48 protein-coding genes and 5 pseudogenes (1 of these 53 running past the window's edge) are annotated in these 57671 nt (G+C 41.2%); 30 read left to right on the forward strand and 23 right to left on the reverse strand.

Annotated features, from left to right (window positions below):
* The 14 genes and pseudogenes from JCM15074_RS25750 to JCM15074_RS21370 all read left to right on the forward strand — a co-directional run.
* A partial coding sequence (locus JCM15074_RS25750) for an HvfA family oxazolone/thioamide-modified RiPP metallophore (protein WP_444544579.1) occupies positions 1–129 on the forward strand: 129 nt, incomplete at its 5' end.
* Between the two features lie 76 nt (positions 130–205).
* Entirely contained in the window at positions 206–1039 is an 834-nt protein-coding gene (locus JCM15074_RS07040) for an HvfB family MNIO-type RiPP peptide maturase (RefSeq protein ID WP_037469295.1), read from the forward strand.
* A gap of 78 nt (positions 1040–1117) precedes the next feature.
* Complete coding sequence (locus tag JCM15074_RS21360) at positions 1118–1783, forward strand: HvfC family RiPP maturation protein (RefSeq protein WP_306302221.1); 666 nt, start codon at positions 1118–1120, stop codon at positions 1781–1783.
* A 220-nt stretch (positions 1784–2003) separates the two neighbouring features.
* Positions 2004–2372, forward strand: a complete 369-nt coding sequence (locus JCM15074_RS07055; RefSeq protein WP_025820568.1) for a YbaN family protein — start codon at positions 2004–2006, stop codon at positions 2370–2372.
* Positions 2373–2465: 93 nt separating this feature from the next.
* On the forward strand, positions 2466–2861 hold the full coding sequence (locus tag JCM15074_RS07060; RefSeq protein WP_025820569.1) for a response regulator: 396 nt from the start codon (positions 2466–2468) through the stop codon (positions 2859–2861).
* 83 nt (positions 2862–2944) lie between these two features.
* Positions 2945–3496, forward strand: coding sequence for an adenine phosphoribosyltransferase (apt, locus tag JCM15074_RS07065; RefSeq protein ID WP_025820570.1), 552 nt, complete (start codon positions 2945–2947; stop codon positions 3494–3496).
* A 98-nt stretch (positions 3497–3594) separates the two neighbouring features.
* Positions 3595–5988 (forward strand): DNA polymerase III subunit gamma/tau, encoded by a 2394-nt coding sequence (gene dnaX, locus JCM15074_RS07070; protein WP_025820571.1) that lies wholly within the window; start codon positions 3595–3597, stop codon positions 5986–5988.
* 78 nt (positions 5989–6066) lie between these two features.
* Complete coding sequence (locus JCM15074_RS07075) at positions 6067–6399, forward strand: YbaB/EbfC family nucleoid-associated protein (protein WP_025820572.1); 333 nt, start codon at positions 6067–6069, stop codon at positions 6397–6399.
* Positions 6400–6411: 12 nt separating this feature from the next.
* Entirely contained in the window at positions 6412–7011 is a 600-nt protein-coding gene (recR, locus tag JCM15074_RS07080) for a recombination mediator RecR (protein ID WP_025820573.1), read from the forward strand.
* 207 nt (positions 7012–7218) lie between these two features.
* Positions 7219–9129 (forward strand): molecular chaperone HtpG, encoded by a 1911-nt coding sequence (gene htpG, locus JCM15074_RS07085; protein ID WP_025820574.1) that lies wholly within the window; start codon positions 7219–7221, stop codon positions 9127–9129.
* Positions 9130–9186: 57 nt separating this feature from the next.
* Positions 9187–10032 carry a tetratricopeptide repeat protein gene (locus tag JCM15074_RS07090; RefSeq protein ID WP_025820575.1) on the forward strand — a complete coding sequence of 282 codons (846 nt, stop codon included), beginning with the start codon at positions 9187–9189 and terminating at the stop codon, positions 10030–10032.
* Positions 10033–10149: 117 nt separating this feature from the next.
* A complete protein-coding gene (adk, locus tag JCM15074_RS07095) occupies positions 10150–10794 on the forward strand; it encodes an adenylate kinase (protein ID WP_025820576.1) in 645 nt (214 codons plus the stop codon).
* A 124-nt stretch (positions 10795–10918) separates the two neighbouring features.
* On the forward strand, positions 10919–11911 hold the full coding sequence (hemH, locus tag JCM15074_RS21365; protein ID WP_037469299.1) for a ferrochelatase: 993 nt from the start codon (positions 10919–10921) through the stop codon (positions 11909–11911).
* A 168-nt stretch (positions 11912–12079) separates the two neighbouring features.
* Positions 12080–13383: pseudogene (locus tag JCM15074_RS21370) on the forward strand (inosine/guanosine kinase).
* A gap of 71 nt (positions 13384–13454) precedes the next feature.
* Here the strand turns inward: JCM15074_RS21370 and JCM15074_RS07110 are convergent.
* On the reverse strand, positions 13455–14774 hold the full coding sequence (locus tag JCM15074_RS07110) for a dicarboxylate/amino acid:cation symporter (RefSeq protein ID WP_025820577.1): 1320 nt from the start codon (positions 14772–14774) through the stop codon (positions 13455–13457).
* A gap of 220 nt (positions 14775–14994) precedes the next feature.
* Positions 14995–16332, reverse strand: coding sequence for an N-succinylarginine dihydrolase (gene astB, locus JCM15074_RS07115; RefSeq protein ID WP_025820578.1), 1338 nt, complete (start codon positions 16330–16332; stop codon positions 14995–14997).
* A 411-nt stretch (positions 16333–16743) separates the two neighbouring features.
* On the opposite strand from astB, the gene topA reads away from it, so the two are divergent.
* A complete protein-coding gene (gene topA, locus JCM15074_RS07120; protein ID WP_025820579.1) occupies positions 16744–19392 on the forward strand; it encodes a type I DNA topoisomerase in 2649 nt (882 codons plus the stop codon).
* A gap of 690 nt (positions 19393–20082) precedes the next feature.
* Complete coding sequence (locus JCM15074_RS24545; RefSeq protein ID WP_025820580.1) at positions 20083–20607, forward strand: HEPN domain-containing protein; 525 nt, start codon at positions 20083–20085, stop codon at positions 20605–20607.
* 173 nt (positions 20608–20780) lie between these two features.
* On the opposite strand, the gene JCM15074_RS07130 is transcribed toward JCM15074_RS24545, so the two are convergent.
* On the reverse strand, positions 20781–21560 hold the full coding sequence (locus JCM15074_RS07130) for a hypothetical protein (protein ID WP_025820581.1): 780 nt from the start codon (positions 21558–21560) through the stop codon (positions 20781–20783).
* Between the two features lie 197 nt (positions 21561–21757).
* Here JCM15074_RS07130 and cysB point away from each other — a divergent pair, with 197 nt between their 5' ends.
* On the forward strand, positions 21758–22732 hold the full coding sequence (cysB, locus tag JCM15074_RS07135) for an HTH-type transcriptional regulator CysB (RefSeq protein WP_025820582.1): 975 nt from the start codon (positions 21758–21760) through the stop codon (positions 22730–22732).
* Positions 22733–22821: 89 nt separating this feature from the next.
* Here cysB and JCM15074_RS07140 read toward each other — a convergent pair whose 3' ends face one another.
* The gene (locus JCM15074_RS07140; RefSeq protein WP_025820583.1) at positions 22822–24198 is read right to left on the reverse strand and encodes an L-serine ammonia-lyase; all 1377 of its coding nucleotides are present in this window, start codon (positions 24196–24198) and stop codon (positions 22822–22824) included.
* A gap of 371 nt (positions 24199–24569) precedes the next feature.
* Between JCM15074_RS07140 and nagZ the strand changes: the two genes are divergently transcribed.
* Both nagZ and JCM15074_RS07150 read left to right on the forward strand, forming a co-directional pair.
* Positions 24570–25586 (forward strand): beta-N-acetylhexosaminidase, encoded by a 1017-nt coding sequence (gene nagZ / locus JCM15074_RS07145; protein WP_025820584.1) that lies wholly within the window; start codon positions 24570–24572, stop codon positions 25584–25586.
* A gap of 225 nt (positions 25587–25811) precedes the next feature.
* A complete protein-coding gene (locus JCM15074_RS07150) occupies positions 25812–26084 on the forward strand; it encodes an acylphosphatase (RefSeq protein ID WP_025820585.1) in 273 nt (90 codons plus the stop codon).
* A gap of 19 nt (positions 26085–26103) precedes the next feature.
* Here JCM15074_RS07150 and JCM15074_RS07155 read toward each other — a convergent pair whose 3' ends face one another.
* The 3 genes and pseudogenes from JCM15074_RS07155 to JCM15074_RS07165 all read right to left on the reverse strand — a co-directional run bounded on the left by JCM15074_RS07155 (position 26104) and on the right by JCM15074_RS07165 (position 31177).
* Positions 26104–27036, reverse strand: a complete 933-nt coding sequence (locus JCM15074_RS07155) for a peptidoglycan binding protein CsiV (protein WP_025820586.1) — start codon at positions 27034–27036, stop codon at positions 26104–26106.
* Positions 27036–30517: pseudogene (gene mfd, locus JCM15074_RS21380) on the reverse strand (transcription-repair coupling factor). Before mfd ends, JCM15074_RS07155 begins: the two are co-directional and overlap by 1 nt.
* A gap of 81 nt (positions 30518–30598) precedes the next feature.
* Complete coding sequence (locus tag JCM15074_RS07165; RefSeq protein ID WP_025820587.1) at positions 30599–31177, reverse strand: hypothetical protein; 579 nt, start codon at positions 31175–31177, stop codon at positions 30599–30601.
* Positions 31178–31274: 97 nt separating this feature from the next.
* Here JCM15074_RS07165 and JCM15074_RS07170 point away from each other — a divergent pair, with 97 nt between their 5' ends.
* Genes JCM15074_RS07170 through lolE form a run of 3 tightly spaced genes read left to right on the forward strand, consistent with a single transcriptional unit; the run spans position 31275 to position 34463 of the window.
* On the forward strand, positions 31275–32504 hold the full coding sequence (locus tag JCM15074_RS07170) for a lipoprotein-releasing ABC transporter permease subunit (protein WP_025820588.1): 1230 nt from the start codon (positions 31275–31277) through the stop codon (positions 32502–32504).
* A 13-nt stretch (positions 32505–32517) separates the two neighbouring features.
* Positions 32518–33207, forward strand: coding sequence for a lipoprotein-releasing ABC transporter ATP-binding protein LolD (gene lolD / locus JCM15074_RS07175; protein ID WP_025820589.1), 690 nt, complete (start codon positions 32518–32520; stop codon positions 33205–33207).
* Entirely contained in the window at positions 33207–34463 is a 1257-nt protein-coding gene (gene lolE / locus JCM15074_RS07180; protein ID WP_025820590.1) for a lipoprotein-releasing ABC transporter permease subunit LolE, read from the forward strand. Before lolD ends, lolE begins: the two co-directional genes overlap by 1 nt.
* Before the next feature lie 107 nt (positions 34464–34570).
* Here lolE and JCM15074_RS07185 read toward each other — a convergent pair whose 3' ends face one another.
* The 3 genes from JCM15074_RS07185 to JCM15074_RS07195 all read right to left on the reverse strand — a co-directional run bounded on the left by JCM15074_RS07185 (position 34571) and on the right by JCM15074_RS07195 (position 36601).
* Positions 34571–35440 (reverse strand): DMT family transporter, encoded by an 870-nt coding sequence (locus tag JCM15074_RS07185; RefSeq protein WP_037469305.1) that lies wholly within the window; start codon positions 35438–35440, stop codon positions 34571–34573.
* Positions 35441–35493: 53 nt separating this feature from the next.
* Positions 35494–36000 carry a phosphoribosyltransferase gene (locus tag JCM15074_RS07190; protein ID WP_025820592.1) on the reverse strand — a complete coding sequence of 169 codons (507 nt, stop codon included), beginning with the start codon at positions 35998–36000 and terminating at the stop codon, positions 35494–35496.
* Positions 36001–36094: 94 nt separating this feature from the next.
* Entirely contained in the window at positions 36095–36601 is a 507-nt protein-coding gene (locus JCM15074_RS07195) for a DUF2062 domain-containing protein (RefSeq protein ID WP_025820593.1), read from the reverse strand.
* 44 nt (positions 36602–36645) lie between these two features.
* On the opposite strand from JCM15074_RS07195, the gene JCM15074_RS21385 reads away from it, so the two are divergent.
* The 6 genes and pseudogenes from JCM15074_RS21385 to JCM15074_RS21395 all read left to right on the forward strand — a co-directional run bounded on the left by JCM15074_RS21385 (position 36646) and on the right by JCM15074_RS21395 (position 42901).
* Positions 36646–38184 (forward strand): DNA internalization-related competence protein ComEC/Rec2, encoded by a 1539-nt coding sequence (locus tag JCM15074_RS21385; RefSeq protein ID WP_051536853.1) that lies wholly within the window; start codon positions 36646–36648, stop codon positions 38182–38184.
* The gene (locus JCM15074_RS23525; RefSeq protein ID WP_051536854.1) at positions 38181–38909 is read left to right on the forward strand and encodes a ComEC/Rec2 family competence protein; all 729 of its coding nucleotides are present in this window, start codon (positions 38181–38183) and stop codon (positions 38907–38909) included. The genes JCM15074_RS21385 and JCM15074_RS23525 overlap by 4 nt, the downstream gene beginning before the upstream one ends.
* A 39-nt stretch (positions 38910–38948) precedes the next feature.
* Positions 38949–40765 (forward strand): annotated as a pseudogene (msbA, locus tag JCM15074_RS21390) (lipid A export permease/ATP-binding protein MsbA).
* Entirely contained in the window at positions 40765–41757 is a 993-nt protein-coding gene (lpxK, locus tag JCM15074_RS07210; RefSeq protein WP_025820594.1) for a tetraacyldisaccharide 4'-kinase, read from the forward strand. Before msbA ends, lpxK begins: the two are co-directional and overlap by 1 nt.
* Before the next feature lie 3 nt (positions 41758–41760).
* Positions 41761–41937, forward strand: coding sequence for a Trm112 family protein (locus JCM15074_RS23965; RefSeq protein ID WP_084266977.1), 177 nt, complete (start codon positions 41761–41763; stop codon positions 41935–41937).
* 448 nt (positions 41938–42385) lie between these two features.
* Positions 42386–42901, forward strand: a complete 516-nt coding sequence (locus tag JCM15074_RS21395) for a DUF11 domain-containing protein (RefSeq protein WP_025820595.1) — start codon at positions 42386–42388, stop codon at positions 42899–42901.
* Between the two features lie 4 nt (positions 42902–42905).
* Here the strand turns inward: JCM15074_RS21395 and JCM15074_RS07225 are convergent, their stop codons facing one another.
* A complete protein-coding gene (locus JCM15074_RS07225) occupies positions 42906–43241 on the reverse strand; it encodes a hypothetical protein (RefSeq protein WP_025820596.1) in 336 nt (111 codons plus the stop codon).
* Positions 43242–43537: 296 nt separating this feature from the next.
* Between JCM15074_RS07225 and JCM15074_RS07230 the strand changes: the two genes are divergently transcribed.
* Entirely contained in the window at positions 43538–44041 is a 504-nt protein-coding gene (locus JCM15074_RS07230) for an opioid growth factor receptor-related protein (protein ID WP_025820597.1), read from the forward strand.
* Positions 44042–44045: 4 nt separating this feature from the next.
* Here the strand turns inward: JCM15074_RS07230 and JCM15074_RS21400 are convergent, their stop codons facing one another.
* The 6 genes and pseudogenes from JCM15074_RS21400 to JCM15074_RS21410 form a co-directional block, all read right to left on the reverse strand.
* Positions 44046–44750 (reverse strand): DUF3726 domain-containing protein, encoded by a 705-nt coding sequence (locus JCM15074_RS21400; RefSeq protein ID WP_084266978.1) that lies wholly within the window; start codon positions 44748–44750, stop codon positions 44046–44048.
* Positions 44747–46447: a hypothetical protein gene (locus JCM15074_RS07240; RefSeq protein WP_051536855.1), complete on the reverse strand. Its 1701-nt coding sequence runs from the start codon at positions 46445–46447 to the stop codon at positions 44747–44749. Before JCM15074_RS07240 ends, JCM15074_RS21400 begins: the two co-directional genes overlap by 4 nt.
* A gap of 96 nt (positions 46448–46543) precedes the next feature.
* Positions 46544–48099, reverse strand: a pseudogene (locus JCM15074_RS21405) (BCCT family transporter).
* 117 nt (positions 48100–48216) lie between these two features.
* Positions 48217–49206, reverse strand: coding sequence for a membrane dipeptidase (locus tag JCM15074_RS07250; protein WP_025820599.1), 990 nt, complete (start codon positions 49204–49206; stop codon positions 48217–48219).
* A gap of 9 nt (positions 49207–49215) precedes the next feature.
* Positions 49216–50664 (reverse strand): aldehyde dehydrogenase family protein, encoded by a 1449-nt coding sequence (locus JCM15074_RS07255; RefSeq protein ID WP_025820600.1) that lies wholly within the window; start codon positions 50662–50664, stop codon positions 49216–49218.
* Between the two features lie 37 nt (positions 50665–50701).
* A pseudogene (locus JCM15074_RS21410) lies at positions 50702–51096 on the reverse strand (RidA family protein).
* Between the two features lie 163 nt (positions 51097–51259).
* Between JCM15074_RS21410 and JCM15074_RS07265 the strand changes: the two are divergent.
* Positions 51260–52147, forward strand: a complete 888-nt coding sequence (locus tag JCM15074_RS07265; RefSeq protein WP_234400186.1) for a LysR family transcriptional regulator — start codon at positions 51260–51262, stop codon at positions 52145–52147.
* On the opposite strand, the gene JCM15074_RS07270 is transcribed toward JCM15074_RS07265, so the two are convergent.
* The 6 genes from JCM15074_RS07270 to JCM15074_RS07290 all read right to left on the reverse strand — a co-directional run.
* Complete coding sequence (locus tag JCM15074_RS07270; protein WP_025820602.1) at positions 52144–53376, reverse strand: NRAMP family divalent metal transporter; 1233 nt, start codon at positions 53374–53376, stop codon at positions 52144–52146. The genes JCM15074_RS07265 and JCM15074_RS07270 overlap by 4 nt on opposite strands.
* A 230-nt stretch (positions 53377–53606) precedes the next feature.
* A complete protein-coding gene (locus JCM15074_RS07275) occupies positions 53607–54224 on the reverse strand; it encodes a CDP-alcohol phosphatidyltransferase family protein (RefSeq protein ID WP_025820603.1) in 618 nt (205 codons plus the stop codon).
* Positions 54218–54874, reverse strand: coding sequence for an ATP-binding cassette domain-containing protein (locus JCM15074_RS07280; RefSeq protein WP_025820604.1), 657 nt, complete (start codon positions 54872–54874; stop codon positions 54218–54220). Before JCM15074_RS07280 ends, JCM15074_RS07275 begins: the two co-directional genes overlap by 7 nt.
* A gap of 2 nt (positions 54875–54876) precedes the next feature.
* Positions 54877–55146 carry a hypothetical protein gene (locus tag JCM15074_RS24550; RefSeq protein ID WP_199899785.1) on the reverse strand — a complete coding sequence of 90 codons (270 nt, stop codon included), beginning with the start codon at positions 55144–55146 and terminating at the stop codon, positions 54877–54879.
* Between the two features lie 29 nt (positions 55147–55175).
* The gene (locus tag JCM15074_RS21415) at positions 55176–56561 is read right to left on the reverse strand and encodes an ABC transporter permease (protein ID WP_199899786.1); all 1386 of its coding nucleotides are present in this window, start codon (positions 56559–56561) and stop codon (positions 55176–55178) included.
* Between the two features lie 8 nt (positions 56562–56569).
* Positions 56570–57671: the 3' portion of an ABC transporter substrate-binding protein gene (locus JCM15074_RS07290; RefSeq protein ID WP_025820605.1), read on the reverse strand. The gene runs 95 nt beyond the window's last position; 1102 of the gene's 1197 nt are visible here — the last part of the coding sequence; the start codon falls outside the window, past its right edge; its stop codon occupies positions 56570–56572.

Genomic DNA, 57671 nt, shown 5'->3' on the forward strand with positions numbered 1-57671 from the left:
AAAGAGAAGATGAATAAAGCCAAAGAAGGCAAATGCGGTGAAGGTAAGTGCGGCGGTGAGATGAAAGAAAAAATGAATAAAGCCAAAGAAGGCAAATGTGGTGAAGGTAAGTGTGGTGGCCAGCAATAATTGTAAATGACATTAGTTGTAGGGAGTTGCTCAAAAAGGATTTTGAGCAATTTCTTTAATGATGAGAGGGGATAATATGACTTCAACATCTGTAGGTTTAGGCCTACGACGTGAGATGCTGCCAGAGCTATTGCAGCATGTGCCAGATCAGATTGGCTTTTTTGAAGTCGCACCTGAAAATTGGATGGCACTGGGGGGCAAGTACGCTAAACAATTTAAACAGTTGACCGAGCAGCATCAATTTTTTTGTCATGGGCTGTCACTATCAATTGGTGGGCCAACACCATTAGACGTTGATTTTGTTAAACAAGTAAAAGCGTTTATGGATTTACACCAGATTGATATTTATTCGGAACATTTAAGTTATTGTTCTGGGCATGGGCATTTATATGATTTGATGCCAATCCCATTTACTCAAGAGGCGGTCAGTTATATCGCAGCAAGAGTAAAGCAAGTCGAAGATATTATTGAACGGCCACTGATCTTGGAAAATGTTTCTTTTTATGCAATGCCACCAGGCGATATGAATGAAGCTGAGTTTGTTAATGCGGTAGTGGCGGAGGCCGATTGTAAGTTATTACTTGATGTTAATAATATTTATGTCAATTCGGTTAATCATCAATATGATGCGAGTGAATTTTTAGCCAAAATGCCGACGGACAGAATTGCCTATTTGCATGTCGCAGGACATTACCAACAACAGCAAGATTTAATTATTGATACTCATGGTGCAGATATAGTTGATCCAGTTTGGACGCTATTAAATGATTGTTATCAGCAACATGGTGTGTTTGACACCTTACTAGAGCGCGATTTTAATATTCCCCCGATTGTAGCGTTATTACCTGAACTGAACCAAATACAACAGATGCAATTACAGCAATCTAATCTACAAATTCGGAGTGCTTAATGAATTTTAGAGAGTATCAATTTAAGTTTATTGATTATATAAAAGACCCTCAAGCAGCGTTACCTGACAACTTAACTCATGAGCGTATGGCGGTTTATCGCGAACTTTTTTTTTAATAATGTAGTTGGTTTTGTTAGCCAAGCTTTTCCAGTCTTAAAGTCTATTTATGGTGATCAAGCATGGCGTGATTTAGTGGACACGTTTTTTAAACAACATGATTGTCATAGTCCCATCTTTATTGATATTGCCGAAGAGTTTTTGCATTACTTACAGCATGAGTATGTCATCCAAGCGTCTGACCCTGATTACATGTTAGAGCTGGCACATTATGAGTGGTTAGAGTTGGTGGTGAGTACTCAATTTTCAGACCCTTTATTGCAAAATATTACCCTGTTAGATGAAGAGACCGTGCTGTTGCTCGAATCAAGTAGTCAAGTTGCGCAATATCAGTTTCCTGTGCATCAGATAAGTGAAGATCATCAGGATGTAGAAATCAGTGAGACGGGTTATTTTTTCTGTATCTACCGAGATGCAGATGACAATGTACAGTTTATGCAGTTGAACCCTATGAGTGCACAAGTGCTTGCATATATACAGCAAAGTAGTCAAACATCGACCAAGCAATTGTTAGCTTGGCTCGTGAAAACTTATCCTGATTTCCCACCACAAAGTATGGTAGATGGCTGTTTAACTATGTTGTCGCAATTTAGTCAGAAGGGTATTATTAAAACCACTGCAAAATAAGTTAAAAAAATGTGTTTATTGTGAATTTATATCGTTATAATGCAGCCGTTAGCAATTATTGGCATGGAGTTGATATGTCTGAACAATTTAAAGATCCATTTAATATCTTGTATTTACTAGTTTTTGTGCTTTTGCTCTTGATTCCCACCTTGCCAGCGACTCTGTCATGGCTTAAATTTGCCGGAGTGTTGTAAGTTTTTATTTTTCGGTAAGGCATTTAATGTCGATTAAGCGTATTTTCTTTGCTGTTGTTGGTTTAATTAGTCTACTGCTAGGCGTGATTGGGATCGTTATTCCTATTTTGCCGACAGTGCCTTTTATTTTGCTTAGTGCATATTGTTTTGCTCGTTCAAGTCAACGTTTACATCAGTGGTTATTAACCCATCCGTGGTTTGCCGATGGATTAAATGATTGGCAAAAACACAAAGCGATGAAAGCAAGTTTAAAAAGGCGAGCATTTTGGGTCACAATAGCCAGTTTCAGTATCAGCATTATCATTGTGCCATTACTTTGGGTTAAAATAATGTTGGCCATTATGGCTGTCGTTTTACTTAGCTACATGCGCACAATACCAGTAATAAATGATTAATTTTTGGGATGCTGATGATTCTTTGATCCACCCCAATTTAAATTAGATGAGATGTATTACAATTTCATCGTTATGTAATTTTGAGATATGGACATGACTGTAAAGGTGTTAGTGGTTGATGATAACAATATCAGCCGAGAAGTAATTTCTGAGCTATTAGTAAAACAAGGCTGGTTAGTGACAACCGCTAAAAATGGATTGCAAGGATTGCATTTTTGTAATCACCAGCAGTTTGATGCTGTTGTTACCGGCTTTTACATGCCCTTACTTGATGGGCCACACTTTGTAAAAATACTGAAACGAAATCCTCAATTTGCTGATATTCCAGTCGCGATGCTGAGTACGCGAACAGAGCAAGAAGTGATGACGCATTTTGAGCAAAATGAACTCGCATTATTTATTAGAAAACCTTTGAATAACGCCACAAAACAACAATTCCTTGATAAGCTAACAGCGCTAATTGTTGCATCTGAACATAAAGCAGCATAAGCTTACCCCTTAGTAGTCCACCTTGGGTGGACTTTTTTATGTCACTGTTCGGCAATTCATGCTGACAAAAGAAGTTAACGACTATGGTTATGAATACTGATAGCTTAGCGCTGATTAAACAAAGCATTAAAACAATTCCTGATTATCCTAAAGCTGGCATCATGTTCCGTGATGTAACCAGTTTGATGGAAGATCCAATTGCGTATCAAACAACAATTCAACTTTTAGTAGATCAATATAAAGATCAAGGTTTTACTAAAGTTGTGGGTACTGAAGCTCGTGGCTTTTTGTTTGGTGCTCCTTTAGCATTAGCACTTGGTATTGGCTTTGTTCCAGTACGTAAGCCGGGTAAATTACCGCGCGCAACTATTGCTGAAAGCTATGAGCTTGAATACGGTCACGATGTACTAGAAATTCACACAGATGCGATTGAAGCTGGTGATAAAGTATTAGTAGTTGATGATTTATTAGCTACAGGTGGCACGATTGAAGCCACAGTTAAATTAATTCGCGCTTTAGGCGGTCAAGTTAACCACGCTGCATTCGTTATTTCATTACCAGAATTAGGTGGTGAGTCTCGTTTACAAGCTCTTGATTTAGAATTGGTTAAATTATGTGAGTTTGAAGGCGAATAAGCACTCAACTCATCGGCTCCTTATGGTAACAATTAACAACTCATGTTATTGTTCCACTCCATAAGGAGCTTGCTCCTACATTGTATTTGGGGAGTGTCATGTCTTATCAGGTGTTAGCCAGAAAATGGCGCCCTGCCACATTTGAACAGGTTGTTGGTCAATCACACGTACTACAAGCGTTAACCAATGCTCTGAGTCAACAGCGTTTACACCATGCTTATCTTTTCACCGGCACTCGAGGTGTTGGCAAAACCAGTTTAGCGAGGCTTTTTGCCAAAGGGCTTAATTGTGAGCAAGGCGTAACTGCGACCCCTTGTGGTAAGTGCGCAAGTTGTATTGAAATTGCTGAAGGTCGTTTTGTCGATCTTATTGAGGTGGATGCAGCTTCGCGAACTAAAGTTGATGATACCCGTGAACTATTAGATAACGTGCAGTATCGTCCGACTCGTGGCCGTTATAAAGTGTACTTAATAGATGAAGTACACATGTTGTCTCGTAGCAGTTTTAATGCGTTATTAAAGACATTAGAAGAGCCTCCTGAGCACGTCAAATTTCTATTAGCGACGACCGATCCGCAAAAATTGCCGATTACAGTATTGTCGCGTTGTTTGCAGTTTAATCTTAAAAGTCTGACTCAAGATGATATTGATCAGCAGTTGGCCAAAGTATTAAGCGCAGAACAAGTTCCATTTGAATCTCAAGCCCTTAACCTATTAGCTAAAGCTGCTAATGGTAGTATGCGTGATGCACTCAGCTTAACAGACCAAGCGATTGCATTTGGTGCAGGGCAGGTGTTAACTCAGCAAGTGCAATCAATGCTAGGTAGCATTGATGAGCATCAAGTACTGGTGCTGCTGCATGCATTGATCAATGGTGATATTGCGCAATTAATGCAGACCAATGCGGATGTATTATCCTTTGGCGCAGATGCTGATGAAGTCTTACGAAGTCTGCTTGAATTATTACATCAAGTTACTTTAACTCAGTTTGCTCCTGCCGCTGCGCAATTATCACTGTATGCGGAACAAATTAAGGCACTAGCGAAGCAGTTAGAGCCAGAGCAAGTTCAACTTTACTATCAACTTCTACTCACTGGTCGTAAAGATCTGCCTTATGCGCCAGATCCTAAATCAGGTTTGGAGATGGCACTGCTACGTGCAGTTGCGTTTGTGCCTGATACTGAGATTAAGCAGTGGCAGGTTGAGCAGCCCTTACAGCTAGATGAAGTAATTGAAGTTAAGCCTAAGCTAGATATTCAGCCGCAGATTGATATTGAAGTTGCAACTTCGGTCGTAACTCCTGTCGTCACTGCGACTACACTTGCTGCAGAGCCAGAGCCAGAGCCAGAGCCAGAGCCAGAGCCAGAGCCAGAGCCAGTTGCCGCAGAACCTGAAGTTAATATCGCAGCTCAACAGCCAACAGAATCGATAGTTGCTGATAGTCATTTTGATTATGACAGTGATAATGATGATATGGATGCAGCGTTAGCCGCTGAACAAGATATGATCTATTCACAAGCATATAATCAAGGTTTTCATGATAATGAGCCCATGATTGCGGCTGATTATCATGCTACGCCGACTAATGAGCCAGCACGTGTTGAGGCAACTGAAACGTCTCATGTTGAAGTTCAAACAGTTGCAATTGAGGAAGAAGATGACCTACTTGATGCGGTATTAAATGCCCGTCAAGAATTATTAGGTGATGTTTCTGAATTAGAGAAAGAAGCTGAGGATGACTCTGCAAAAAAGTCGACCGCTGACTCAGTATTTAAGCATAAACCTCGAGTGGCCAGTGCCGCTGAGTCAGTCGCTACACCCGCAGTAGAAGCATCAACAGTAATCACTGAAATTGAAGATAGGCCGCCTTGGGAAGATCAACCTGAGCCTGTAGCAATACCATCTCAAGTTAAACAAATTGCACCTGTTGCAATACCAAGTGAAACTAAGTTAGCGCCGTTGGTGTCTACTGGTGAGGATGCTGCAAGTTCGGTGAGTACTACGATTGCTGATATCATGCATTTGCCTGCTGTTGCTGACAGTATTAGCGGCGATGAGGTTGATTTACACTGGTACAAGCTCATGTCAGCTTTGCATATTGGTGGTCGAGTGAGACAGCTAGCGGTCAATTCAGTTTGCTTACAATTAGATGAGCCGTTACCGCTAAAATTAAAACCTGATCAAAAACATCTTGCAGCTGCAGGGGCTATTGAGCAATTAGCTGAAGCCATTAGTCAGGCAATGGGTAAGACGGTATCGTTAACTATTGATGTTGGTGTGGTTTCAGGTCGTGAAACACCACTTGAGATTAGACAACGCTTTCATCGAGAATTGTTGCAAGGCGCGCATGTGTCATTAATGAATGACAGCAACGTGCAGTGGTTTATGCAGCAAATGGGGGCAACGCTGATGGATGATACATTAGCATACCCACAAGAATTATTAGCGCTACGCAGTCAAGAGATTAAAGCTTTGGTTGAGATCCCAAATTAAGCTTAATTTTAACGTGTAGATTGCTAAAGCATTATAATTTAGTAAGATTAGCCAATCATAAAACAAAGAGATAAATTTATGTTCGGAAAAGGCGGTATGGGCAACTTAATGAAGCAAGCCCAAATGATGCAAGACAAAATGGCGAAAGTGCAAGAAGAAATCGCTCGCATGGAAGTTACCGGTGAAGCTGGTGCTGGTCTAGTTAAAGTGACTATGACGGGTTCACATTCAGTTCGTAAAGTTGATATCGATCCAACTCTTTTTGAAGATGATGATAAAGAGATGATCGAAGATCTGATTGCGGCAGCATGTAATGATGCAGCGCGTCGTGTTGAAGAAAATCAAAAAGAAAAAATGGCTGAAGTGACTGGCGGAATGCAACTTCCACCAGGCATGAAAATGCCATTCTAATCTGACGTATTAATGAAATTTAGTCCGTTAGTCGATGAGCTGATCCAATCTCTGCGCTGCTTACCCGGTGTGGGACCTAAATCAGCTCAGCGTATGGCGTTTCAATTATTGGAACGTAATCGTAAATCAGGATTGCATCTTGCTGATGCGCTATCACGCGCAATGAGTGAAGTGGGGCATTGTCAAACTTGCCGTACTTTTACTGAAGAAGATCAATGTGCCATTTGTGCGAGTCACAAACGCGGTAATGCTGAGGTTATCTGTGTGGTTGAAACACCAGCAGATGTACTTGCGATTGAAGCTGGTGGCCATTTCAGTGGTCGTTACTTTGTGTTGCTTGGTCATTTATCACCATTAGATGGTATTGGCCCTGAAGAGTTAGGCTTAGCCTTACTTGAACAGCAATTAGCAACACAAGGCATTGCTGAATTAATTTTAGCAACAAATCCAACCGTTGAAGGCGATGCGACAGCACACTTTATTGCGGATATGGCTAAGCGCCATAATGTTAACGTGAGCCGAATTGCACATGGGGTTCCTGTGGGCGGTGAGCTTGAATATGTTGATAGCACGACGTTAGCATTATCTTTCAATGGACGACAGCCGTTGTAGTTTTACAGCGAACTTGTCATTAAAAAGCCCGTAATGGGCTTTTTTTATGTCCAAAAAGCACGCAATTGGTGATTGATTTATTTTTTTCCCTTGAAAACTCATTTTTGAGCCCCATCTTTTTAATATCAAAGATTTTTGAGTCATATCTGCTACTGGATTATTTTAATGCTAGCAGATGTAATACACGAATTAACAAGGGAAATATTCATGTCTCATCAAGAAACACATGGCTTTCAAACTGAAGTAAAACAACTATTACAGTTAATGATCCACTCTTTGTATTCAAACAAAGAAATTTTCTTGCGTGAACTGGTTTCTAACGCAGCTGACGCAGCCGATAAATTACGCTACCTCGCATTAACTGACGATGCATTGTATGAAGGTGATGGCGAGTTACGTGTTCGCATTCGTGGTGATAAAGAACAAGGTACAGTAACCATTGAAGATAATGGTGTTGGTATGACCCGTGAAGGTGTGATTGAGCACCTAGGTACCATTGCTAAATCAGGTACTGCAGATTTCTTTAAAAACCTATCAGGTGACTCAGCTAAAGACTCACAATTAATCGGCCAGTTTGGTGTGGGCTTCTATTCCGCATTTATTGTGGCTGATAAAGTCACTGTACGCACACGTGCAGCTGGTGCACCAGCGGAACAAGGTGTTGAATGGCAATCAAGTGGTGAAGGTGAATTTACCGTTACTGATATCGTTAAGCCAACGCGCGGCACTGAAATTATTCTACACCTACGTGAAGATGAGCAAGAATTTGCTGATGATCATCGTTTACGTTCAATTATCACTAAATATTCAGATCATATCTCTGTGCCAGTTGAAATGTGGCAAGAGGGAACTCCAGAGTCTGAAGGCGCTGATGGTGAAAAAATCGCGGCGACTGAAGGTCAATGGCAAGTGATGAACAAAGCCACAGCACTTTGGATGCGCAATAAATCAGATATTACCGATGCTGAGTATCAAGAGTTTTACAAGCACATCAGTCATGACTTTGCCGATCCATTAGTGTGGAGTCATAACCGCGTTGAAGGTAACCAAGAATATACTAGCTTGTTGTATCTACCTGCTAAAGCACCTTGGGATATGTGGAACCGTGATCGTAAACATGGTCTAAAATTGTTTGTTCAGCGCGTCTTTATTATGGATGATGCTGAGCAATTTATGCCGACTTACTTACGTTTTGTACAAGGTTTAATTGACTCAAATGACTTGCCACTAAACGTATCGCGTGAAATCTTACAAGACAATAAAGTGACTAAGGCATTGCGTACAGCATTGACTAAGCGTGTATTGTCTATGCTTGAAAAATTAGCCAAAGATGAAGATAAATATCAGCAGTTTTGGGCTGAGTTTGGTCAAGTATTGAAAGAAGGTCCAGCTGAAGATTTCGCTAACCGTGAGCGTATTTCTGGTTTATTACGTTTTGCTTCAACCCATACTGATAGTGCATTACCAACAGTAAGTCTTGATGCGTATCTAGAACGTATGAAAGAAGGTCAAGATAAGATTTACTATATTGTTGCTGATTCATATCAAGCTGCTGTACATAGTCCACACCTTGAGCTTTTACGTAAGAAAGGCATTGAAGTGTTATTAATGTCTGAGCGTATCGATGAGTGGTTAATTAATCACTTAACTGAATACAAAGGTAAGCAGTTACGTTCAATTACCTCTGGCGAACTCGACTTAGGTAGTTTGGAAGATGAAGCAGAAAAAGAAGCGCATAAACAACTAGAAACTGAATCAGAAAGTTTAGTTGAACGCTTTAAAACTGCGTTAGGTGATAAAGTGTCTGCGGTACGTGTGACTAGCCGTTTAACGGATACACCAGCTTGTGTGGTGACCGGTGAAGGCGAAATGTCGAGCCAGATGATTAAATTAATGCAGGCTGCAGGTCAACAGGTTCCAGAATCAAAACCAACATTTGAATTGAATCCAACTCACCCATTGGTTGCGCGTTTAAATGATGAACAAGATGAATTGATGTTTGCTAACTGGGCTAATTTATTGCTACAACAGGCACAATTATCAGAGAAGGGTAGCCTAGCTGACCCATCTGAATTTATCACGCTAACTAACCAAATGTTGATTGCTGGTTTAAAGTAATTAACTGATAAAACAGATAATGGCGAGCTTAGCTCGCCATTATTGTAAGGGATACTAATGAATAACATATTAGATTTGACCAAGGAAAATATTCAACAAGTCGTTGATGCTTCAATGCAACAGGTTGTCGTCGTCATGTTTTGGGCAAATCAAAGTCCCGAAGCCATGTCTACCTTAGCGAATATCGAACAGATTGCTCAAGCGCAATCCGGTCGATTTGTACTCGCAAAAGTCGATTGCGAAACGCAAATGGAAATTGCTCAATATTTCCGAATTCAGCAACTGCCAACGATTTTAGTGCTGAAACAAGGGCAGCCAGTTGATGGTCTAGCCGGTCCGCAAACCACTGAACAGTTAGCAACTATGCTAGAGCAGCATTTACCGCCGTTATGGCAATTGCAATTGGCTCAAGCAAAACAATTACTCGCTAATGATGATGCCACTGCTGCAAGTGAGCTATTGAAACAGGCATTAATCGCTTCAGATGATGCGCAAATTAAGTTGGTACTTGCTGATGCTCAGTTAAGCCTTAATGATATTGCTCAAGCTGAGATGTTGTTGTCACAAATTGGTTTAGCAGATCAAGATGGCTATTATCAGAATTTAAAAGCGAAATTAGCATTGGCGCTTGAAGCTGCTGATACACCAGAAATTCGAGAGTTACAGCAACAGTATGATGCAGCGCCAGATAATCTTGATGTGATGATTGCCTTAGCAAAAGCATTACATCAAGCGCGTCGTGATGATGAAGCTTTAGCATTATTATTTGCGCCATTAACAAAAGATATTTCTGCCCATAATGGTCAAGTAAAAGCAGCATTTTTAGAAGTAGTAACGGCACTTGGTCAGGGCAGTGTACTGGCTAACCAGTATCGCCGTAAATTATATAGCTTGCTCTATTAGTGTTAATTTAGATCAAAATTAGTATAAGTCGTGGTTTTATCGCTTCTCAAGACTGGTCAGATATGCGAAGATCGGCGATCTACAAGAAATTCAATGCGAAATAAGAGGACTCTTGCAATGCGCATTATTCTATTGGGTGCCCCTGGTGCCGGTAAAGGTACTCAGGCTCAATTTATTATGGAGCAGTACGGCATTCCACAAATCTCTACAGGTGACATGTTACGTGCAGCGGTTAAAGCTGGTACTCCACTTGGATTAGAAGCTAAAAAAGTGATGGATGCAGGCCAATTAGTGTCTGATGAGCTAATCATTGGTTTAGTTAAAGAACGTATTGCCCAAGACGATTGCGCTAAAGGTTTCCTATTAGATGGTTTCCCTCGTACAATTCCTCAAGCAGATGCAATGGCTGAAAATGGTATTGTTATCGATCACGTTATTGAGATCGACGTTCCTGATGAAGAAATTGTAAGCCGTATGAGTGGTCGTCGTGTTCATTCTGGTTCTGGCCGTGTTTACCACGTGACATTCAATCCGCCTAAAGTGGAAGGTATTGATGATGTTTCTGGCGAAGAGTTAGTGATCCGTCCTGACGATGAAGAAACAACTGTACGTAAGCGTTTAGGCATTTACCATGAGCAAACTAAGCCACTAGTTGAATACTATGGCAAAGTAGCCGCTGCTGGTCATACTCAGTACCACAAGTTCGAAGGAACTCAGTCAGTATCTGCAGTAAGTGACGAGATTGCTCAAGCATTAAAATAATGCTGTAAAAGTTAACTTTGATTGCGTTTGATCGCAAAAATTAAAAAGCCCGCTATAGCGGGCTTTTTTTATCCCCAAAGCAATGCTAGCCTGCTCAAGAATATAAATGAGGAAGATATAAACTTTGAACCCCATAAAGCCTGACTTTGGTGTGTTGTTGGTTAATTTAGGAACACCTGAGGCGCCCACGCCTTTAGCTGTAAAACGTTTCCTAAAACAGTTTTTAAGTGATCCAAGAGTTGTTGATTTGTCTCCTTGGCTTTGGTGGCCAATCCTAAATGGGGTAGTACTGACTACTCGTCCTAAGAAAGTTGCACAGTTATATCAATCAATTTGGTGGCCTGACGGCTCACCATTAATGGTGGTGAGTGGGCGACAACAGCAAAAATTAGCAGAAGATCTATTTGCCGTTTACGATAAAACTATTCCTGTTGAGTTAGGTATGACCTACGGTTCACCGTCATTAATGGATGGTGTAGCAAAGTTACGTAAGCAGGGGGTTGATCGCATTGTCGTATTACCGCTTTATCCGCAATATTCATGTTCGACTGTGGCCCCTGTTATTGATAGCTTATATTCGGGATTTGCTTTATTACGCGATGTACCAGAGGTACGGGTCAATAAAGAATATTATCAGAATCCGTTATATATAAAGGCACTGGCGACATCTGTACGTAAACATTGGCAGCAATATGGACAAGCGCAGAAATTATTGATGTCATTCCATGGCGTCCCTAAGCGCTATGTTGAACAAGGTGACCCTTATTACAGTCAATGTAAACAGACCGCAAAGTTGCTGGCTGCTGAGTTAGGCCTAGCAAGGGAACAATGGCAGTTATGTTTCCAATCTCGGTTTGGTAAAGAGCCTTGGCTAACGCCTTATACGGATGAATTACTGACAAGTCTGCCTAATGACAATATCACCCATGTGGATGTGATATGCCCAGCTTTTGCCGCAGATTGTTTAGAAACTTTAGAAGAGATATCGGTAACGGCTAAAGCCAGTTTCCTCAAGGCAGGTGGCAAGCACTATCATTTTATTCCATGCTTAAATGATAATGATGTGCATATTGAGCTGCTATGCCAGCTAGTACAAAACCAAGCTAAAGGGTGGTGATACCCTATATTTATTATCACAAAGATATAGCAGATTAGGGTTTTATGGTAGAATCTGCCAAATTTTTTGCTAGGGCATGAGATCGTCCTAGCGAGAGCGAGGGATATCATGAGAGCAAATTATCCCTTATAAACAGTTTGCATGGATGCTAACAACAGAGAACCCAATATGAAGTTTCCCGGCCAGCGCAAATCTAAGCATTATTTTCCCGTCAAAAATCGTGATCCGCTTTTAGCTCAACTCACGCAACAACCTAAGCCTTTCTCGACTTATGTTTGTGGTATTGACCAAACCTTAGTGGATATTGAAGCTAAAGTTGAAGATGAATTATTGGCTCGCTATGGCTTACCAAAGGGTAACTCAACCTTGATCAATGATGAGCAAGCCCATGCTCTATATCAAGAGTTAAAAGATAATGAGATGATCAGTGATGAATTCGCTGGTGGTACCATTGGTAATACCGTTCATAACTATTCGATTTTAGCTGATGACCGCTCAGTATTATTCGGTGTGATGAGCAAAAGTGTTGAAGTGGGTAGCTATGCATATCGCTATTTATGCCATACCTCATCAAAAGTAGATCTTAACTACTTACAACCCGTGCAAGGCCCTATTGGTCGTTGTTTCACTTTGATTTCAGAGTGTGGTGAGCGTACTTTTGCTATTAGTAAAGGCTCAATGGATAAATTAACGCCTGATCATATTGATAAAGATGTGATTCAGGCGGCTCAGCGTTGGTTTTAACCGCTTATTTAATGCGTGCAAGTGGTGGTGATCAAATCACTGAAGCAGCAATGAAAGCGATTGAGTATGCCAAAGAAGCGGAAGTACCCGTAGTATTAACATTAGGGACTCGTTTCTTAATCGAAGAAGATCCAGAGTGGTGGCAAAACTTTATCACCGAGCATGTGACTATTCTAGCCATGAACGAAGATGAAGGCGCGGCGTTAACAGGCCACAATGACCCATTATTAGCCAGTGAAGTTGCCCTTGAGTGGTGTGATATGGTGTTGACCACGGCAGGTCCAATTGGTCTATATACTGCGGGTTATACTGATGAGTCGCTAAAGCGTGAAACAGTACACACTTTGCTACCGGGTGCTATTCCAGAATTTAATCGTTATGAGTTCTCTCGTCCAACGCTTAAAATTGATTGTGAAAACCCGTTAAAGGTTTATGCGCATATTTCACCTTATATGGGTGGCCCAGAGAAGATCCGTAATACTAATGGTGCGGGTGACGGTGCGTTGTCGGCACTATTACATGATCTTGCGGCAAATACTTACCATAAGACCAATGTTCCTGGTTCAAGTAAGCATAAGCGTGATGGTTTATGTTATTCATCTTTCTCACAAATCTGTAAGTACGCTAACCGTGTTGCTTATGAAGTGTTGGCACAGCATAGTCCACGTTTATCACGTGGTTTACCTGAGCGCGAAGATAGCTTAGAAGAGTCATACTGGGGTCGTTAATTCGTACTCACTAGATAAATAAAAAGGCGTCCTCGGACGCCTTTTTGCTTTTAATTAGCTAGAGTGAGTGATTAACTTTGTTCAGACTCACCCGCATGGACCTGTTTTTTAAAGCTGCCAGTCGTTTTGCCCGCTTGAGTATTATTAAAGATTTCTTCATTAAACTCATTTTCTGATTTAGCAATAATAACGGTTGCAACAGAATCTCCTGTAACGTTTACCGCAGTACGCACCATATCGAGTAATCTATCTACGCCAATAATAAGTGCAATACCTTCTACTGGTAAGCCTACTTGGTTCAATACCATTGCTAGCATAATCAGACCAACACCCGGTACACCCGCGGTGCCAATTGACGCTAATGTCGCGGTAACAACGACCATGGCATAGTCAGTAATCGTTAATTCAATACCAAACACTTGCGCAATAAAGACCGTCGCGACGCCCTGCATAATCGCGGTGCCATCCATATTGATGGTTGCACCTAAAGGCAAGGTAAATGAAGCAATCTTATTATCTGCGCCTAAACGGTGCTCAGCGGTTTCAATAGTAACCGGTAAGGTAGCGTTAGAGCTTGCGGTACTAAAGGCGAACAGCTGTACGTCACGCATCTTACGGATAAAGGTGAAAGGACTTAAGCCTGTAAATAGCTTAAGTAGGACTGGATAGACCACAAACCCGTGGATTAATAATACAAAGAAGACTAAGAAGAAGTATTTAACCACACTGCCAAATGTTTCTAAGCCTAAGGTCAGTGCCAATTTCGCCATTAATGCAAATACACCATATGGTGCCAACTGCATAATTAAGGTGACTACACGCATAATGACTTCATTCAAGTCATTAAATAGTGCCGCAATGCGCTTACCTCGTTCTCCGATATGAGCAATAGCAAAACCAAAAATAACTGCAAAAATAATGATTTGCAGCATATTGCCTTCACTCATCGCATGCAGAGGGTTAGTCGGCACAATATTGATTAATATACTCGATAAACTTGGTGCAGCAGTGGCATTAAAGGTTAAGTTTTCAGCTGCAAGAGATGCATTGCCGGGATGGACTAATATAGCCATTGTGATAGCAACAATTAATGCTATTGCAGTTGTAAATAAGTAAAAAGCGAGTGTTTTACCACCGAGTCGACCAAGCTTAGAAGGCTCACTCAAAGAACAAGTACCACAAACTAATGAAACAAATACCAGTGGTACAACTAACATTTTCAAACTGTTGATAAATATTGTACCAACAACGTGTAAAAATCCCTCTGTAATGTAGTCTTTAATAAATAAGCTGTCTGGAAAAATGTTGCGCAGTAAGAGTCCGAAAATTACACCGAGCAACATACCAAGCAGTATCTTACTGGTTAAGCCCATCTTTAAATTAGGGGTCATTGATTATACTTCCTGTCTGATTTTTATACTTTTATAAGTTTTTCACCGAACAGATTAGCAAGAAACATCCGTTGTGAAAATGATAAAATAAGTGAGCGTTATGATTTGGAAGGGTTAATTAAATGTATGTTGGCGTGTGGGCCTAATGATCCGCCTCCAATTTGTGTCTTTCATAACACTTGAATTGTGAGGCGGATTAAGTGGTGTAACTGACTATGGCTTAGTTACGCTGGAATGAATATACACTGCCTAATTTTAGTAGTTGAGTTAGCTCATCAAGTGCTGTTTGTGATTCGATTAATAATGATTCATCAACTAAATCATCAATATCAAGTCGATCACGGTAGTGTTTATCAATCCAATTATTGAGGTGTGCGAATAAAGTGTCGTTAAGAATAGTTGCCTGATTAACCGCAGCCAATTCGGTATCATTTAATGCGACTCGTAGTCGTAAACAAGCTGGGCCACCACCATTTTGCATGCTTTGTTTAACATCAACAAAATGAACCTTGCTAATTGGATTATTCAGTTGCACTAACTGATCAAGATACTGTGAAACCGCTTGGTTCTCTTGACAATTTGTTGGTGCAATAATGATCATCTCACCAGAAGGTAAATTGACTAATTGGGTATTAAATAGATAACTATTAATGGCATCTTGAACACTTACGTTTGCTGTTGGCACTTCGATTGGATAAAAATCACCATCAAACTTTTGCTGTATTTTGGCAATAACCTCAGCGTTATCAATAAATGCTTGTTGGTGATAAAACAAGACATTTTTATTGCCCACTGCAATCACATCATTATGAAATACACCTTGGTCTATAAGGTCTGGGTTTTGCTGGATAAATAACGTGTTGTCATCATCCAATTGATGCAATCGTGCCACCGCTTTTGATGCTTCGAGGGTTTGCCTTGCTGGAAATTTTTTAGGTTGTGGTCTATCAGACGGTTTAGCTTCTCTGCCGTAGACAAATAACTCTAAGCCGGCATGACCATATTCTTGACATAAACGGGTATGGTTAGCAGCTCCTTCATCACCAAATGTAGGATGAGCGGGCAGGGCATCATGATGGCAAAAATAGCGTTTATCATTAAAGGTTGCGCGTAATATTGCGCTGGTTGTTGGATGCTCAATACTGCGGTGAAATTTTTCAATTAAATTGGCTGCCGTAAAATGAACTTTACCGTCGTGAGTATCGGCACTTGGTGAAACGGTTGCGGCGTTAGCTGTCCACATACTGGAGGCACTGCAGCATGCTTGTAATAATTGAGGGGCTTGCGCTGCGGCTTGTTTTAATACTTCAGCATTCGTACCACCAAAACCAAGCATTCTGAGGGTATTGATATCGGGCCTTGATTGCGGTGCTAAAATGCCCTGTGCAAGCCCTAAATCAGCGAGGGTTTTCGCTTTGAGTAATCCTTGTTTAGCCGCAGCTTTGGGATTTGATGTTAACGCTGCACTATTGGCTGATGCTACATTACCATAAGAGAGCCCTGCGTAATTGTGCGTCGGCCCAACAAGTCCATCGAAATTAGCTTCAAAGTGCTTCATTATTATTCCTTTTTCTTTTGGCTTTGATTTGCGTAACCTAGTCAGTATACGGATGCTAGTCAGGTTATCAAGATGGTATTGTTATGTTGCTAAAATGATTTTATAAAGTTATTTTAACATCAGCATAAGCTGTGCCAAGTAGAGGTAAATGCAGCTGTTTTTTAGCTAAAAATGACTGGTTAATAAATTTTTATCTCTCAATAATTTGATTTTACACTTGCGAGAACGCTCAGTTTGGAATATTACTAAATAAAGAAAGTATCCCTATCAAATGACTTTTATTTTAAGAATTGGTTAAAAAATGGCTCTCTAGCACACATAAAATAGGGATTAACTTGAAAGTGTCGAGACAACCATCTATATATGGAGCCAATTTTCACCTTTTTCGGATCTTGTGGCGCAAATCAAACTATGGGTAAATCACTAGTTATTGTCGAATCGCCGGCCAAAGCTAAGACTATTAATAAATATCTTGGCAAAGAGTTTATTGTTAAATCGAGTGTGGGTCATATTCGTGATCTTCCAACTTCTTCAGCTTCTGATGGTAAGACTGTTACTAAAACAGCAGCAGAAGTCAGAAAAATGTCTCCTGAAGATAAAGCCGCTTACAAAAAGGTGAAAGATAAGCAGGCTTTAGTGAATCGTATGGGCGTTGACCCTGAACACGACTGGAAAGCAAACTATCAAATCCTTCCTGGTAAAGAGAAGGTTGTGAAAGAATTGCAAGCATTAGCTGAAAATGCTGACACTATCTATCTCGCAACCGATTTGGACCGCGAAGGGGAAGCCATTGCATGGCATTTACAACAAGTGATTGGTGGTGACGATAGTCGCTATCAGCGTGTTGTATTTAACGAAATTACCAAAACGGCAATTCAAGACGCATTTAGTCAACCGTCAACACTGAACACCAATATGGTGAATGCACAGCAAGCTCGTCGATTTTTAGATCGTGTGGTGGGCTTTATGGTGTCACCATTATTGTGGAAAAAAGTGGCGCGAGGGTTGTCTGCTGGTCGTGTTCAGTCTGTAGCGACTCGGTTAGTCGTTGAGCGTGAAGGTGAAATTAAGGCGTTTGTACCAGAAGAGTTCTGGGACGTTAACGCTAAACTTCATACCGATGCTAATGAAGCCTTGATCATGGAAGTGGTTAAGTTCAAAGGTGAGTCGTTTAAGCCGCTAAATGAGCAACAAGCTCAAGTGGCTGTGCAAGCGTTGACATCGGCAAGTTACAGTGTTCTAGCACGTGAAGACCGTGCGACATCAAGTAAGCCATCAGCCCCTTATATTACCTCAACCTTGCAACAGGCTGCGAGTACCCGTCTAGGTTTTGGTGTTAAGAAAACCATGATGATGGCGCAGCGTTTATATGAAGCGGGTCATATTACCTATATGCGTACCGACTCAACTAACTTGAGCCAAGAGGCACTTGATAGTGTACGTGAGATGATTGGTAGTGAGTTTGGTGAGAAGTATTTACCTAAGGATCCAATCCGTTACGGTAGTAAAGAGGGCGCGCAAGAGGCGCACGAAGCGATTCGTCCATCAAATGTTGCTGTGACTTCTGCTTCACTTTCAGATATGGAACGTGATGCGCAGCGTTTATATGAATTAATCTGGCGTCAATTTGTGTCGTGTCAGATGACACCTGCAAAATATGATGCAACTAAATTAACGGTTGCTGCTGCGGGCTACGAATTACGCGCAACAGGCCGTACTTTGCGTTTTGATGGTTGGACACGTGTACAGCCGCAAATGCAAAAGAAAAATGATGAGCAAGCGACACTACCTCATGTAGAGCAGGGTCAAGTGCTGAACTTGGATGAAATCTTGCCGAAACAACACTTTACTAAGCCGCCAGCTCGTTTTAGCGAAGCGTCATTAGTTAAAGAGTTAGAAAAGCGTGGTATTGGTCGTCCTTCAACTTATGCGACTATTATTTCAACCATTCAAGATCGTGGTTATGTGAGAGTTGAAAACCGTCGATTCTATGCCGAAAAAATGGGTGAAATCGTCAGTGAACGCTTAGTTGAAAGCTTTAAAGAGTTAATGAGCTATGACTTTACTGCGGGCATGGAACAGACATTAGATGATGTTGCTCACGGTGAGTTAAGCTGGAAAAAAGTGTTAGATGGCTTCTATGGCGATTTAACTCAGCAGTTAGCGACTGCAGACTTAGCACCTGAAGAAGGTGGTATGCGTCCTAATGAGATGGTGCTAACCGATATCCCATGCCCAACCTGTGGTCGTCAAATGGGTATCCGTACCGGTACAACCGGGGTATTCCTTGGTTGTTCGGGTTATGCTCTGCCGCCAAAAGAGCGCTGCAAAACAACGATGAACCTAACGCCGGGTGAAGAGGCGATTAGCGATTCGGACGAAGATGCTGAAACTCAAGCACTACGTGCGATGAATCGTTGTAACATTTGTGGTACAGCGATGGATAGCTACCTCATCGATGAAACGCGTAAATTGCATGTTTGTGGTAATAACCCAACATGTGAGGGTTATCAAGTCGAATTAGGTGCATTCAAAATTAAAGGCTATGAAGGTCCATTAATTGAGTGTGATCGTTGTGGCAACGATATGGAGCTTAAGAACGGTCGTTTTGGCAAGTACTTTGGTTGTACTAATAGTGAGTGTAAAAATACCCGTAAGTTGCTTAAAAATGGTGAAGTAGCGCCTCCAAAAGAGGATCCTATTTATCTACCAGATCTTAAGTGTACCAAGTCTGATGCACATTTCGTATTGCGTGATGGCGCAGCGGGTATCTTCTTAGCCGCAAGTACTTTCCCTAAGTCTCGTGAAACGCGTGCACCGTTAATTGAAGAGTTAGTGAAGTACCGTGAGCTATTATGGCCTAAGTATGCGTTTTTAGCCGATGCGCCAGTGGTTGATAGTGAAGGCAACAAGACTGTAGTGAAGTTTAGCCGTAAAACGAAAGAGCAATATGTTGCGAGTGAAGTTGACGGTAAAGCCACCGGTTGGGTCGCTAAACATATTGGCGGCAAGTGGGTTGCTGAAGAAACCAAAAAGCGTAAAGCTAAAAAAGAAGATTAACGCCTAAGCGTATTATGAAAGCCAGTCATTGATGACTGGCTTTTTTGTTTTAATCACCACGTTGTCTTCACAAGCATTGTACATTAAATAGTTATAATCATCATTGTGACTGTTCAGCATTGTTTGGGTGTAATAAGGGAAGTTATTTAGCGTTAATAACGACTAAGTGGTTGTTTAAAAGCATCTATATTTAGTAGTTAAATTGCACTACATCACAAATATGCAAATTCCGACTATCACTATCAGCAGAGTCAGTGAAATTGCTGGAAAACATTTCATAAGGCATTGAGCAAACAGGCATTTTAAGATACTTTACTCGTATAAAATAAACTTGGCTGTCTGTTCTTATTCGGAATTCAGCCTAATATACTGTTATGCCAAAGGAGAATTATAGGGAGTAATGACAAAACTTACATTCTGATTAATGGTATTTCTCTAAAAGAGAGTCTTTTACTAACAGATAATGTTGAATTACAGCCAGCAGACACATCTCATTTAGATTTCTCTACCGCAATAAAAACGTGTACATCTCCAGATGATATTGCAGTCGTAGCTGCTTTTATTCCTCGAATTACAGCTCAGCTAAAGATTACTGCAACCACGAAAAAAGAGTTAACTGTCACAGCTTGGAATAGCTCATGGGATTCACTTTTACTTAGTTCAATATTTCAAACTGAAGTTGGATTCAATTTGCAGTCTGATACTTCCGCCAATGAAATATCAGAGGAGAGCAAGCTAAGAGCGACTAATTTACATATGCATGGTTTAACTGAAAATTCAGCATATGCTCTAACAATCAATGATATTGAATGGATTACAGCTCACTTTAATGATGCTAGACAACTTCTTGAAGAAGATCGCTTCCAAACAGCAGTACATTGTTTGGCTTCTTACAGGTGGCATTCAATGCCAAGAGTTAAATTAGCGGTTTTGTGGGCTGGTATAGAGGGGATGTTTGGTGCAAGTTCTGAGATCCGTTTCAGAATAAGCCTTTATATTGCAAGGTTTCTTCATGCATCTGACTCGGGTGCAAGAAAAGAACTATTTGATTCTGTTAAAAAGCTATATAACTCTCGGTCAAAAGCAGTTCATGGCGCAAAAATTAAAGGCGATCTAAATGTGGCAGTTGAAGAGTCTGCTGAGATACTACGCAATTTAATTAAGCAATGTGCAATCAATAAATCATTACCGAATGAAGATGAACTTGTACCATAAGCAATGGCATAACAAGGCGCTGCAACCGACGGCCAAAACTGTCATTTGTGTTGCAAAAGCCTCAAAAAACTCCATTTTTGTCAGCGGCTGAGCGCGGCGTTAGCGGCACAAGTATAGAACGGAGAAAATTTGAAACTTAAATGTACCACTACAGTCCCGACTAGATCTGACTGCTACCACTTCTGTTTCGGCTCAAATAAGCGTTCTATTTCCGGATTTATTTGTTTGGCATTTTGCTGGGCTTCAATATGTAATTGAGCTTCTGCCTTAATTTCTAATAGCATTTGTTTAATTTGGCTTGCTTTACGTTGTAGGGCGATGTCTCGCGCATTTATTTTAGTTAGACGTGCAATATTGGCTTTTGCTTTGGTGAGTAATTGAATCGCTGAGTCATAGCGCAAAGATTGATAGGCTTCTTGAGCTTGAAAAAGTAATGACTCAATTTTGATATGAATTATCAGTTGTTCAAAACGATTGTTTTCTCTATTAAAAGTTGCAGGCTCTATTTTGCCTTTGGTGTATTCATCTCTAACGATAATATTTAAACAGGATAGAGCTTGGATTAACTGGCGGAATTGTTTTTCATTATTAGGTTGTTTAAATTGCGATAATGATGGGCTGTGATGATGTCGACTCGCAAGTGACGTGATACGAGTGTTAATATCATCTAATGCTTGTTTGTAATTATTCTTTTGTGGTTGCTTACTCAGTGGTATTGCGTGTAAATAGGCTGTTTGTAGACGAGTGTAAAGTATATTGATGACGGCATCGCTTAAAAGTAGCTCTGTTGAATAAGCCAGTATCGTTTGGGTTTCATCAATAATAGCGCGTTGCTGCGCCAATGCTTGACGGCGCTGGCGATCAATTTTTAGTTGTTGTTGTTGGATATGATTAATGACAATAGCGATAGTAATCAAACAGCCAACAAATATTAAGATAACGCTGTAATCCATAGTAAATCCTTTTACAATTTGTCTAATCGTATCTTATGTATGTAACAGTAAGCAAAGTAAAAATAGTCAATTTGTAATAACTAATATCTTTTTGTTAGGTTGTTTCGTATATTTCTAATTGATTAAATTATTGCTTTCGCTTATAACTATTAATTATATAAAACTATTGTACGAAACAACTAGGCGGGGGAGTCGTGATGAAGCTTCAGCAATTAAGGTATATCTCTGAAGTGGTTAATAATCACTTAAACGTATCAGCGACTGCCGAAAACTTATATACATCTCAACCGGGGATCAGCAAACAAGTTCGTATGCTTGAAGATGAGCTCGGTATTCAAATCTTTGGCCGAAGCGGCAAGCATTTAACTCATGTGACTCCTGCTGGCGAACAAGTGATTAATATTGCCAATGACATTTTGGGTAAAGTGGACAGTATTAAGCGGGTTGCTGAAGAGCATACTCAGCCTGATCGCGGTGATCTGAACATTGCCACAACTGATACCCAAGCGCGTTATGCTTTGCCTAATGTCATTGGTACTTTTATTAATCGATATCCTAAAGTGAATTTACATATGCATCAGGGCACTCCATCACAAATTAGTGAGTTGGCTGCTCGTGGTGATGCGGATTTTGCGATTGCAACTGAAGCTATGCACCTTTACCACGATTTAATTATGTTGCCTTGTTATCATTGGAATCGCTCAATTGTGGTTAAAAAAGACCACCCATTAGCGCAATTAAGTAATGTTTCAATTGAAACCTTAGCACAATATCCTATTGTGACTTATGTGTTTGGTTTCGATAGAGCTTCAGAAATTGAACGTGGTTTTAATCAAGCGGGTTTAGAGCCTAGAGTGGTATTTAGTGCAACCAGTGCTGATGTACTTAAAACTTATGTACGTTTAGGGCTGGGGGTGGGGGTGATAGCATCTATGTCTATTGATCCTAAAATCGATGATGATTTAGTTGCCATTGATGCAAGTCATTTATTTGCTTATAGCACCACGAAAATTGGTTTTAGAAAGGGCAGTTTTTTACGTGGTTATATGTATGATTTTATTGAATTCTTTGCCCCACACTTGACTCGTCCAGTGGTGGAGCAAGCGATGGCGCTGCGCGATAATACGTTAATTGAAAAAATGTTTGCCACGACAAAGTTACCGATCCGTTAATGGCGTGATGACATTTCCAAGTTGAATTTGATCATAAAAAATGCCCCAAGGCTTTATAACCTTGGGGCATTTTTATTGTTAAGTGCTCATTAACATTCGACGATATTTACCGCTAATCCGCCTTTAGCGGTTTCTTTATATTTACTGCGCATATCTTTACCCGTGTCCATCATCGTTTTAATGACTTTGTCGAGCGACACTTTATGGCAGCCATCGCCTCTTAATGCCATTCTGGAGGCGTTAATTGCTTTTACTGCGCCCATAGCATTACGTTCAATACAAGGTACTTGTACTAAGCCTCCCACAGGGTCACAAGTGAGGCCTAGATTATGCTCCATACCAATTTCTGCTGCGTTTTCTACATGACCAATGGTACCGCCCATAATTTCGGTTAACGCGCCTGCCGCCATCGAGCAAGCCACGCCAACTTCGCCTTGGCATCCGACTTCTGCCCCTGAAATTGAAGCGTTCTTTTTATAGAGGATACCGATAGCCGCAGCCGTTAATAGATAGCGGCTACAAATATTTCTATCGACAGGTTGGACGAACATATCGTAATAACAAAGTACCGCAGGAATAATACCAGCTGCGCCATTCGTTGGTGCCGTAACGACTCGATCGCCTGCTGCATTTTGCTCATTGACTGATAATGCAAATAGATCAATCCAGTCCATTGCATTGAGTGGATCAACGTTATTACGTCCATCGGCTTGAAGACGGTGATACAGAGCGGGTGCCCTGCGTCTTAATTTTAGACCGCCGGGTAGAATACCTTCTTTGCTATAGCCTTTTTCAACACAATTTTTCATTGTTTGCCAGATATGCCAAAGCTGCTCTGTGATCTGCTCTCGATTGGCAAGGCTAAGCTCATTTTGCATCATCAATGAAGAGATACTTAACCCATTATCACGACAAAGCTGCAGTAATTCGTTGGCGGAGTTAAATTCATTGGGTGCGGCTTCAATCACTGGCGCAGGCGATGCATCTTTTTGGCTTATTTCATCTTCATCTAAGATAAAACCGCCACCGACAGAAAAGTAGGTGCGTTGGTAAACTAGCTTATTATTGTGGTAAGCATATAACGTCATTGCGTTTGCATGTTGGGGGAGGCTTTTACGACGGTGGTAAGTGATGCCATCTGCTCGGCTGAATTTTACGCTTTTACCATTAGCAAGTGTTAGCGTTTGTGTCTGTTCAACCTGTTTTAATATGTCGTCAATGGTATCTGTATCAACAGTTTCAGGGGCTTCACTCATCAATCCTAAAATGACTGCTTTACCCGTCCCGTGGCCTTTACCCGTTTGCCCTAACGAGCCAAAGAGTTCAGCACGTAACTCATCAATATCATTAAAATCATCTCGAGATTTAATATCTTCAATAAACTGATTACCTGCTTTCATTGGCCCAACGGTGTGGGAACTTGATGGGCCGATACCGACTTTGAATATATCAAAAACACTAATCATTACACTTATTCCTTGTCAGATGACAAAAGTTAATTATAGAGGACTCATTAATAATCATCTATCACACCACCTAATGGATGTGATTATTTAACCTGCTACGCTATAAACAGCGTTAATTGCGACTTAGTTGTTCAATGAACATTTGGCGCGATCTTAACTCCGTATTGTGTATCAGATTATACTGTTATAAATTTATCTATTTCGTTGTTTATAAAGTATTTAAGCACATTACTATCACACATTTATAGCCAAAGTACACATGAGTTTTTTTAACGCAAATGGCTAATTTCATGAGTTTTTGTATGCTGATTAGGTGAATTAAGTTAAGGTGCTTTACATAATTGATGTTGATAGCGTTTTCAGAGGATTTTATGAGCTATTTGATGATGGATCTAATGTCTACCACATTAGATGAAACTGAAAAGCCAATGCTATGTCACCCTAAAGTGGGCGGTATTATTTTATTTAGCCGTAATTTTGAAACTAAGCAGCAGTTGATTGAGTTGATTGCTGACGTTAGAGCGGTACGCAGTGACTTGTTGATTGCAGTGGATCACGAAGGCGGCCGTGTGCAACGCTTTAAAGAGGGTTTTACCCATATACCTGCCATGGGCGATATTTTGCCTGCAGTAAATGGGGATATGGCAGTTGCGGCTAATTATGCTCGTGAACTTGGCTTTGTGATGGCAACTGAGTTATTAGCTTGTGATATTGATTTAAGTTTTGCGCCTGTACTTGACCTAAATGGAGTCAGTGAAGTTATTGGACGCCGCAGTTTTAGTGCTGAGCCACAACAAGTGACTGAGCTTGCTAATGCATTTATTGAGGGGATGAATCAAGCGGGCATGGCTGCTGTCGGTAAACATTTTCCGGGTCATGGCAGTGTACAAGCTGATTCACATATTGCGCAGCCAATTGATCATCGCAGTTTTGCTGAAATTGAACAGTTAGATATGCAGCCATTTAAACAGTTAATGGCGCAAAATAAATTACAAGGCGTGATGCCTGCACATGTGATTTATGATGCTGTAGACCCTAATCCCGCAGGCTTTTCTCATTTTTGGTTACAAGATGTTTTACGTCAGTCATTGCAATTTAACGGCGTGATTTTTTCTGACGATTTGGGTATGAAAGGGGCTGCACATGCAGGTGATTATTGCCAGCGTGTACAAGCGGCTTTGGCTGCTGGTTGTGACATGATTCTATTATGTAATGATAATGAAGGCTTACAACAGGTACTTCAACATTGCCAATGGCCTGCAGCAGAGCCGTTACATCCAGCTTCATTACTCAAGCCTGATATGGGCGTTGTTTTACATGCGTTAGAGCAAATAGAACGCTGGCAGGCTGGCGTTAAAATAGCTGAGTTGATCCATGTCTCAACTTAGTTGGTGATGAATGTGATATTGATCGCAAACTGACTAATAATAAGTTAATGCTATGTTACATTTGATTCGCTTTGTTCACTTAATCAGGTAAAGTGACCGGGTAATATTTGACACAGTTTTAATCTAGATTCTTGAAGTTTTTGCAGCTACTTAGTGGCTGCTTTTTTTTGCGAAAATTTATTGTTTAGCCTATTTTTTAATCAGTGAGTGCGATGGAGTAGGTAAATGAAACGAGTACTAATTAATATTATTGGTGAAGTTCAAGGTGTCTATTTTCGAAAGTTTACCCAGCAGAAAGCCCGTGAATTAGGCATTATGGGCTATGTACGTAACCGCGATGATATGAGTGTCGAAGTGCTTGCGCAAGGGGCTGACGTGGCAGTTAATCAATTAATTGCATGGTGTTATCACGGTGCGCCATCTGCGGTTGTTAAAGATGTTGTGATTGAGGAAGATCTTGATAATGATATCTATCTCGATTTTGACATTAGCCCCTAAGGGCTAATGTCAATGTACTTTATTGAGGCTGATCCATTTTTCTTATCTGTAAAATCATGCCCATTTCTGGGTGATCAAAGTAGTGGATTTCACCGCTACGTAAGCGACGGTTTTGCTTAAATGGAATTGAATATAGGAATGGCGTTTGCTTAACCTGTTGCGTTGCTGCATCCATATTGTGTGCATCATCGCTAACCAATACCGTTTTTTCGCCTGGTAAGCGTAAATCTAAATTTGTTTCCACATATAAGTAATGGGCTAAATAAATTTTGATGGTACCGTCAAGTTGCCAGATTGGTTGGTTATTCGTGTCTGCTGCAAACTGGCTTAGGCTTGAAAAACTTGGGATCTCCAAACTCATGCCTGTAGTATCTTGTGCCTGCTGATCATCAGTTAATAAATAACCATGTTGATCATATTGCTTAGAAAAATCATCACCCGCATAAATTCGCATTGGCTTGGCGCTACGACTTGGTAGCATAGGTTGCTGCCATGTCATATGCAGTAGACTGTGAACACCGGGTTGACGTGAAATTTTTGCAATAATGTCATTAAACTCACTTTGACTATTGGCCAATAACACCGCTTTGCCATTCAATTGGGCGTGTGCAGTATGTTCAGCGGCAATAGTCGTCGGCACTTGGCTTGGGTGAGTGCTTTGTGATTCATGCAACATGGCATTGCAGCGATCTGCATCTGTTGCCCATTCATTGGCACTACAGCCCGTTAAATTATGACTAATACCAGTAATATCAGTACTGATCATTGGTGTGATCAGATCAACCGCCTTGCTGGTGTTAATTGGGGTAACAGTTTGCGGCCATTGCTCATTAGTCTGTGTTTGATGTTCAAACAGATAAACTTCCACTTCGTACCAAGGCCCGTTTTTAGCAAAAACGCTGGTTGGTAGCATAAGACTGATGGCAATAATAGCCAATATTTGACGAAACACTATTTATCTCCAAGACGATGTTGCATAAGCTGCTCTAGCAACAGTTTTAACAACGAAAGACGTTCTTTACTTGTTTCTGATACAAGGTTGAACTTTAACTTATTTGGGCCATCCATACGATAGATTTGTGGCTGTTGTTGCAATAATCCAATGATAAACATGGGATCAATACTATGATGATCGCTAAACTCGATACTTCCACCTTTAGCATGCATCTCAATTTTGCTGGCACCAATATTGGTTGCTTGCTGCTGGAATAGGGTGATATCCATCAGGTTTTTAGTTGCCTCTGGCAGTAAACCAAAGCGATCAATTAACTCAACTTTGAGCTCATCCAATTCTTTATTGTTGCGGCAACTGGCAATGCGTTTATATAAAGATAGTCGAATGTTAACGTCACCTACATAATCTTCTGGCAGTAATGCAGGGATGCGTAAGTCGATTAAACATTGTTGACCTAACATTTGTGCTAAAGAAGGCTCTTTACCCTCTTTTAAGGCTTTTACTGCGGATTCCAGCATATCCATATATAGCGTAAAACCAATCTTAGCAATATGACCACTTTGTTCATCACCGAGCAATTCACCTGCACCGCGGATCTCTAAATCTTGAGTCGCAAGCATAAAACCTGCGCCTAAATCTTCTAGGGCATCAATGGCTTCTAGACGTTTTCTGGCATCTGCGTCATACGTTTAGGGTGTGGCGTCATTAAATAAGCGTAGGCTTGGTGATGTGAACGGCCAACACGTCCACGTAATTGATGTAACTGGGCTAAACCAAAATGGTCAGCGCGATCAATAATGATGGTATTGGCCGTGGGAATATCAATACCTGTTTCAATAATGGTGGTACAAACCAGCACGTTAAATTTCTGATGATAAAAATCAGACATCACATGTTCTAGCTCACGTTCACGCATTTGACCATGGGCTGTGGTTACGCGCGCCTCTGGCAACAATGTTCTAATGTTTTCAGCGGTACTTTCAATGGTTTCTACGCTGTTATGTAGATAGTAGACCTGACCACCACGTAAGATTTCACGTAATATGGCCTCACGTACCGTTGCTTGGTCATATTCACGGACAAAGGTTTTTACCGCTAAACGTTTGGCTGGTGGCGTGGCGATAATGGACAGATCGCGCATACCAGACATCGCCATATTCAGGGTGCGTGGAATAGGCGTTGCCGTTAAGGTCAAAATATCTACATTGGCACGCAATGCTTTAATTTTTTCTTTTTGACGTACACCAAAGCGATGTTCTTCATCGATGATCAATAAGCCTAGGTTTTCAAATTTCGCATCTGATTGCAGTAGTTTATGAGTACCAATTACAATATCAACCTTGCCATCGGCTAAATCTTGCATGACTTGATTTTGCTCTTTTGCGGTACGAAAACGTGATATAACTTCAATGCTAATTGGCCAATCGGCAAAACGGTCATTAAAGTTCTGATAATGTTGTTGTGCTAATAGCGTCGTTGGCACAAGAATGGCGACTTGTTTACCATCATTGGCCGCAATAAATGCTGCGCGCATGGCAACTTCAGTTTTACCAAAGCCAACATCACCACAGACTAAGCGATCCATTGCGATCGGTGAGCGCATATCGGTGATAACCGCTTCAATTGCCGTTTCTTGATCAACGGTTTCTTCATAAGGGAAACCTTGGGCGAAGAGGGCATATTCTTCTTCGTCAATACGGCAAATATCGCCAGGTCTAGCTTGGCGACGAGCGTAGACATCTAATAGTTCAGCAGCAACATCGCGAATTTTTTCAATCGCTTTTTTCTTGGCCTTGCTCCAGCTTTCATTTCCCAGTTTATTGAGTGTGGCTGATTCATCTGGGCCTACACTGTAGCGACTGATCATATGTAGTGCTGAAACTGGTACATAGAGTTTGTCACCGCCGGCATATTCTAGGATCAGATATTCTGCAACTAGGCCACCTGTGTCTAAGGTTTCTAAACCTTGATAACGGGCAACACCATGTTCAATATGGACAATCGGTTGGCCAACTTTAAGTTCAGCAAGGTTTTTTATTAACGCGTCGGCACTGATCTGTTTTTGTTTATCACGGCGACGCTGCTGCGAAATTCGTTCACCAAAGAGCTCAGTTTCACAGATTATATTGATGGTTTTTTTGGATTCTGGTGCGAGAATACAGCCTTGAGATAATGGCGAAACTAACAGACCAAGCGGCTGCTTACTGGCAAAGAACTCATCAATATGACTAAACAATACCGGTTTAATATCAATTTTACTTAATAGCTCTAATAGTGCTTCGCGTCGGCCTTCTGACTCGGTACTAAATAAGGTGCGGTGACTTTGTTGTTGATAAAAGTCTGATAATGCGATTAATGGCTGCTTAAGTTTATGATTGGCCGTTAATACCGGTAGCGGCGCTGCATCAACTTGTTTGGCTCTTTTATCATCACTTTGACGCCATAATTGGTAACGTGGTAGTGGTTTAAATTGAGCAAACAGTTCTTCAGTTAATAGGTATAGTTCTTGTGGCTTTAATAATGGTCTATGGTTATCGATTGAACGCTCTTGATAACGCTGTTGAATTTCAACTAAATGACCGTTAGCGGCGGTTTCAATATCATCGATATTGACCAACTGGGTGTTTTCTTTCGGTAAATAATCAAATAGCGTCGCAGTATTATCAAAAAATAGTGGTAGGTAATTTTCAATGCCTGCGGGCATCATATTACGGCTGACCATTTGATAAATGGACTCTGGTGCTTTGACAATCGTTTCAAAACGGCGACGGTATCTTTGCCTAAAGCCTTCTATCGCATTACTATCGGTTGGAAATTCTTTAGCTGGCAGCATTCTGATACTGTCAACTTGCTGATGCGAACGTTGAGTTTCAGCATCAAAATAGCGAATAGATTCTATTTCATCATCAAACAGCTCAATTCGAATCGGTTCTTTGCTGCCTGTCGGGAAGATATCAAGAATAGCGCCTCTAATAGCAAATTCACCGTGCTCATAAACCTGATCAACCAGATAGTAACCCGTATCCGTCAGATGTTGACGCAGTTGCGATAACTTAAGTAAATTGCCTTTTTTGAGTAGCAGTACATTTGCACTTAAAAAAGATACTGGTGGCAATTTAACCATCAGTGTTGCCACTGGCACAATGACGACACCGTGCGGCAATTGAGTTAGTTTGGCTAAGGTTTCTAAGCGGGCGGCAATCAGATCTTGATGAGGCGAGAAACTGTCGTAAGGCAATGTTTCCCTGTCTGGAAACAGACAAACATCAATGTGTTGCTCACTCAGCAGGTAGCTAAGCTCTGATTCTAATGTCATTGCTGTCGGTGTATCAGGCGTAACCACTAAGGTTACACCTTGGTACTCGCGAACAATGTTGGCTAGGGTAATGGCTTTTGCAATACCGCCATTGGTATTAAGTATCTGAACCTGATGGTTTTTAGGAGCCTTTGGCGGCGTAAATACTGAATAAACTGTCATTAAAAACGCTAACTATAATTGCTTTAAGTGTTATCAGTATTGTAAAGCCTCAAACTTAAATGAGCCAGTTAAAAGCGTTGTTTAACTTGACTGTCTATTTTGTTGACGTAAACGCAATTGTTTCTGTTGTACCCCTAAACTGGCTTTGACTAACTGTTCAATATCCGCATCTAAAATGACACAAAAACTGAGTTCGACGATAAAAAGTGGGGAATCTGGTTTTTGGCGGCAATCAGTCACCATAGCCATTGCCATAATGGCGACCAGTTGGTCGCGTATATACAAGCTTGTTTTAAAGCATTGATCAATTTCAAGCGGCTGTTCTGATTCAATAATAACGCCACTGCCACCAAATTTAATGCCGAGGTAACAGTCATTATCTTGCTGTTCTTGTTCCATTACATGGTGCAACACCAGATCCACTTTACGACTTTGTAGTTTCAAGAATTCAATAATAGCCTGACCTTCATCGCCAAGATTACGTAATTGCAATAGACATCTTGCTTCTTGGGTTTTGGTTTCGCTGATGAGGTTCATCGGCATGGATTGCATCTGTTTTAATTGTTCTTCGCTCGGTAACTCTTGTTGCTGCGGCCATGCCTCTAGATAACATTTAAAGTGATGTGAAACACTAAAGTACGCATTGTTGTCCCTATCCAATGGAGTTCCCCTTGTTTTTTATAGTCCATTGCCCCTATTATCGTGTCCATCTTTATGATTTAGCAAGTATAGAGCAAAGGATACATCTATTTTGAAGATGTTAGGGTTTTCTTTTTTTATTGGATATCGCTATTGGCGTGCCAGAAAAACTAACGGTTTTGCCTCATTTATTACTATTTTCTCGGTAATGGGGATTTTTTTAGGGGTCGCTGCATTAATTGTGGTGAGTTCAGTGATGAATGGTCTTGAAGGCCAATTAAAACAGCGAATATTAGGGGCGGTGCCACAGCTGGTGGTACATAGCCAACAAAATTTAAATAATTGGGCCAAAGATAGCCAGTCATTGAGTCATATACAAGGCATTAAAGGTGCAGTGCCTACAGTGGGTACCCAAGCCATGGTGCAATCACCTGCAAATATTGCCGCAGTGCAAGTATATGGGGTGATGCCAGAACAATCAGATATGTTTTCTATGGTGGCTAAGCATAGCTATCCCGGCGCGTTTGATACATTGACAAGCGGCAAATATAACGTACTTATCGGCAGTGAGTTAGCGCGCCGGTTAGAAGTTAAAGTGGGTGACCGAATTCGATTACTCAGTGGCGATGGCGTGGTGTATTCACCAATTGGTCCTGTCCCTAGCCAACGTAAGTTCACTGTTTCTGGTATTTTTGAGATGGGTTCACAAGTTGATGCTGGACTTGCCTATATCAACTATCAAGATGCGCAGCGCTTGATGCGTCAAAAAGTCGGTGAAGTGCATGAACTGCGCTTATATCTAGATGATCCATTTATGGCATCAACATTGGCACCACAAGTGAAAGCTTTTTTTGCCGAGCAAGGCGTTAAAGTGACAACAGATGATTGGCGTGAAAGTTATGGTCATCTATTTGCTGCGGTTAAAATGGAAAAGAATATGATGTCGCTCATGCTGAGTTTAATTGTGGCGGTGGCTGCTTTTAATATTGTATCGGCATTAGTGATGATGGTGGTTGATAAAACATCCGATATCGCTGTATTAAAAACGCAAGGCGTAACGACACCAGCTGTGATGTTGATTTTTATTATCCAAGGTTCTTTTAATGCCATTATCGGTTTGATTTTGGGCATTGGTGCGGGTGTGTTAACTGCGTTTAATTTAAACGGTATTTTATCTACGCTTGGCGTCAGTATATTAGGTGTTGGTCAAAACTTGCCTGTTAGTGTGTCAATCAATCAACTGTTATGGATTATTGGCGGTACGCTGTTAATGACCCTATTAGCCACAATTTATCCAGCGTTAGCGGCCGCAAAAGTTCAGCCTGCCGTGGTGTTAAGATATGAATAATGAGAATCAAAAAATGCAGCAAGTATTACTTCAAGTTAATGGTGTGAGTAAAACGTATTTAGAGGGAGCAACTCAAGCTGAAGTATTGCGTGACGTTGATTTAACCGTATTTAAAGGCGAGCAATTAGCGATTGTTGGCACATCCGGATCAGGTAAAAGTACCTTGTTACATATTATGGGCACTTTAGATCAACCGACTTCTGGCAACGTGATTCTTGAAGGTGAGGACTTATATAAACTCTCTGCTCATCGCCAAGCACATATTCGTAATCAAGATTTAGGTTTTATTTATCAGTTCCATCATTTATTACCTGAATTTAATGCGCTTGAAAATGCGGCAATGCCTGCATTAATTCAAGGTGTAGCGAAAGCGACTGCTTACCAGCGTGCTACTGAATTATTAAATCGAGTCGGGCTTGGGCATAGATTACAGCACACACCGTCAGAATTATCAGGTGGCGAACGTCAACGAGTTGCTATTGCACGTGCATTGGTGAATCAACCTAAATTGGTGTTAGCGGATGAACCAACAGGTAATTTGGACGCGAAGGGCGGCGAAGCGGTTTATCAATTAATTAGAGAGCTGGCGCAGCAACTCGGTACCGCGTTTGTGGTGGTGACCCATGATGCGGAATTAGCGGCAAAGATGGATCGCCAAGTATATATGCATGATGGTCAATTGCGTCAGCAAGGTATTGCTTAATGAAGTCAGGTTTAGGATTCTGGATAGGCTGGCGCTTCTATAAGGCGCGGCAAGCAAATGGTTTTATCGGCTTTATCTCTTTTGCATCGACTGCGGGTATTGCGCTGGGGGTTGCCGTATTAATTATTGTGTTATCAGCAATGAATGGCTTTGAACATGAGCTTGAGCAACGTTTCTTAGGGGTAGTACCACAAGCACAATTAACCGCTGTTGATGGGGCGCTTCATGATTGGCAACAAATGGTCTCTGATGCTGATCAATTTCCTGGTGTGGTTGCCGCTGCGCCATTTATTGAGATGCAAGGTTTAGTACAAAAACCGGGTGGCTTTCAAGGCTTAAAAGTGGTTGGAATTAACCCTCAATATGAACAGAAAGTCAGCGAAATAAGCCATTTTATGTCAGCTAAAAGTTGGCAAAGTCTCGAAACTGCTGATAGCAACCATATTGTAATGGGGCAGAGCTTACTGACTAAACTGGGTTTAAAGGTGGGTGATTCAGTTGCACTTTATATGCCGAATATGGCAACCAATGATACTAAGGTAAGCCGGTTAGGGGCGGCGCGAAGTCATCGTTTTGTTATCTCTGGCAGCTATAAGTTAGGCGGCGATATTGAGCTGACTACCGCTTATATTCCGATGGCATATGCCAGTAAAATTTTGCACTTAAATGGGGCTGCCACAGGTGTACGGATCAAAGTTGACGATGTATTTGATGCTCCGCGTATTATTCGAGATTTAGGATATACCCAAAAGCAATACCTTTACATGAATGATTGGACCCGTACTCAAGGCCATTTATATCAAGATATCCAGTTAGTGAGGATGGTGATGTATATTGTGCTGGCGCTGGTTATCGCAGTGGCTTGTTTTAATATCGTGTCTACCTTGGTGATGGCAGTACGTGACAAGGTCAGTGAAATAGCGATTTTAATGACAATGGGTTTACAGCGATTGGCCATCATGTTGATTTTTATTGTGCAGGGTGCGTTAAACGGTTTACTTGGCTGTACCATAGGTGGGGCAGTCGGTGTTGCCGTTGCATTGAATTTAACCGCCATTGCTGACGGAATAGAGCGCCTGTTTGGGGTGACCTTATTGTCTGGTGACATTTACTTTATTGATTTCTTACCGTCACAACTGCATATTGAAGATGTGGTTATTGTGGTGACTATGGCATTTATCATGAGTTTGATTGCGACTATTTACCCAGCATTTAAAGCAAGTAAAACACTGCCAGCAAGGGCATTGGCGGGTTAATCTTAATGAAGTTTTAATCGCAGTTATAGACATAAAAAACCGCGCGGCTTAACAATAAAGCCGCGCGGTTTTTTTATGTTGAGCGAGATGAGATCTGCTCGGTCTAGTTAATGGCGTTCTCTATGAGTAATAAAGATAACTGCACCAATAATCAAAGCTGCGCCTAGCCAGAGCTGCCCTGGAGGTACCCAACCAAATACTAAAAAGCCAAATAATACATTGAGCGGCAGCTTCGCATGATCAAAGGGTTGTACGAATGATGCATCTGCCGCAGCATAAGCCTTGGCAATTCCCCATTGACCAAATGCGGTTAGTATTCCTGCGAAGGCAAGCAATAACCAACTTGTTGCCGTGGCAGGTAATTGCCAATCAGGTAGTGCCAACATTAAATTATAAGGGGCAATCAACAGCAATAAGTACACCACAATTGTTGCGGGGCTTTCTGTACTTGATTGCTTCTTTACCATCAGCGAGTAACCCGCCCAGAAGAAAGCTGCGCCTACAGGTAGTAAGGTTGCTAACTTAAACTGCTCATTCCATGGTGCCAGAATAATCATAGCACCAATAAAGCCGGTTAAGGTTGCAGCCCATCTCGCCATTCCGACATTTTCTTTCAACAATAAGCCTGAGCCAATAGTGGCGAATAATGGTGAAATCATCAACAGGGCAATGCCTTGCCAAATTGGGACTGGATAAGCGAGCGCCCATAACCATAGTTGGATACCAACTACTGCCAGTGATACGCGCAGAATATGCCAACCAATTTGTTTGGTTTTCAGGGACTGGCTTAACCCCATATGGAGCAACCAAGGAAAGATAAAGATCAATGCAATAGCGTATTGAATAAATGCCACCATTGTCGAGGGTAACCCCAATTTAAAGCTGACATATTGGGTTAAACTATTTACTAGTGCAAAAGCGGTACCTGCGCTAAGCATCCAGAGTGCTGCTGCAATAGGATTTTGTTTGTGAGTCATACATAAAGCCTTTAAAAAACAAAAGCCCGCTAAAGCGGGCTAATATTTTATGATTATACACCGAAACTGTCGATATCGTCGGCATCCCAAGCATAATTAATCCAGTAGTCTTCAATCTCTTTGCCCACAAAGAAATGAGCAAGTTGAGCAGGTAACTGACCTTTTTTAGGTTTACGCTTATTATGCACGACTAATGCAGAGAACTCAGTTTCTGGGTAATCTTCGATTAATGCGTTTAAGGTGTATTCTAATGTGGTACGTTCGTCATCAACTTCGTCAATAACAAGTACTTTTTTACCTTTAATATCGGTTAAATTATCAAGCCATTGCAGACGCACTGGTTGGTCTGATGGGGCGCTACCTGTTTCGTCGATATAACGCGTTAAGGCAACAGATAAGATTGGGCGATTAATAAAACTTCTCAGCATTCTTGCTGGGATAAATCCACCACCGCCAATAGCAAGCAAATAGTCTGGCTGGTAGTTTTCAGATTTAATCGTATTAGCTGCGTCACGTAGAGTATTGTGCACATCATTATAGGTAAAGAAATATTTATTCACGGTATTCTAATATGGGGTACAAGAGGTGCGCTGCAGCATATAGCGAAGCAGGAATAATCGCAATTATTCCTGCTATTTTTGAGATGAAGCGCACTTATTTTTTTCTTTTTTTCCACTGCACTAAAATACTGTAACGCCACAAGCTTCGAATGATGAAATAGCCCACTGCTGAAAAAATTATCCCTAAAATAAGACAACCCAATAAGAACGGTGGTGCAATAGTGGTGAATGAGGATTCTATCCATTGCCAACTTGCTTCAAATTGAAAGTGTTGTTCAGGTAAGCCTAATACCCATGCACCTAACAGATATGCACCATAAAACATGACAGGCATTGTAAATGGGTTAGTGATCCATACTAATGCGACTGCAACGGGTAAATTAACGTTAAAAAAGATAGCTAATGCTGCTGATAATACCATTTGAAATGGCATTGGGATCCAAGCTACAAGCAGACCGATAGCAAATGCACCCGGTGCGGTGTGGCGATTGAGTTGCCATAAATTTGGACGGTGAAGAAAGCGCCTGAACATGCGTAAATGCTTATGATTTTGCAAACTTTCAGGGCTAGGCATGTATTTCGTGATTAACTTTTTTAGCATGAATATAAACTACTGTTTTAAACTTATTCAGTATGAATCGGTTTATGTTTGGTTTTTGCGCGACCATTATCTCAGCGCTTTTATGGCCAGATTTACTCAGTAATCAGCAAGCGATAATTGTTACCTTTGTTGCATTTATTCTTATTAGAATAGCACCAATGGTAGCGGGTTCGCTGTTAGCTTGCGCATGGATTTCAATTTATTGCAGTTTACTTTTTCAGGTTGGACCAGCGTTTAGCGCCAATAAAACTGAACAAATGCAACAAAGTGTTACTGTGAGGGGCGAAATCATATCACTAGTTGCGCTCAATCGCGACCAAATACGCGTGGATATTGCATTAATAAATGTTGATGCAATATTACCTATTCAAAAGCGCTTACGTTTGACTTGGAAAACCCAATTAGTGCCACAGGTGGGTCAGCAATGGCAGTTTGTCATTAAGCCTAAATCAATTACCCAAGTATTGAATCAAGGTGGCTTTAATCAACAAAAATATTTTATCTCTCAACATATTATTGGTAAAGGATGGGTACTTGATGCGACCTTAGTTAAGGCTGACATTCCTTGGCGCGAGCGCGTAATTAGGCGGTTAACTGATGTGCTTGCGGGATTCCCGCAAGGGGATTTGTTATTGGCGATTATTAGTGGTGATAAAAGTTTAATCAGCTCATCCCGCTGGCAACAGTTACGCAGCAGTGGCACGGGGCATTTAATTGCGATATCGGGTCTTCATCTTTCTGTTGTTGCGTTGTACTGCGCGGCTTTTAGTTTGTGGTTACTGGCGCGTATTCACCCAGTGCAAAGTAGCGTTAATCTGCGTTTAGTTAGCTTATTTTGTTTAATCTGTGTTTGTGGTTACGCTGCTCTTGCAGGTTGGCAACTACCCACTATCCGTGCATTTGTGATGTTATTTTTGGTCGTGCTTCTGAGTTTTAGTCAGGGACATTCATCAACATGGGAACGCTTACTCATCGCTTTATTTGTGGTATTAGTGATGGATCCTGTTGCAATTTTGAGTGCAGGTTTATGGCTTTCATTTGGGGCATTGGTGATTATTTTTGCGTTGTTTAATCGTCAAGTACCCGTGACGACTTGGCCACAAAAAATAGTCGCGTTAATTGTGGTACAAATAAGCTTAACGCTGGGTCTTAGTTTATTACAGATGAGCTTGTTCGCCGGTGTTGCGCCACATGCGCTGTGGATTAATCTATTAATGGTACCTTGGTTTTCACTGGTGGTGATTCCAATTTGTTTAGTTTCATTTGTCATTTGGTTAGTGGTTGCTAACGGGTTTAATGTCGATGGCATATTTGAACTTGCCAATGCTTTATTGTGGCCATTTGTTGAGTTAATTAAGCTCACTTCTCAATTACCCTACGCATGGATTGCAGTATCTCAGCAGCTACTACCAAATCTGTTATGGACTTTGCTCGCAATATTAGTGCTCTTGGGGGCGGCTAAACGCTTTAAAGTGTTGGCGTTATTATTGTTGCTGCCAGTAGCACTTTCATTATTAAAGCCAAGGCAAGAGCCATCGTGGCAAGTGCATGTACTCGATGTAGGGCAGGGACTTGCGTGGTGATTGAGAAAAATCAGCGCGCTATTGTATATGATACTGGTGCCAGTTATGGCCATTATTTTAGTTATGCTGAGCGGGTGATTATCCCTTTTTTACAAGCGCGCGCTTTGAGTCAAGTTGATATGTTGATTTTAAGTCACAGTGATAATGATCATGCTGGTGGAGCTAAAGTGATCCTTAATCAATATCATCCAAGTGTGGTGCTAACTGATATTGAAAAGTATCGTGGCAGTGTATGCAGACCACATGTTCGGCGTTGGCAAGGATTGACTTTGAGCTTTATGGGGCCCAAGGTTCCTCGTGCTGGAAATAATGGTTCATGCGTCGTTAAAGTCTCTGATGGTTTGCATCAAGTGCTGTTAACCGGCGATATTGAAAAGTCAGCTGAAAAACGTTTGATCAGGCAAGCATACTCGTTAAGTGCCGATGTGCTAATAGCACCCCATCATGGCAGTAATACCTCATCTACTCAGGCATTTATAAACAAAGTCAGGCCAACGCAGGTTATCTTTGCTGCTGGTTTTAATAACCGTTGGCGGTTTCCTAAAGCGCCTGTAGTTGCTCGCTATCTCACTATAACTGAACAACTGTTTCAGACAGGAAAAGCTGGGCAAGTGACAGTTCAAATACGTAATAACCGTTTGCAGTTGCTGCAATATCGGCAACATATTGCACCTTTTTGGTATAACCAAACGTTTAGATTTGGTGTGTTTGCTAATCCAGAGTAGAATAGCTTTTTTTTTATTAAAAGCTATTTATTATTCTCAATGACTACATCTTCCAAAAATGAAGTATGGCCAGTGTTTAAACGCTTAATGGTTTACTTAAAGCCACTGAAAGGCATGTTTGCATTATCAATATGCGGTTTAATCATTTATGGCTTAGTTGATGCGACCTTTATCGCTTTCGTTAAACCATTTATTGATAATGGTTTTGGTGGCCATGCTGCTCAAGCTGCACCATCTGTCGCATCAAGTATTGATTTAGGCACCAGTAAAGGATTTAGCGCCAGTAACGATGTACTACTGATGGCACCTTTTGTGGTTGTTGGGTTATTTACCTTACGTGGCCTAGCAAACTTTATTTCGACCTATGGTATTTCATACATGAGTGCACGTCTGATTATGGATATGCGCCAGCAGGTATTTGAGCATTATTTGTCTTTACCAGTGAGTTATATGGATAAAGAGAATACCGGTACTTTGATCTCTAAAGTTACATATGACACTGAGCAAATCGCCCGTGCATCTGGTAGTGCCTTAATTACCATTGTGCGTGATAGTGTTACCGTGGTTGGTATGCTTGGCTTAATGTTCTACTACTCATGGAAATTGTCACTGGTTATCTTAGTGATTGGTCCAATCATTGGTGTGGTTATTGCCGTGGTGAGTCGCCGTTTCCGTAAAGTATCTCGTCAAATCCAAGCGGCAATGGGTGGCGTTACCGCAACGACTGAGCAGATGATTAAAGGCCATAAAAACGTATTGGCGTTTGGTGGTCAAAAAACTGAAGCTGAGCGTTTTGCAAGATTAATGATCAAAACCGTTACCAAAATATGAAGTTAGCGGTGGCACAAGCTATCAGCCAGCCAATGATTATGATTATTGGTTCATTTGCGCTGGCATTCGTGCTGTATGCAGCCAGTTTAGATAGCATGAAAACAGATTTAACCGCGGGTACCTTTGCGACTATTCTTGGCGCTATGCTGGCGATGTTGCAACCGATTAAGAACTTAACTCGTGTTAATGCGGAGTTCCAGCGTGGTATTGCCGCTTGTACAACCGTATTTGAGCTATTAGATACTGAGCCTGAATCAGATAAAGGCACTTATGCCGTTGACCGTGTAAAAGGTAATTTAAGCTTTAACAATGTGAGCTTTAGTTATCCAAATCAAGAAAAAGCGGCTTTAACGGATATTAGTTTTGATGTGCAGCAGGGTAAAACTATCGCCTTAGTGGGGCGCTCAGGTTCGGGCAAATCAACCATAGCGAGTTTAGTGACCCGTTTTTATACCGGATTAAGTCAAGGTGATATTCGCTTAGATGATGTCAGTATTTATGACTATTCACTTAAAAATTTACGTCATCAAGTGGCATTAGTGTCGCAACAAGTCACCTTATTTAACGATACTATTGCTAATAACATTGCTTATGCTTACCCAGGTGAAGTGACTCGTGAGCAGATAATTGAAGCCGCAACCTTAGCCCATGCCATGGAATTTATTGAGACTATGCCTGAAGGCTTAGATACTTATATTGGCGAAAATGGCGTGATGCTGTCTGGTGGTCAACGTCAACGTATTGCGATTGCCCGTGCAATGTTACGTAATTCTCCAGTATTGATTCTGGACGAAGCAACTTCAGCATTAGATACAGAATCAGAACGTGCGATTCAAAAAGGGTTAGATAATCTTCGTCAGAATCGTACTTCGATTGTGATTGCTCACCGTCTATCAACGATTGAAAGTGCGGATGAAATTTTAGTGGTTGATCAAGGTAAGATTATTGAGCGAGGTAGTCATGCTGAGTTATTAGCCCATGACGGCATGTACGCTAAGTTATATCAGATGCAGTTCGGTTCATAATGCAGCAATTTATGTTAAAGGTGTGGTATCACAACCACACCGCTAAATGGTTACTATGGCCGTTATCATGGTTGTTTATTGTGATAACGGCATTACGCAAATGCTTGTTTGCTTGTGGTTTAAAACCGAGTGTTCATCTGGCGGCTCCAGTCATTATTGTGGGTAATATCACGGTTGGCGGCAGTGGCAAAACTCCTACCGTTATCTATCTTATTGAACTATTACGCCAACATGGTTATCGCCCTGGTGTGATAAGTCGTGGCTATGGCGTGAAGATTGATGGCGTTAAAGCGGTGTTGCCTGGTGCAACGGCGACTGAAGTCGGTGATGAACCTGCCATGATTGTCGCGCGTACGGGAGTGCCAATGGTTGTGGGCGCTGATCGAATAGCTGCTGGAGAGCAATTGCTGCAGCAATTTGAAGTTGATGTGATTATCAGTGATGATGGCTTACAACATTATCGTTTAGCGCGTGATATCGAGTTAGTGGTGATTGATGGTGAACGCCGTTTAGGTAATGGTATGCGTTTACCAGCAGGGCCACTGCGCGAAGCCAAAACACGCCTTAATGGCGTTGACGGTATTATTGTTAATGGCGGTCGTGCTCAAGCGAACGAATATGAGATGTCATTGGCACCAAGCGGCTTTCATAATGTGAGTCAGCCAGATTTAAAAGCAGATCACGAGATTACTCGCGGCGTAGCCATGGCGGGCATCGGTAATCCACAACGTTTTTTTAATAGCTTAACTGAATTAAAAATAGAGTTAACCGCTCAATATAGTTTTGATGATCATCATAATTATGAGGCCGCAGAGTTAACTGAGCTTGCACAAGGTCAGCCTTTGTTGATGACCGAAAAAGATGCGGTTAAATGTCGCGAATTTGCAACACAAGACTGGTGGTATTTAGCAGTTAATGCCAAGCTATCAGCAAAATTTGATCAGATGCTGCTCGATAAGTTGCAGCAGGCAAAAACCAAGTTAAAAGGATAAACCATGGCATTTGATAAGAAGTTACTTGAGATTGTGGCTTGCCCAGTATGCAAAGGTAAGCTTGAGTATGACAAAGCAGCACAAAAGTTAATTTGTAAGTTTGATAAGCTAGCTTACCCGATTACCGATAATATCCCTGTGTTATTGGAAAATAGAGCAGAGGTTTGGCAGGCTGAGTAATACCAACTTAAAGTAAGAAGGTGATCATTCAGCGGGAGTTCAAGGCGCAGAATACAGCACCTTGAAACCCGCACTAAGTGAGCTTTTCAGGCCTTTCCATTTCGATGTTGCATTGATTTGAAAGGGAATAGCCATTACTGCATCAATGCGCCTAGAACTGAAAAGGCTGACAAGCTCTGAATGGCTCACATCTTTAATCAAATTGGTATGATATCCAGTTGACAACTTTCTGATAAAACGGCCTTATGGCCGTTTTTTTGTACTAAAAATAGAATGAATAAATATTTTTCAGTTACTTTGTTTATTAATAGATTAAGTAAAATCACCGTCATAAATTGGAATGACTAGATGGTGATTATTTGTTAGGTGGTTGCAATCAAGAATATCTGATTGTAGAGGTTGAATATTAAATAATTACTATATCTTTAGGTAAATATTAGGGTTTATCATGACATATAATGATATAGAGGTTAAAAGAAGAATCTTTATTATTACCTTGAGTTTCTGTTTGTTTATAAGTTCACTTGAAATATTTGCTAATAGTGTATTACATAGTTTTATGGCAGGGATGAATAGTCCTCATCATGTTGCGCTAAATAAACAAGGGTTGAAATTATTTAAAACCGTTAGAAATATTACCCAATCTGGGACAGAATCGACTATTAACAATGCAAAACCTGGAGATGTGTTAGAGTACAAAATATATTTCACGAACCAAGGTTCGACACCTCTGACCCAAGTTGAGATCTTCGACAATATTCCGATGTTCACCTATTTGCATAGTCCGCTGAGTTGTGGGACAGATATACCGTCTAAGCTCACATGTGTACTTGCTAGCCCAATAAATAACGATAACAATAAGGGCTACCAAGGACAGATAAGATGGCGTCTTATTGGCAAGCTTTTACCACAGCAAACCAGTCAAGCTAATGGTAGTGTTAGCTACCGAGTGATTATTGAATAATAAACTAGATTAATGGTATTGATAATCCAGCCGTTGTAAACCCTAAAATAACGGATAGAGAAAGTAGACTTGTATCTTTTCTTAAGTATTTTTTTTGCTTATTTAAATAGTCATCTTCAATGCTTGATAGCTCACCTGTTTTTACCGAGGCACAAGCAATATGTTTAGGCCATAGTTTATTATCGCCAATTTGAGCACCATCATTGACAAAATCTTGCCAATGTTGGGGAAGATTATGTTCTACATGCTGACAAATATTATTATTAACAGTATTTATTCTATGAATGAAATATATGCTGGCGAGAGTGAAAAATAATATGCTTAAAGTGGTAAGTAACATATAACTCCATTATTGATGATTGTAGCGATAATATACTAAAAACAGGCTTGTTGCGCAATTGTTAAATTCTTTTTGGTTTGATTTTATTAATATACTCATCATTTAGTATTAGTTTTAAAGGTATATTTTGATGTTCTTATTAGTTTAATTTTAGGGGGTAGCTCTATTTTAACGAAACAAAAAATATTTATTATTAAATTGTGAGCATGACTTTAAAATCAATTCTCATGTAATAAAGGTATCCATTTATGAGTTAAACAGTAAAATAATTGGGTGTAAATAGAAGAAGAGAGTTTATGAATAATCCTACTGTTGACTTTATGCTTGGTAAAGAAGCCGATGCTTTTGGGCGCCATATAGCGCAATTACAAAATTTTGATCATTTCTGGCTTGAATATGATCATAAGTATATCCAGATGCTTTTCCCGATGGACACTGGGAGCAAGTTTAATAAACATGCTGCGCTAATAACCGATGTTGAAAGAGCATTATTTGCAAAGAGTCCTGAATTAAGAGTTATCCAGTTGCGATCATTCGATATGATGCTTGATTTTTATGGCCTACAACGTGATGGCAAGAATATTAGTGCAAAAGATGAACTATCACCTAAAAGCCACGATTGGCTAAAATCACGAAATCATAATCAATTACGGATTACTCGCATCATTCGCAGTCTGGCGTTATTAGGGCAGTTTGAATTGGCACAAAAATTTTGTGTCACAATGACCGAGTTAGGACAAGCATACGGTGATATAACGCCCATTACTTACAGTTATTGGCAACAGGCATTAATTATTTAATTACTTATTGGCTACTATCTTGCACTAGGATTGCTTTTGATATCTGCTGAAGTTGCTGCCAACTTGCCTCTTGCACTGGAATACCACGCTGCCACGATGAGACTTGTTGCTGCTCTAACACTGCTGAAGAGATATGCTGCAAATACTCACCTGATTCAGGTAGTTTAAATACACTATTATTGAATTCAATCGTTAAACTACGACTTGAAACTAGAGCGAGTTCATCTATTGGTGAAATATAGAGTTCTGGCAACTTATTACCACTATTTAAAATGTATTTGATGTAAGTGGGGGAATTAATATTATACCAGTATGCTTTAATTGAAATGCCTTGTTTGGCTAACTGGCACAGCTCGCCAAAGGCTAGCCAGCGGTTATGGCATTGGCTAATTTTAAGGGTAAGGTGATTTTGTGTTAATAGTTTTTCTGCTACATAGGTCAAAATAGTAGGTAGTTGACATAAAATACTGTCACCGTGTAGATCCACTTCAAGTATTGACTCGGTTTGCATGGTTAATTGGCAAGCTTGAGTGTTTGCTTTTGTGAGGTATTCTACTGCATTAAGAAAATGTTCAATGCCATGTAAGCCGACCATTTCTAAGTCGGCAACCATATGGGCAATTTGTTCGGCTTCACCACAAGGTAGGCGTAATCCATCAAACGCTTTGCTGGTGACTGTGATTAATTCATTATGTGAAACCCAGATCATATGGCTTGCTCCTGCGCTTGAGGCAATAGTGGAAATAGCCACTCATCGGCATGGATATCGTTAAATAATGGTGCGCCCTGAAATAAGGTGACGCGTACCCAGCGATCTGAACGGGGATCAAATTTAGTCGCGCCAAAGATAGCAAGTTTACAACGCAACAAATTGATTGGTAACGCTTCTTTAGCCAAAATATTCATCTGAATATCTCCCATATCACAATGACCTAATGTCCACGTCCTACGTGCAATAGCCGCATATTTTGGATATTGAAGTAAAAACTCGGCTAATGTTTGTTGCTGTGGTTGTTGGATTAATTCATGGTAAAAACGATTAACTTGTCTGCCGATATCAAGTGCAAGTTCTTTATCTTCTCCCACATCAGTGCCACGAATGCCTAACCGCGGTTCCTCTTTATCTTGTGAACGATACCAAAACCAGTATTGATTATTGGTTTGGTTGAAATCAATCTCAATGGCCCAACGGTATTGTCGTTTTAACATATCGAGCATGGTGCTGATATTAATGCCTTTTGGCATAAATAAAGCTTCATCGGCATTCATCGCTTGCTCGAAGTTATCCACGTAGTCTGGGTAACATTCCAATAAGCATGCAATAAAAGCCTCTTGTGCTTCAAAACTAAAAGCCTCATTTTGTTGTAAAAGTTGGCTATATCTTTGTTGCTGCTGACAAGCTTTGCTGGCTAACAACTGAATTTGTGCTAATTCTTTCACTGCTATTTGGTTTAATTTTTGCTGCTGTTCATCGATGGTGATGACTTGTTGTAAGTGGATTTGAGCTCGGCGCAACAATTGTTGTAATTGCTGATTTTTATCAGCACTGATGAGTTGTTGACTGACAAGAGATATCGCATTTTCTCGCTGACTTAGCCAGTTATCAATCACTTTGGGGTGCTTGATTAAATAAGGTGTCATGCCGAGCCCAGTGGCATTACCAACACCCAAGTAGCGTTGTAATTGTGGACATAATTCAATCGCAGTATCACCGCCACGTTGTTTAGCAAGATCATGGACCCAATCAAGGCTGAATTGCCGCAAAATATAAACGGCGCACATTTGCGCGCTAAATGATAAATTAAAATCAGGATTAGTTTGTAAAATTTCAAAATCAGCAATACCAAATTTACCATTGCCATATACCGCCGTGGTACGCAGGATATAACCGACTTGCGCTAAAATTTGTCCATCCGGCTGCTTACCTTGAGATAAGGTTTCTACAATATGTTCAAATACGCGTACGCTCTTGTTAGCTCTGGCAAGCACGATAACATTGGTTGAGTTACGGCCAGCCTCTTGCAGTGGTACATTATTTTTTAATTGTTCAAATAGGCGTTGGTTTACTTCTCCTATTACGAGTGCAAAGGTGATATCCCATTTTTCAGCAATCACTCGATCATTACGGTCAGCATCATCGATTTGATCTGAAAACACCACCAGATGATATTCTTGATTGGGAGTAGTGAGTTTATAGATAGCAAAGCCAAATCCTTGGGTTGAGATCTGCCATTGGTTGAGTTGTAATTGCCATGCTTGCTTTGCCATACGTCTGACTAAACTGCGCACAAAACTTAATCGAGTTTGGTGCATTGCCCCTAATCGTAACGGATTCATTACGAGGTCACGACTGCGCATCTGGTTGTGGTTTTGATGGTCATTGGCATTTATTTTATTATTTACCATCGGCGTCACCTTGCTTCTTGATGAGCGAATTGCTCGCTCATGCTAGTCCATTTTAATGCAGCTAATCTTTGAAATTAGCTGCATTGCCTCAATCAATTATAGGCCTTGAGCTTTTGCCATTTGTAATGCAATGCGTGGTGCACTCCATAACGATGGTAATAAAATCAAGGAAACAGGTACGGCAGTTATCACAATAAAGGATTGCAGTGCTGATACACCACCAGAACCTAGAGAGATTAAGATGATTGCGGTTGCACCCATCATAATGCCCCAAAATACACGAATAACGGCATTTGGTTCTGTTTTACCACTGACTACAACGCTAATGGTGTAGGTCATCGAGTCACCGGTAGTGACAATAAAGATCGTAGTCAAAATCAGGAATAGAATAGACATTACCATTGGCATTGGTAATTGGTTGGTTACCGCAAGCAGTGCGCCGGGTAAGTTAAAACCTTCGAATGCTTTGCTGATTGAGCCGGGTTCTGCAATTTCGAAAGCAAGACCTGAGCCGCCAACAACAGTAAACCAAAAACAGGTAATCAGTGGTGCAATTAAACAAATTGAAAAGACGATTTTACGAATAGTATAGCCTCTTGAGATTTTTGAGATAAAGATCGCCATCATTGGACCGTAACCAATAAACCAACCCCAAAAGAATACTGTCCACCAACTTAACCACCCTTCATCACCACGATAAGTCGCCATTGGGATAAAGTTATCAATCATGGTACCAACGCCTTGCAAATAGCTATTTACGATGAAGTTAGTTGGACCAAAAATTAAAATATAAGTAATCAAGCCAACCGCTAAAATCACGTTATAACGGCTTAATATTTGAATACCGCGATTAACGCCACTTAGTGCGGAAATGGTGTAGATGACAATGGCTAGAATCACAATAATAAGCTGAGTGGTAAACCCATCTGGAATATCAAATAAGGCGTTTAAAGCAAAACTCAGTTGTAATCCTAAAAAGCCAATTGGGCCGATGGTACCTGCGGCTACGGCAATAATACATAGGGCATCAATCAGTGCGCCGGGAAATCCAGTCAGCACGCGTTTACCGAATACAGGGTAGAGTAGGGTACGAGGCTGAAGTGGTAAGCCTTTATCATAATGCAGATGCATTAATACAATCGAAGTTAAGCCACCTAAAATTGCCCATGCTAAAAATCCCCAATGCATAAAGGATTGCGACAAAGCATTAAATGCTGCTTGCATAGGATCATCTTGGGCACCGTAAAGTGGTGGAGGGGTGACAAAGTGAGCGATGGGTTCAGCTGCAGCCCAAAAAACGCCCCCCCTGCAAGTAAAGTACAGAGGATAATAGCCATCCATTTAAAACCGTCAATTTCTGGCTTATCAATATTACCTAAACGGACATTACCTGTTTTAGCGGATGCGAGTGCAATGGCGATAAAAAAGGTTGCGAGCATCAATACTTGCCAGAAAGGACCAAAGTAGTTAACGGACCAAGCGAAGCCGGCATTGACGAGCGTTGCGAGTAGGTCTTTATCTATTAATGCTAGCGCGACAAACAGAGAAATAAAACCACCGCTCATCCATAGCGCTGGATTATCGATACCCAGTTTTTTGACCATAGACGTTGGCTGCTGCGACGTTACAGTACTATTTGTTATATTTGACATGGGGTGTCTCCAAGCAATAGTTGCTTTTTTGCACCATACCTGAATCTTTATTGTTTTATTAGATTCTAAGTAACAACAGGCCTTATTAGTGATTGTTATTGATGATAATTCATCAGGTTATTGTTGTTTTATTAAACTAGTTTCGAGAAAGTTTAGCCAGTTTTTGCCGATAATTTGTTGAGTTTCCGCTTGGCTAAAGCCATATTCCAGCAAACCGTGGTAGATATTGCGCATGCCATTTTGCGGGGCAAACCAAGGCAATGCATCTGGCCAACCTGAATTAGATGATGAGCCTTCACCATAATCCATTGCTTTTGACCAACGGCCATTACGCATCCACTCTAGTACAGATTGTGGCTGATTAAGACACAAATCACTGCCAATAGCTAAGTGATTAACACCAATTAAATCAGCAGTCTTAGCTACCATCTCACAAAAATCAGTTAATTTACACTGACTGCCATTAGGTAAATGAAATGGATATAAACTAAAACCGATTAATCCACCTGATTGTGCCAGTGCTTGTAGTACCTCTGTTGATTTGTTCCTAAGCGCATCATGGGCAAACGTGGGGTTTGCGTGGCTGATACAGATAGGCCTGCTTGAATACTCTATCGCTTCTAAGGTTGAACGTTCAGCACTGTGTGACATATCGATCACCATGCCGACGCGATTCATCTCTTGAATCACCTGTTTGCCAAAGCGTGTTATGCCATTATCACACTGCTCATAACAACCTGTAGCAAGTAAACTTTGGTTGTTATAGGTTAATTGCATAATCAGTAAACCCTGATTACGCATGACTTCAATAAGATCAATTTCATCATCAATGGGCGAGCAATTTTGTGCCCCAAAAAACACACCAACTTTTCCGTTTGCTTTTGCTGCTCTAATGTCTTGCGCGTTATAAACCGGCACGATCAAATCGGCATTTTGTTCAAATAGTCGGTTCCATTGGCCAAACCGGGTTAAGGTTTGGCGAGCATCTTCATGGTATACCAAAGTGACATGGATCGCGCTGATGCCACTTTGTTGCAAGATCATGAAATAGTCTCTATCCCAGCGGCAATATTGCAGACCATCGATAATAATTTGATCTTGATACATACAGCCCCCTTAATATGGACGTTGGTAAGCTGTTTTGATAATGGTATAAAACTCTTTAGCGTATTGTCCTTGTTCTCTCGGACCAAAACTTGACTGTTTACGACCACCAAATGGCACATGGTAATCGGTACCTGCGGTTGGAAGGTTGACCATTACACAACCCGTTTGAGCTTGCTGTTTAAACAGAGCACTGGTGCGCAAACTTTGAGTGATAATGCCGCCGGTTAAGCCAAAGCGCGTATCGTTAACTGTGGCAATTGCTTGCTCTAAATCGTTAACTCGAATAATGCTCGCCATCGGCGCAAACACTTCTTCTTGGTTCACTTGCCAATCGTTTTTGGTATTGAGCAGCAAGGTTGGGGTCATGTAATACCCTTCATGCGCCAAGCTTAATCGTTCGCCACCAAAGCCGACTTCAGCGCCATCATTTTTTGCGCTTTGCAACCAATCAAAATTGGCATCCAGTTGGGTTTGGTCAACAACAGGTCCCATAAAAATCCCTTCATCTAGGGCATGGCCTACCTTAAGTTGTGACATCCGCTTAATTAACGCTTCAACATAGGCATCGTGAATGCTGTCCATCACCACAAGGCGGGATGACGCAGTACATTTTTGTCCTGCACCAGAAAATGAGCCCATAATCGTCGCTTCAACGGCAATATCTAAATCGGCATCATCGGCAATCACTAAGGCATTTTTACTGCCCATCTCTAACTGACAACGTACAAAGTTGGCGGCGGTGGCGCTGGCAACCGTCCGGCCTGTTTCAACAGAACCGGTAAAGCTGACGGCATCAATATCTGCGGAGTTAATCAAGCTGTTGCCAACTTGGCTACCGCTGCCAAGTAATAGGTTAAATGTACCAGCAGGTAGTCCTTGGCGGTGAATGATTTCAGTGAGCGCAACAGCACTTGCAGGTGTGAGGTTAGCCGGCTTCCAAATCACACTATTACCAAAAGCCAGTGCTGGTGCAATTTTCCAAGCGGCGGTTGCTGTTGGGAAGTTCCAAGGTGAAATAATTGCAACCACACCTACGGCTTCGCGGGTCACTTCAACAGAAACGCCAGGGCGTACTGATTGGGCTAGATCGCCTATTTGCCTTAATACTTCAGCAGCATAATATTGAAAGAATTGGCCTGCGCGGTAAATCTCACCACGACCTTCCATAAAAGGCTTACCTTCTTCTTGCGATAAGAGCTTGCCGAGTTCGTCACAGCGAGCGATTAACTCATCACCAATGGCTTGTAATATTTTTTGTTTGTGTTCCAACGGGGTATTTTGCCAAACAGGTTGGGCTGCCCTAGCTGCATCAATTGCGGTTTGTACTTGCGCGGCATTAGCCTGAGCAAAATCACCTAATGAGTGAGAAATATCTGAAGGATTAATATTGGCTTTTGTATCAACACCAAGTTGCCATTCGCCATTAATATAGAGTGATTTTTCTGTTGCTAAGCTCATATGATTTCCTCATTTATTCTGTATTGATGGACGAAATTTAGTCATTTGGGATTGCAGCATAGACCACAAGCTCAACCAACATATCTTCACGGGCAAGGCCCGCCACAACCATTGCCGCACGATTAGGGTACGGTGCCTTAAAATAGTGCTGATAGACTTGATTAAATTCAGCAAGATAGCCTCTATCTGTGACATAAATAAGCACTTGTAAAACCGCGCTTGCATCAACACCCGCAGCATCAAGGTATGCATTAAGTTATCTAACGTTTGTGTTGACTGAGCCACAATGCCGCCATCGACGACAACGCCGTTTTGATCGATAGGGATCTGGGCTGTATACAAGGTTCCATTATTGATAACAGCCCACTCTAATGGTGCTTTGGAGGCAAATAGTTCTGTTTGCACTGCTGTTTTTGTTGGTGTAGTTAGCATGTTCGACCTTGGCTCTTTTTAATATGCTTAGTTATTAGTTTATAACTTGAATTATGCGTAACTAAACGTGTTCAATCTAACGCTTTATTTTTTACAATTGATAAGTTTTTTTTATCAAATTTAAGTAGAGTGGTAAATATAATGTAGAAAATAAAGGTGAGTAATGATGGATATTAAATTACAACAACTTAGATATTTTTCATTGGTTGCAGAAAAAGGCGGTTTTAGAGCAGCCTCTGATACCGCTAACCGTTCACAAGCCGCACTTTCTACCGCGGTCAAAGAGTTAGAAAAAATCTTAGGGCAAGCGCTATTCGAAAGTGGTCATAAAGCTAAGTTAACCCCTTATGGTGAGGTTTGCTTACCTATGGTAAATCAGTTCTTGAGTTTATATCAGGCGTTGGATACCGATTTACGTGCTGCCGCTAAAGGCCAACTGGGGCAACTCAAGATCGCCTCTGTGCCATCGGTTGCCGCTAAATTGATGCCGCAATTGTTGGTGCGTTTTAGTGAACAATATCCACAAGTACAGGTGTCTCTGGTGGATGATAATGCCCTTGGCGTTGAAAAGCGCTTACTAGCAGGAGAGGTGGATTTAGCATTAGGTAACTGCTCACATAGAGATGAGCAACATATTCAATTTATCCCTTTATTTAGTGATCCCATCGGTCTCGTTTGTCAGCGGCAGCATCCATTAGCCATTAAAACAGAAGGTGTACATTGGCAGCAGATTAGTCGGCATAATTTTATTAGTAATGGCACCAGTCGGTTACTCGCCGCTACGCCAGCGGCTATGTTAACTGAACAGGCTAAATATCGGGTTGAAAATATTACCTCATTGGTCTCAATGTTAGAGCTTAATCTTGGCGTAACTACATTACCCAAATTGGCATTTCCAACGGACAATAGTCAATTGCAATGGGTTCCTTTATTAACGCCTGCGATTGAGCGACAAATAGGTATTTTTAGTTCGCTTGATCGTCATCTTTCTCCGCAGGCCAGTGCATTTTTGCAACTGTGCCTAGCGGAGTTTGGCAGCATTGATAATTAGCTAATAAAGCGACTTATAAAGCCAGAAATACTATTGACAGAACCAATCGCCATTACTACTACAATGATGGCACCGATAAGGGTTAATGAGATTGGATGGCGATATTGACCAATAATGTCTACACGGCGACTGGCGTATAGAATCACACTCAATACTACAGGTAAAATAATACTGTTTACTAAGCCTGCTAGCATTAATAGCATAATTGGCATATTGATGCAGACAGTGCCTAATGTGGTGAGTAGGATAAAGCCAACGCACCAGTATTTTTCATTACGGGCAACGGTTGGGAATAAGGTTTTAATTAACGAGATGGCCATGTATGAGTTGCCAACTACCGAGGTGATTGAAGCAACAAATAATACGAGTCCAAAAATATGATAGCCCCATTGTCCAGCACCTTGGCGAAATGCGTCTGCGGCAGGATTAGCAGGATCTAACGTCACGCCTTGTACAATAACGCCTAGTACCGCTAAAAACAGTAAAATTCGAATAATGACAGCGATACTAATGCCCATCCAAGCGGCTTGGCTAATGTTTTTAAGCTGCTTTTCACCTTGTAAACCAATATCAACTAAGCGTTGCGCGCCAGTATAATAACCCCCGACAGCACCACCGACAATGGTCAGCGTTGGTAGCAATAATGAGCTGATATCGGTAGGCATAAAGGCTGCGGCGACAGTTGGCGCTAACGGCGGCAATGAGGTCATCGCAACATAGGCAATCATGACTATCATCAGTAAGCCTAAGTAACGCGCCATTTGATCCATTCTTTTAGAAGCATTGTGCGCTAAAAATAAGATACAGCCGATAACGCCTGTAAAGAGCGTTCCCCAAAGTGTATCTACTCCGGTAATGACTTGTAAGCCAAGCGCTGAACCACTGATATTACCGAAGTTGAAAGCGACTGCGCCTAGTGCCAGTAAAATACCTACAACGTAACCTAATCCGGGGGCCACTTTATTGGCAATATCTTGGATTCTAAGACCTGATACACCCACAATGCGCCATAAATTCATGACGATGCCAAAGGTGATAAAAATAGAAGCCAATACAGGAAAAGCCATATCTATTTTATAAAGATTGGTAAATACAGTTGTTTGCGTTAAAAAACCGGGGCCGACAGAAGTGGTTGCCATTAAGAAGGCGACACTTAACATGGCTTTCTTATTGCTATCAGAGGTGGTAGCTAAATTGGATGGAGTTGCTTGTTCGTGGGTGCTAGACATGTTTTTTCCAAAATAATTGTGCTTCTTCTTTTAGAAAAAAAGAAACACAACTGTTAGAAACAGTCGCGCTAAATTGATTTACAAATTTTATTGAAAAATCAGTGAGTAATCACTAATTTTTCATCGCGGCGGACTATAGACCTATGGCGAGTCAGAGTCTATGATTTATTTATAATGGGGCTTAAATTGCGATCTTTGTTGTGTCTATTAAAATAGAAATGTGACACAAGTCACTCTTTGTGGGTATTTAATGTTTGATAGCCAGCCCAAATACGGTTAGCCGTGGTTATCCAACATAAGCCGCCAAATATCCATGCAATTGTCGCAAAATGTTGTGGCAATAAGCAAAATAGTACAAAACAGAAAATGGTTTCTGTACCTTCGGTAAGACCGCCAATGTAATACAGTGACTTATGGCGGTAGATTGGGTTCTCTATATTGCGTTTACTGGCCATCACCGCGAAAGCTAAAAAACTGGTGCCTGTGCCAATAAATGAAAATATGAGAAAAGCGCCCGCTACTGCATTAGCGGCAGGAGCGGCTAATACAAAGCCAAATGGGACTAATGAGTAAAATAGAAAATCAAGGCTAATATCTAAAAATCCACCCGCATCAGTGATACCTTGTTGCCGTGCCACTGCGCCATCAATGCCATCGAATAATCGATTTAACCCAATCAAAAGTAAAGCCAGTCCATAGTACTCAAATGCCAATGCTGGCAAAGCCAATAAACCAATAGCAAAACCCATTACGGTCACTTGATTAGCACTCATGCCACAACGTATAGCGATTGTCGCTAAGCTGGTTAAAGGGTGTTTAATGATTTGAATGGTATAGCGGTCTAACATAGATTTCCTTGTTGCGGCTTTGGGTTTAACGTAATTACGCTGCCATTTACTGGAATGTCGGCATCATCATGGGTCACCATTAATGCGGGGATCTGCTGTAGTTGTATTTGCTCAAATACAAATTGTCGAAAATCATAGCGCAAATTTTTATCGAGTTTACTGAAAGGCTCATCTAATAAGATGGCTTTAGGCTGGGATAATAACAGGCGCATCATACTGATCCTTGCACGTTGACCGCCTGAGATTTGTGCACTATAGCTGTTTTGTAGTTCAATTAAATTAAGCTGTTTAAGCACTTTAAGTGCACGTTCTTTGCGAGCTTTGCCTGTCACTGATCTGGGAATAGCGAAAGCCAAGTTTTGCCAAATGTTCAGATGCGGAAATAACAGATCATCTTGAAATAAAATGGCGATACGACGCAAATGAGGCGGCACAGTATTGAGGCATTGCTGCTGCAATAATATTTGGCCGTCATAACTAAAAGATGGCGGTAAATGGCCAGCAATGGCATTTAATAAGGTCGATTTACCACTACCGCTAGCGCCCATTAAGGTTAATATTTGGCCCGCTTCAATATTGAAGTTAAAAGGGCCTATATGCAGTAAACCTTGTTGATCTTGAATGGTTAATTGCGACACAGATAGTGCCATAGTTATCGCTCTTGTGAAGGTGAGTGAGATGATGAATAACGGCTTTTGGCCATTATCATCGCGAATGCAAATAAAGCAAAGGGTAATAAACCCTGTAATAAGCCATAAATGGCGCTGACTCGGCGATCTTGGCCACTGGCTAAGGTTACGGCTTCCGTGGTAAGGGTGGTTATTCTGCCAGCGCCTAACATTTGAGTGGGTAAATATTGCGCCAAACTCACACTGCATCCCATGGCAAAGGCAAACCATAATGCACTGTGCATTTGTGGCATTTTAACTTGCCACCAAGTTTGCCAACCCGTTAGGCCAAGCTACGTGCAGTTTGATCTAAACGTACATCATAACTGCGCCATGCGCCATCTAAGGCTAAATAGACATAAGGGAAAACATATAACCAATGGCTCCAACTGAGCCATAGCCAGTAATGTTGACCGGGTAAAGTATAGATAAGCGTTTGCATGCCAAACAATAATGAGATTTGCGGTGCAATCATCGGCACGGTGATTAACCAAGGGCTTAATCCACGTTGATATTTCTGCCGATATTCGAGACACACAATCGCCAGTATGATGGCGCTAAGGCTACTGATTAATGCCAAAATAAGGCTATTAGTCATTAAGCTTTGCAGCGGTTCCAATTGTTGTTGCCAAAAGCGCCAGCTATAACGACTGGGGAATAGATCCGGAAAACGCCACCGTTGCGCCACAGACCAAATTGCTAATGTGGGTAACATCAATAGGGGGAATAGTAATAAGGCTTGGCTGAGTTTTATCGCGATGCGGTGATTTGAGCCTGTCTTATTATGTATTTTAACGTTTGCCGTTACTCCTCGGTATTGCCATTGGTTACAATAGCTTATTAACAACCATTCAATGAAGCGCAACAGTATGATAATGGCAGCAGTTAATAACAGCAGAAGCATAGCGCCAGCGGCGGCGCGAGGTAACAACTCAAGGTTAGGTTCATTAAACCATTGCCACACAAGCACTGCGAAGGTGCTCGGTTGATTAGGACCAATAATCAATGCCACATCGACAACCGCAAGGCTGTAACCTGTGACGGCATATATTGCTAGCCTTAGTTTGGGTAACCATAAAGGTAAAATCAATCTGAACCAAGTTTGCTGCGGGTTATAGCCTAGACTCGCCGCCACTTGCTGCAGTTGTTTGATGTTAAGCTGTTGCAGTACCGCCATGCTCATCAGCAATAAAAAAGGGGTTTCTTTGATTGCTAAGGTGAGTAATAAACCGATGCCATAGCTATCATGGATGACACTGGGGTACAGATGTTGACTGAAACCGAGATGATGTAATATTCGAGCCAGCCAGCCATTGGCGCTAAAGGTTAACACTAACCCGAGTACAAACGCGACATGGGGCATGGCTAATACAGGGACTAATAGACGCTCTATTTTGAACCAATATTGACTGTGCCAGCATTGTTTTAAAATGATAAAGCACCAACATAACGCCAATAAGGTACTGCCTAAACCGGTAAATAAGGTTAACAGCAATGAGTGGCTTAATCCCGGCCATGCCAGCATTTGTAGCCAACCATTGAATGACAGTTGCTGTAAACCTAGCACTGGTAACCATGAAAATGCAGGTGCAATCACGCCGCCGAAACCGACCAATAATGGTGCGATAAAGAGCAGTAGGGTGAGTGTCACCATAAGCTTGAGTCGCATTATTGTGCTCAGTGGTTATAACGGGCTAACCAAGCTTGTGCAATGGCATTGCCCCAACTCGGATCGGGTTCAGCTTGGCTTGGATAGAGGCTAAAGTGCTGATGATGGCTCATTTTGTTAAAAGCACTGGCTTTTAAAATGGTCGGATCGCCCCACAAGGTCGTATCTGCTTTATGTGCCTGTGCAGCTGGGCTCATTAGAAAGTTTATGGCCACTAATGCGCCTGCTTTAGCATTGGCATTCCACGGAATTGCTAAAAAATGGATGTTAGTTAACGCACCTGCATTAAATGCGTAGGTGGTGGCGGATTCGGTGAGATTACCTTGCTCAATTGCAGCAAGAGCTGCATTAGGGTTAAAGGTGAGTGCCAGTAACAGTTGGCCATCATCAAGTAGTTGAATCGTTTGTGCGGCACTGTTGGGAAACTGTTTGCCTTGATGCCAAGCAACGGCATTGAGTTTATCTAAGTAGTGCCAGAGTGGCGCGGTGGTGCTATCAAACAGTGCTTGCTGCTCAGGTAGTTTAATGGGGTGATACAGCACCGAGTTATTTGCAGTTAATTCCAATAACGCAGCTTTTAAAAAACTGGTGCCATGAAATTCCGGCGGTTTTGGGTAACTAATTTTACCCGGATGAGCTTGCGCAAATGTGAGTAATTCAGCAAAGCTTTTAGGTGGCTTTGCTAAGGTTTGTTTATCGTAAATAAACACTAATTGACCTACGCCCCATGGTGCTTCCAATCCCTCGGTTGCTTGCGTAAAATCAGTGGTGACAGGTAACGCTTGATTGACCATTTGCCAATTAGGCAGTTGCTGGATAAAAGGGCCGTACAGCAAGTTATACTTTTTCATTGATGCAAAGTTTTCACCATTTATCCAAACCATATCAACGCTGCCATTACGATTCTTATTAGCTGATTTTTCAGCCAATAAACGTTGTGTGGTTTCGGCAATATCAGTGACTTTTACCTGCTTTAAGGTGACACCATATTGTTGCTCTAGCTGCTTATTGGCCCACAATAGATAATCATTAATCTCTTGGCTACCGCCCCAAGCATTAAAATAAACGGTTTGGCCTTTGGCTTGGGTCAGGATTTGTGACCACGTTGCT

The sequence above is a fragment of the Shewanella marina JCM 15074 genome (genome assembly GCF_000614975.1).
GTDB lineage: Bacteria > Pseudomonadota > Gammaproteobacteria > Enterobacterales > Shewanellaceae > Shewanella > Shewanella marina.

Excerpts from the sequence above, each read along its gene's own strand:
- JCM15074_RS07040 (WP_037469295.1), top strand. The coding sequence starts at position 206 with ATGACTTCAACATCTGTAGGTTTAGGCCTACGACGTGAGATGCTGCCA.
- JCM15074_RS21360 (WP_306302221.1), top strand. The coding sequence starts at position 1,118 with ATGAGCGTATGGCGGTTTATCGCGAACTTTTTTTTTAATAATGTAGTT.
- JCM15074_RS07055 (WP_025820568.1), top strand. The coding sequence starts at position 2,004 with ATGTCGATTAAGCGTATTTTCTTTGCTGTTGTTGGTTTAATTAGTCTA.
- JCM15074_RS07060 (WP_025820569.1), top strand. The coding sequence starts at position 2,466 with ATGACTGTAAAGGTGTTAGTGGTTGATGATAACAATATCAGCCGAGAA.
- apt (WP_025820570.1), top strand. The coding sequence starts at position 2,945 with ATGGTTATGAATACTGATAGCTTAGCGCTGATTAAACAAAGCATTAAA.
- dnaX (WP_025820571.1), top strand. The coding sequence starts at position 3,595 with ATGTCTTATCAGGTGTTAGCCAGAAAATGGCGCCCTGCCACATTTGAA.
- JCM15074_RS07075 (WP_025820572.1), top strand. The coding sequence starts at position 6,067 with ATGTTCGGAAAAGGCGGTATGGGCAACTTAATGAAGCAAGCCCAAATG.
- recR (WP_025820573.1), top strand. The coding sequence starts at position 6,412 with ATGAAATTTAGTCCGTTAGTCGATGAGCTGATCCAATCTCTGCGCTGC.
- htpG (WP_025820574.1), top strand. The coding sequence starts at position 7,219 with ATGTCTCATCAAGAAACACATGGCTTTCAAACTGAAGTAAAACAACTA.
- JCM15074_RS07090 (WP_025820575.1), top strand. The coding sequence starts at position 9,187 with ATGAATAACATATTAGATTTGACCAAGGAAAATATTCAACAAGTCGTT.
- adk (WP_025820576.1), top strand. The coding sequence starts at position 10,150 with ATGCGCATTATTCTATTGGGTGCCCCTGGTGCCGGTAAAGGTACTCAG.
- JCM15074_RS07110 (WP_025820577.1), bottom strand. The coding sequence starts at position 14,774 with ATGACCCCTAATTTAAAGATGGGCTTAACCAGTAAGATACTGCTTGGT.
- astB (WP_025820578.1), bottom strand. The coding sequence starts at position 16,332 with ATGAAGCACTTTGAAGCTAATTTCGATGGACTTGTTGGGCCGACGCAC.
- topA (WP_025820579.1), top strand. The coding sequence starts at position 16,744 with ATGGGTAAATCACTAGTTATTGTCGAATCGCCGGCCAAAGCTAAGACT.
- JCM15074_RS07130 (WP_025820581.1), bottom strand. The coding sequence starts at position 21,560 with ATGGATTACAGCGTTATCTTAATATTTGTTGGCTGTTTGATTACTATC.
- cysB (WP_025820582.1), top strand. The coding sequence starts at position 21,758 with ATGAAGCTTCAGCAATTAAGGTATATCTCTGAAGTGGTTAATAATCAC.
- JCM15074_RS07140 (WP_025820583.1), bottom strand. The coding sequence starts at position 24,198 with ATGATTAGTGTTTTTGATATATTCAAAGTCGGTATCGGCCCATCAAGT.
- nagZ (WP_025820584.1), top strand. The coding sequence starts at position 24,570 with ATGAGCTATTTGATGATGGATCTAATGTCTACCACATTAGATGAAACT.
- JCM15074_RS07150 (WP_025820585.1), top strand. The coding sequence starts at position 25,812 with ATGAAACGAGTACTAATTAATATTATTGGTGAAGTTCAAGGTGTCTAT.
- JCM15074_RS07170 (WP_025820588.1), top strand. The coding sequence starts at position 31,275 with ATGTTAGGGTTTTCTTTTTTTATTGGATATCGCTATTGGCGTGCCAGA.
- lolD (WP_025820589.1), top strand. The coding sequence starts at position 32,518 with ATGCAGCAAGTATTACTTCAAGTTAATGGTGTGAGTAAAACGTATTTA.
- lolE (WP_025820590.1), top strand. The coding sequence starts at position 33,207 with ATGAAGTCAGGTTTAGGATTCTGGATAGGCTGGCGCTTCTATAAGGCG.
- JCM15074_RS07185 (WP_037469305.1), bottom strand. The coding sequence starts at position 35,440 with ATGACTCACAAACAAAATCCTATTGCAGCAGCACTCTGGATGCTTAGC.
- JCM15074_RS07195 (WP_025820593.1), bottom strand. The coding sequence starts at position 36,601 with ATGCTAAAAAAGTTAATCACGAAATACATGCCTAGCCCTGAAAGTTTG.
- JCM15074_RS21385 (WP_051536853.1), top strand. The coding sequence starts at position 36,646 with ATGTTTGGTTTTTGCGCGACCATTATCTCAGCGCTTTTATGGCCAGAT.
- lpxK (WP_025820594.1), top strand. The coding sequence starts at position 40,765 with ATGCAGCAATTTATGTTAAAGGTGTGGTATCACAACCACACCGCTAAA.
- JCM15074_RS23965 (WP_084266977.1), top strand. The coding sequence starts at position 41,761 with ATGGCATTTGATAAGAAGTTACTTGAGATTGTGGCTTGCCCAGTATGC.
- JCM15074_RS21395 (WP_025820595.1), top strand. The coding sequence starts at position 42,386 with ATGACATATAATGATATAGAGGTTAAAAGAAGAATCTTTATTATTACC.
- JCM15074_RS07225 (WP_025820596.1), bottom strand. The coding sequence starts at position 43,241 with ATGTTACTTACCACTTTAAGCATATTATTTTTCACTCTCGCCAGCATA.
- JCM15074_RS07230 (WP_025820597.1), top strand. The coding sequence starts at position 43,538 with ATGAATAATCCTACTGTTGACTTTATGCTTGGTAAAGAAGCCGATGCT.
- JCM15074_RS21400 (WP_084266978.1), bottom strand. The coding sequence starts at position 44,750 with ATGATCTGGGTTTCACATAATGAATTAATCACAGTCACCAGCAAAGCG.
- JCM15074_RS07240 (WP_051536855.1), bottom strand. The coding sequence starts at position 46,447 with ATGGTAAATAATAAAATAAATGCCAATGACCATCAAAACCACAACCAG.
- JCM15074_RS07250 (WP_025820599.1), bottom strand. The coding sequence starts at position 49,206 with ATGTATCAAGATCAAATTATTATCGATGGTCTGCAATATTGCCGCTGG.
- JCM15074_RS07255 (WP_025820600.1), bottom strand. The coding sequence starts at position 50,664 with ATGAGCTTAGCAACAGAAAAATCACTCTATATTAATGGCGAATGGCAA.
- JCM15074_RS07265 (WP_234400186.1), top strand. The coding sequence starts at position 51,260 with ATGATGGATATTAAATTACAACAACTTAGATATTTTTCATTGGTTGCA.
- JCM15074_RS07270 (WP_025820602.1), bottom strand. The coding sequence starts at position 53,376 with ATGTCTAGCACCCACGAACAAGCAACTCCATCCAATTTAGCTACCACC.
- JCM15074_RS07275 (WP_025820603.1), bottom strand. The coding sequence starts at position 54,224 with ATGTTAGACCGCTATACCATTCAAATCATTAAACACCCTTTAACCAGC.
- JCM15074_RS07280 (WP_025820604.1), bottom strand. The coding sequence starts at position 54,874 with ATGGCACTATCTGTGTCGCAATTAACCATTCAAGATCAACAAGGTTTA.
- JCM15074_RS24550 (WP_199899785.1), bottom strand. The coding sequence starts at position 55,146 with ATGCCACAAATGCACAGTGCATTATGGTTTGCCTTTGCCATGGGATGC.
- JCM15074_RS21415 (WP_199899786.1), bottom strand. The coding sequence starts at position 56,561 with ATGCGACTCAAGCTTATGGTGACACTCACCCTACTGCTCTTTATCGCA.